The sequence below is a fragment of the Hydrogenobacter subterraneus genome, assembly GCF_055390195.1.
The window spans coordinates 1,104,644-1,159,661 of the sequence record NZ_AP042473.1 but is presented as its reverse complement, the minus strand read 5'-3'; the positions used below and the strand labels follow the sequence as shown (position 1 = coordinate 1,159,661).

59 protein-coding genes and 1 tRNA gene (2 of these 60 cut by a window edge) are annotated in these 55,018 nt (G+C 42.1%); 42 read left to right on the top strand and 18 right to left on the bottom strand.

What is annotated here, in order from left to right; genetic code table 11:
• Both ACZ5GB_RS06300 and ACZ5GB_RS06295 read left to right on the top strand, forming a co-directional pair.
• Positions 1-1,169, top strand: partial view of a glycosyltransferase family 39 protein gene (locus tag ACZ5GB_RS06300; protein ID WP_464326379.1) — the 3' portion only. Its footprint begins 250 nt before the window's first position; the window shows 1,169 of its 1,419 coding nt (coding positions 251-1,419); its start codon lies beyond the left edge, outside the window; its stop codon occupies positions 1,167-1,169.
• A gap of 22 nt (positions 1,170-1,191) precedes the next feature.
• A complete protein-coding gene (locus ACZ5GB_RS06295) occupies positions 1,192-1,965 on the top strand; it encodes a hypothetical protein (protein ID WP_345803883.1) in 774 nt (257 codons plus the stop codon).
• On the opposite strand, the gene recG is transcribed toward ACZ5GB_RS06295, so the two are convergent.
• From recG to ACZ5GB_RS06280, 3 genes are all read right to left on the bottom strand, one after another.
• A complete protein-coding gene (gene recG / locus ACZ5GB_RS06290; protein WP_464326378.1) occupies positions 1,953-4,313 on the bottom strand; it encodes an ATP-dependent DNA helicase RecG in 2,361 nt (786 codons plus the stop codon). The genes ACZ5GB_RS06295 and recG overlap by 13 nt on opposite strands.
• Positions 4,314-4,626: 313 nt before the next feature.
• On the bottom strand, positions 4,627-5,010 hold the full coding sequence (locus ACZ5GB_RS06285; RefSeq protein WP_464326377.1) for a hypothetical protein: 384 nt from the start codon (positions 5,008-5,010) through the stop codon (positions 4,627-4,629).
• Complete coding sequence (locus tag ACZ5GB_RS06280) at positions 4,998-6,119, bottom strand: IS200/IS605 family accessory protein TnpB-related protein (protein ID WP_464326376.1); 1,122 nt, start codon at positions 6,117-6,119, stop codon at positions 4,998-5,000. The genes ACZ5GB_RS06285 and ACZ5GB_RS06280 overlap by 13 nt, the downstream gene beginning before the upstream one ends.
• Positions 6,120-6,248: 129 nt before the next feature.
• Here ACZ5GB_RS06280 and ACZ5GB_RS06275 point away from each other — a divergent pair, with 129 nt between their 5' ends.
• From ACZ5GB_RS06275 to ACZ5GB_RS06245, 7 genes are all read left to right on the top strand, one after another.
• Positions 6,249-6,494, top strand: a complete 246-nt coding sequence (locus ACZ5GB_RS06275; RefSeq protein ID WP_345803890.1) for a hypothetical protein — start codon at positions 6,249-6,251, stop codon at positions 6,492-6,494.
• Positions 6,484-7,233 (top strand): LOG family protein, encoded by a 750-nt coding sequence (locus tag ACZ5GB_RS06270; protein WP_464326375.1) that lies wholly within the window; start codon positions 6,484-6,486, stop codon positions 7,231-7,233. The genes ACZ5GB_RS06275 and ACZ5GB_RS06270 overlap by 11 nt, the downstream gene beginning before the upstream one ends.
• The gene (locus ACZ5GB_RS06265; RefSeq protein ID WP_345803892.1) at positions 7,230-8,381 is read left to right on the top strand and encodes a metallophosphoesterase family protein; all 1,152 of its coding nucleotides are present in this window, start codon (positions 7,230-7,232) and stop codon (positions 8,379-8,381) included. The genes ACZ5GB_RS06270 and ACZ5GB_RS06265 overlap by 4 nt, the downstream gene beginning before the upstream one ends.
• A complete protein-coding gene (locus tag ACZ5GB_RS06260; RefSeq protein WP_464326374.1) occupies positions 8,362-11,763 on the top strand; it encodes an AAA family ATPase in 3,402 nt (1,133 codons plus the stop codon). Before ACZ5GB_RS06265 ends, ACZ5GB_RS06260 begins: the two co-directional genes overlap by 20 nt.
• Positions 11,764-11,923: 160 nt before the next feature.
• A complete protein-coding gene (locus ACZ5GB_RS06255) occupies positions 11,924-13,177 on the top strand; it encodes a M16 family metallopeptidase (protein WP_464326373.1) in 1,254 nt (417 codons plus the stop codon).
• Complete coding sequence (locus ACZ5GB_RS06250; RefSeq protein WP_464326372.1) at positions 13,174-14,427, top strand: M16 family metallopeptidase; 1,254 nt, start codon at positions 13,174-13,176, stop codon at positions 14,425-14,427. Before ACZ5GB_RS06255 ends, ACZ5GB_RS06250 begins: the two co-directional genes overlap by 4 nt.
• A complete protein-coding gene (locus ACZ5GB_RS06245) occupies positions 14,406-14,726 on the top strand; it encodes a hypothetical protein (RefSeq protein ID WP_464326371.1) in 321 nt (106 codons plus the stop codon). Before ACZ5GB_RS06250 ends, ACZ5GB_RS06245 begins: the two co-directional genes overlap by 22 nt.
• Here ACZ5GB_RS06245 and ACZ5GB_RS06240 read toward each other — a convergent pair.
• Complete coding sequence (locus ACZ5GB_RS06240) at positions 14,698-15,384, bottom strand: sigma-70 family RNA polymerase sigma factor (RefSeq protein ID WP_345803897.1); 687 nt, start codon at positions 15,382-15,384, stop codon at positions 14,698-14,700. The genes ACZ5GB_RS06245 and ACZ5GB_RS06240 overlap by 29 nt on opposite strands.
• Before the next feature lie 275 nt (positions 15,385-15,659).
• On the opposite strand from ACZ5GB_RS06240, the gene ACZ5GB_RS06235 reads away from it, so the two are divergent.
• The 4 genes from ACZ5GB_RS06235 to ACZ5GB_RS06220 are packed head-to-tail and all read left to right on the top strand — an operon-like array spanning position 15,660 to position 20,886.
• Positions 15,660-16,451: a lipoate--protein ligase family protein gene (locus ACZ5GB_RS06235; protein ID WP_464326370.1), complete on the top strand. Its 792-nt coding sequence runs from the start codon at positions 15,660-15,662 to the stop codon at positions 16,449-16,451.
• Positions 16,452-16,490: 39 nt separating this feature from the next.
• Entirely contained in the window at positions 16,491-18,059 is a 1,569-nt protein-coding gene (gene flgK / locus ACZ5GB_RS06230) for a flagellar hook-associated protein FlgK (protein WP_464326369.1), read from the top strand.
• Positions 18,060-18,070: 11 nt separating this feature from the next.
• Positions 18,071-19,249, top strand: coding sequence for a flagellar hook-associated protein FlgL (gene flgL / locus ACZ5GB_RS06225; RefSeq protein WP_464326368.1), 1,179 nt, complete (start codon positions 18,071-18,073; stop codon positions 19,247-19,249).
• Positions 19,250-19,308: 59 nt separating this feature from the next.
• On the top strand, positions 19,309-20,886 hold the full coding sequence (locus tag ACZ5GB_RS06220; protein WP_464326367.1) for a diguanylate cyclase: 1,578 nt from the start codon (positions 19,309-19,311) through the stop codon (positions 20,884-20,886).
• Here ACZ5GB_RS06220 and purE read toward each other — a convergent pair.
• Positions 20,881-21,375: a 5-(carboxyamino)imidazole ribonucleotide mutase gene (gene purE / locus ACZ5GB_RS06215; protein ID WP_464326366.1), complete on the bottom strand. Its 495-nt coding sequence runs from the start codon at positions 21,373-21,375 to the stop codon at positions 20,881-20,883. The genes ACZ5GB_RS06220 and purE overlap by 6 nt on opposite strands.
• A gap of 17 nt (positions 21,376-21,392) precedes the next feature.
• Here purE and ACZ5GB_RS06210 point away from each other — a divergent pair, with 17 nt between their 5' ends.
• Positions 21,393-21,932 (top strand): 4Fe-4S dicluster domain-containing protein, encoded by a 540-nt coding sequence (locus ACZ5GB_RS06210; protein ID WP_464326365.1) that lies wholly within the window; start codon positions 21,393-21,395, stop codon positions 21,930-21,932.
• Here ACZ5GB_RS06210 and ACZ5GB_RS06205 read toward each other — a convergent pair.
• Positions 21,906-22,664 carry a prepilin peptidase gene (locus tag ACZ5GB_RS06205; RefSeq protein WP_345803904.1) on the bottom strand — a complete coding sequence of 253 codons (759 nt, stop codon included), beginning with the start codon at positions 22,662-22,664 and terminating at the stop codon, positions 21,906-21,908. The two genes, ACZ5GB_RS06210 and ACZ5GB_RS06205, sit on opposite strands and share 27 nt — an antisense overlap.
• A 21-nt stretch (positions 22,665-22,685) precedes the next feature.
• Here ACZ5GB_RS06205 and ACZ5GB_RS06200 point away from each other — a divergent pair, with 21 nt between their 5' ends.
• The 6 genes from ACZ5GB_RS06200 (at position 22,686) to ACZ5GB_RS06175 (ending at position 27,338) form a co-directional block, all read left to right on the top strand.
• Positions 22,686-23,165 carry a thioredoxin family protein gene (locus ACZ5GB_RS06200; protein WP_464326364.1) on the top strand — a complete coding sequence of 160 codons (480 nt, stop codon included), beginning with the start codon at positions 22,686-22,688 and terminating at the stop codon, positions 23,163-23,165.
• Positions 23,156-23,800, top strand: a complete 645-nt coding sequence (locus ACZ5GB_RS06195) for an HAD family hydrolase (protein WP_464326363.1) — start codon at positions 23,156-23,158, stop codon at positions 23,798-23,800. The genes ACZ5GB_RS06200 and ACZ5GB_RS06195 overlap by 10 nt, the downstream gene beginning before the upstream one ends.
• Before the next feature lie 139 nt (positions 23,801-23,939).
• Positions 23,940-25,187: a molybdopterin-dependent oxidoreductase gene (locus ACZ5GB_RS06190; protein ID WP_345803907.1), complete on the top strand. Its 1,248-nt coding sequence runs from the start codon at positions 23,940-23,942 to the stop codon at positions 25,185-25,187.
• An 11-nt stretch (positions 25,188-25,198) separates the two neighbouring features.
• Positions 25,199-25,483, top strand: a complete 285-nt coding sequence (locus ACZ5GB_RS06185; protein WP_345803908.1) for a cytochrome c — start codon at positions 25,199-25,201, stop codon at positions 25,481-25,483.
• Positions 25,480-27,045, top strand: a complete 1,566-nt coding sequence (locus ACZ5GB_RS06180; RefSeq protein WP_464326362.1) for a sigma-54 interaction domain-containing protein — start codon at positions 25,480-25,482, stop codon at positions 27,043-27,045. The genes ACZ5GB_RS06185 and ACZ5GB_RS06180 overlap by 4 nt, the downstream gene beginning before the upstream one ends.
• Before the next feature lie 11 nt (positions 27,046-27,056).
• Positions 27,057-27,338, top strand: coding sequence for a hypothetical protein (locus ACZ5GB_RS06175; protein WP_345803910.1), 282 nt, complete (start codon positions 27,057-27,059; stop codon positions 27,336-27,338).
• On the opposite strand, the gene ACZ5GB_RS06170 is transcribed toward ACZ5GB_RS06175, so the two are convergent.
• From ACZ5GB_RS06170 to ACZ5GB_RS06155, 4 genes are read right to left on the bottom strand one after another with little or no spacing between them, the layout of a single operon-like run.
• Positions 27,312-28,277 carry a bifunctional riboflavin kinase/FAD synthetase gene (locus ACZ5GB_RS06170; RefSeq protein WP_464326361.1) on the bottom strand — a complete coding sequence of 322 codons (966 nt, stop codon included), beginning with the start codon at positions 28,275-28,277 and terminating at the stop codon, positions 27,312-27,314. The genes ACZ5GB_RS06175 and ACZ5GB_RS06170 overlap by 27 nt on opposite strands.
• A complete protein-coding gene (locus ACZ5GB_RS06165; protein ID WP_345803912.1) occupies positions 28,244-28,840 on the bottom strand; it encodes a LabA-like NYN domain-containing protein in 597 nt (198 codons plus the stop codon). The genes ACZ5GB_RS06170 and ACZ5GB_RS06165 overlap by 34 nt, the downstream gene beginning before the upstream one ends.
• Positions 28,837-30,054, bottom strand: a complete 1,218-nt coding sequence (locus ACZ5GB_RS06160; protein ID WP_345803913.1) for a baeRF12 domain-containing protein — start codon at positions 30,052-30,054, stop codon at positions 28,837-28,839. Before ACZ5GB_RS06160 ends, ACZ5GB_RS06165 begins: the two co-directional genes overlap by 4 nt.
• Before the next feature lie 23 nt (positions 30,055-30,077).
• Positions 30,078-31,283, bottom strand: coding sequence for a hypothetical protein (locus ACZ5GB_RS06155; RefSeq protein WP_464326360.1), 1,206 nt, complete (start codon positions 31,281-31,283; stop codon positions 30,078-30,080).
• Between the two features lie 18 nt (positions 31,284-31,301).
• On the opposite strand from ACZ5GB_RS06155, the gene mazG reads away from it, so the two are divergent.
• On the top strand, positions 31,302-32,060 hold the full coding sequence (mazG, locus tag ACZ5GB_RS06150; protein WP_464326359.1) for a nucleoside triphosphate pyrophosphohydrolase: 759 nt from the start codon (positions 31,302-31,304) through the stop codon (positions 32,058-32,060).
• On the opposite strand, the gene ACZ5GB_RS06145 is transcribed toward mazG, so the two are convergent.
• The 3 genes from ACZ5GB_RS06145 to ACZ5GB_RS06135 are packed head-to-tail and all read right to left on the bottom strand — an operon-like array spanning position 32,029 to position 35,528.
• Positions 32,029-33,273, bottom strand: a complete 1,245-nt coding sequence (locus ACZ5GB_RS06145) for an epoxyqueuosine reductase QueH (RefSeq protein WP_464326358.1) — start codon at positions 33,271-33,273, stop codon at positions 32,029-32,031. The two genes, mazG and ACZ5GB_RS06145, sit on opposite strands and share 32 nt — an antisense overlap.
• Positions 33,270-34,490, bottom strand: a complete 1,221-nt coding sequence (locus ACZ5GB_RS06140; protein ID WP_345803917.1) for a cysteine desulfurase family protein — start codon at positions 34,488-34,490, stop codon at positions 33,270-33,272. Before ACZ5GB_RS06140 ends, ACZ5GB_RS06145 begins: the two co-directional genes overlap by 4 nt.
• Positions 34,491-34,493: 3 nt before the next feature.
• Positions 34,494-35,528 carry an Mrp/NBP35 family ATP-binding protein gene (locus ACZ5GB_RS06135; protein ID WP_345803961.1) on the bottom strand — a complete coding sequence of 345 codons (1,035 nt, stop codon included), beginning with the start codon at positions 35,526-35,528 and terminating at the stop codon, positions 34,494-34,496.
• A 90-nt stretch (positions 35,529-35,618) separates the two neighbouring features.
• Between ACZ5GB_RS06135 and ACZ5GB_RS06130 the strand changes: the two genes are divergently transcribed.
• On the top strand, positions 35,619-36,455 hold the full coding sequence (locus tag ACZ5GB_RS06130) for a twitching motility protein (protein ID WP_464326357.1): 837 nt from the start codon (positions 35,619-35,621) through the stop codon (positions 36,453-36,455).
• Here the strand turns inward: ACZ5GB_RS06130 and ACZ5GB_RS06125 are convergent.
• Positions 36,418-37,590, bottom strand: a complete 1,173-nt coding sequence (locus ACZ5GB_RS06125; protein ID WP_345803919.1) for a type III PLP-dependent enzyme — start codon at positions 37,588-37,590, stop codon at positions 36,418-36,420. The genes ACZ5GB_RS06130 and ACZ5GB_RS06125 overlap by 38 nt on opposite strands.
• A gap of 23 nt (positions 37,591-37,613) precedes the next feature.
• Between ACZ5GB_RS06125 and ACZ5GB_RS06120 the strand changes: the two genes are divergently transcribed.
• The 3 genes from ACZ5GB_RS06120 to ACZ5GB_RS06110 all read left to right on the top strand — a co-directional run bounded on the left by ACZ5GB_RS06120 (position 37,614) and on the right by ACZ5GB_RS06110 (position 38,899).
• A tRNA-Arg gene (locus ACZ5GB_RS06120) sits at positions 37,614-37,687 on the top strand.
• A 66-nt stretch (positions 37,688-37,753) separates the two neighbouring features.
• Positions 37,754-38,185 carry a copper chaperone PCu(A)C gene (locus ACZ5GB_RS06115; RefSeq protein WP_345803920.1) on the top strand — a complete coding sequence of 144 codons (432 nt, stop codon included), beginning with the start codon at positions 37,754-37,756 and terminating at the stop codon, positions 38,183-38,185.
• A gap of 78 nt (positions 38,186-38,263) precedes the next feature.
• Positions 38,264-38,899, top strand: a complete 636-nt coding sequence (locus tag ACZ5GB_RS06110) for a superoxide dismutase (RefSeq protein ID WP_345803921.1) — start codon at positions 38,264-38,266, stop codon at positions 38,897-38,899.
• Here ACZ5GB_RS06110 and ACZ5GB_RS06105 read toward each other — a convergent pair.
• Positions 38,889-39,434, bottom strand: coding sequence for a hypothetical protein (locus tag ACZ5GB_RS06105; RefSeq protein ID WP_464326356.1), 546 nt, complete (start codon positions 39,432-39,434; stop codon positions 38,889-38,891). The two genes, ACZ5GB_RS06110 and ACZ5GB_RS06105, sit on opposite strands and share 11 nt — an antisense overlap.
• Before the next feature lie 127 nt (positions 39,435-39,561).
• On the opposite strand from ACZ5GB_RS06105, the gene ACZ5GB_RS06100 reads away from it, so the two are divergent.
• From ACZ5GB_RS06100 to lpdA, 5 genes are all read left to right on the top strand, one after another.
• Complete coding sequence (locus ACZ5GB_RS06100) at positions 39,562-40,410, top strand: hypothetical protein (RefSeq protein WP_464326355.1); 849 nt, start codon at positions 39,562-39,564, stop codon at positions 40,408-40,410.
• Positions 40,411-40,621: 211 nt separating this feature from the next.
• The gene (locus tag ACZ5GB_RS06095; RefSeq protein ID WP_464326354.1) at positions 40,622-40,951 is read left to right on the top strand and encodes a hypothetical protein; all 330 of its coding nucleotides are present in this window, start codon (positions 40,622-40,624) and stop codon (positions 40,949-40,951) included.
• 21 nt (positions 40,952-40,972) lie between these two features.
• Positions 40,973-41,470 (top strand): hypothetical protein, encoded by a 498-nt coding sequence (locus ACZ5GB_RS06090; protein ID WP_464326353.1) that lies wholly within the window; start codon positions 40,973-40,975, stop codon positions 41,468-41,470.
• A gap of 38 nt (positions 41,471-41,508) precedes the next feature.
• The gene (locus ACZ5GB_RS06085) at positions 41,509-41,712 is read left to right on the top strand and encodes a hypothetical protein (RefSeq protein ID WP_464326352.1); all 204 of its coding nucleotides are present in this window, start codon (positions 41,509-41,511) and stop codon (positions 41,710-41,712) included.
• A complete protein-coding gene (lpdA, locus tag ACZ5GB_RS06080; RefSeq protein ID WP_464326351.1) occupies positions 41,705-43,096 on the top strand; it encodes a dihydrolipoyl dehydrogenase in 1,392 nt (463 codons plus the stop codon). The genes ACZ5GB_RS06085 and lpdA overlap by 8 nt, the downstream gene beginning before the upstream one ends.
• Here lpdA and rimM read toward each other — a convergent pair.
• Positions 43,093-43,620: a ribosome maturation factor RimM gene (gene rimM, locus ACZ5GB_RS06075; protein WP_345803925.1), complete on the bottom strand. Its 528-nt coding sequence runs from the start codon at positions 43,618-43,620 to the stop codon at positions 43,093-43,095. The two genes, lpdA and rimM, sit on opposite strands and share 4 nt — an antisense overlap.
• A gap of 37 nt (positions 43,621-43,657) precedes the next feature.
• On the opposite strand from rimM, the gene ACZ5GB_RS06070 reads away from it, so the two are divergent.
• Genes ACZ5GB_RS06070 through sreC form a run of 3 tightly spaced genes read left to right on the top strand, consistent with a single transcriptional unit; the run spans position 43,658 to position 45,952 of the window.
• Positions 43,658-43,921, top strand: coding sequence for a NifU family protein (locus tag ACZ5GB_RS06070; protein ID WP_345803926.1), 264 nt, complete (start codon positions 43,658-43,660; stop codon positions 43,919-43,921).
• 29 nt (positions 43,922-43,950) lie between these two features.
• The gene (locus ACZ5GB_RS06065) at positions 43,951-44,919 is read left to right on the top strand and encodes a GDP-mannose 4,6-dehydratase (protein WP_464326350.1); all 969 of its coding nucleotides are present in this window, start codon (positions 43,951-43,953) and stop codon (positions 44,917-44,919) included.
• Positions 44,920-44,941: 22 nt separating this feature from the next.
• Positions 44,942-45,952 (top strand): sulfur reductase subunit SreC, encoded by a 1,011-nt coding sequence (gene sreC, locus ACZ5GB_RS06060; protein ID WP_345803928.1) that lies wholly within the window; start codon positions 44,942-44,944, stop codon positions 45,950-45,952.
• Here the strand turns inward: sreC and ACZ5GB_RS06055 are convergent, their stop codons facing one another.
• Together ACZ5GB_RS06055 and ACZ5GB_RS06050 are read right to left on the bottom strand one after the other, a co-directional pair.
• The gene (locus ACZ5GB_RS06055; RefSeq protein WP_464326349.1) at positions 45,953-47,158 is read right to left on the bottom strand and encodes a molybdopterin molybdotransferase MoeA; all 1,206 of its coding nucleotides are present in this window, start codon (positions 47,156-47,158) and stop codon (positions 45,953-45,955) included.
• An 18-nt stretch (positions 47,159-47,176) separates the two neighbouring features.
• On the bottom strand, positions 47,177-47,425 hold the full coding sequence (locus ACZ5GB_RS06050) for a c-type cytochrome (protein ID WP_345803930.1): 249 nt from the start codon (positions 47,423-47,425) through the stop codon (positions 47,177-47,179).
• 108 nt (positions 47,426-47,533) lie between these two features.
• Between ACZ5GB_RS06050 and ACZ5GB_RS06045 the strand changes: the two genes are divergently transcribed.
• The 9 genes in view from ACZ5GB_RS06045 to ACZ5GB_RS06005 are tightly spaced (at most 22 nt apart) and all read left to right on the top strand, a layout consistent with a single transcriptional unit that may run on beyond the window.
• The gene (locus ACZ5GB_RS06045) at positions 47,534-47,980 is read left to right on the top strand and encodes a Na+/H+ antiporter subunit E (protein WP_464326348.1); all 447 of its coding nucleotides are present in this window, start codon (positions 47,534-47,536) and stop codon (positions 47,978-47,980) included.
• Positions 47,977-48,249 carry an MrpF/PhaF family protein gene (locus ACZ5GB_RS06040; RefSeq protein ID WP_345803932.1) on the top strand — a complete coding sequence of 91 codons (273 nt, stop codon included), beginning with the start codon at positions 47,977-47,979 and terminating at the stop codon, positions 48,247-48,249. The genes ACZ5GB_RS06045 and ACZ5GB_RS06040 overlap by 4 nt, the downstream gene beginning before the upstream one ends.
• Positions 48,239-48,517, top strand: a complete 279-nt coding sequence (locus tag ACZ5GB_RS06035) for a cation:proton antiporter (protein WP_345803933.1) — start codon at positions 48,239-48,241, stop codon at positions 48,515-48,517. The genes ACZ5GB_RS06040 and ACZ5GB_RS06035 overlap by 11 nt, the downstream gene beginning before the upstream one ends.
• Positions 48,510-49,376 (top strand): hydrogenase subunit MbhD domain-containing protein, encoded by an 867-nt coding sequence (locus ACZ5GB_RS06030; RefSeq protein ID WP_464326347.1) that lies wholly within the window; start codon positions 48,510-48,512, stop codon positions 49,374-49,376. Before ACZ5GB_RS06035 ends, ACZ5GB_RS06030 begins: the two co-directional genes overlap by 8 nt.
• The gene (locus ACZ5GB_RS06025) at positions 49,373-49,645 is read left to right on the top strand and encodes a cation:proton antiporter subunit C (protein ID WP_345803935.1); all 273 of its coding nucleotides are present in this window, start codon (positions 49,373-49,375) and stop codon (positions 49,643-49,645) included. The genes ACZ5GB_RS06030 and ACZ5GB_RS06025 overlap by 4 nt, the downstream gene beginning before the upstream one ends.
• Positions 49,642-51,081: a complex I subunit 5 family protein gene (locus ACZ5GB_RS06020; protein WP_464326346.1), complete on the top strand. Its 1,440-nt coding sequence runs from the start codon at positions 49,642-49,644 to the stop codon at positions 51,079-51,081. Before ACZ5GB_RS06025 ends, ACZ5GB_RS06020 begins: the two co-directional genes overlap by 4 nt.
• A gap of 2 nt (positions 51,082-51,083) precedes the next feature.
• A complete protein-coding gene (locus ACZ5GB_RS06015; RefSeq protein WP_464326345.1) occupies positions 51,084-52,568 on the top strand; it encodes a proton-conducting transporter transmembrane domain-containing protein in 1,485 nt (494 codons plus the stop codon).
• Between the two features lie 22 nt (positions 52,569-52,590).
• The gene (coaE, locus tag ACZ5GB_RS06010; protein ID WP_464326344.1) at positions 52,591-53,190 is read left to right on the top strand and encodes a dephospho-CoA kinase; all 600 of its coding nucleotides are present in this window, start codon (positions 52,591-52,593) and stop codon (positions 53,188-53,190) included.
• Positions 53,187-55,018 carry the 5' portion of a helicase HerA domain-containing protein gene (locus ACZ5GB_RS06005; protein WP_464326343.1) on the top strand. It continues 16 nt past the right edge of the window, so the window shows 1,832 of its 1,848 coding nt (coding positions 1-1,832); it begins with the start codon at positions 53,187-53,189; its stop codon lies beyond the right edge, outside the window. Before coaE ends, ACZ5GB_RS06005 begins: the two co-directional genes overlap by 4 nt.

Here is a 55,018-nt window from a genome sequence, read left to right as displayed (position 1 = left end):
CATACCTTTTTGTAAAAAAAATCTTTGACAAGAGAACGGCACTTATCGCCTCCACCCTTCCCCAGCTTACCATAGGCTTTGCCATAAACTCCCTTCTTATGACAACGGACGCACCCTTTGTTTTCTTCTGGTCCCTCTCTGTTATGGTTCTATTCTTTGCCTTTGAAAAAAACTCCCTTTCCCTTTGGCTTTTGGTAGGCCTTTTGGCAGGCCTTGCCTTTTTAAGCAAATATCCAGCGGTGTTCTTACTTCTTTGCGCCCTGTTGTATGGCCTTATATACAAAAGGGATGTGCTTAAAAGTCCAAAGCCTTATGTTAGCCTAATACCTGCCATACTTTTGAGCCTTCCTGTCCTATACTGGAATTACAAACATAACTTTGTATCCTTCAAACATGTCTCCACCCTTGCCAGCAAGTCAGCAAGCCTTTTAAACATAGACAGTTTTCTTGAGTTTCTTGGCGGGCAAGCCCTTCTTCTCTCTCTTATCCCTTTCCTTTTACTTCCTTACCTTTGGCTAAAGGGGCTAAAGGATTCTAAAAGGGCCTTTTTTGTTTCCTTTTCCTTACCCATTTTCCTATTTTTTATGGTCCTTTCTATTTTTAAAAAGGTGGAGGCCAACTGGCCAGGCTTTGGCTACTTTGGAGCCTTTATACTTGTTAGCCTCTTTCTTTCAAGAAGTTTTTTACTTATCCCTACCTACCTTTTTAGCCTATTTCTTTTTATCCTTTTACACTTTACTCCACTTCTTGACCATATGGGCCTTGGAAGGCTTTTGCCACCGCAGAGGGACCCCACAAAGATAGGTATTGGGTGGTCGGAGCTTGGCAAGGTAGTAAGCCAGATAAGAAAAGGAGAGGAAAAGGTCATAAGCCCCCATTATCAGATAAGTGCAGAACTTGCCTTTTATGTGAAAGGAAATCCAAAAACGTATTGTATAAACCTTGGAAGGAGGATGAACCAATATGACCTGTGGGAGAAGGATTACCAAGGCGATGCCATCTTTGTAGACTATGAGCCCATAAACCCAAAGGTGCTGTCCGCCAGTGATGGTATAATGGAAAAGGTAGAACTTCCTATATATTGGAGAGGAGAGGAAGTAAGAAGGTTTTACATATATAGATTGAAAAATTTGAAGAAAGTGGAGGAAGAAATGCCTGGGAGTTATTAGGTTTTTTGTAAGCCTTTATCTTGTGGGTTTTTTACTCTATTACTCTCTGCCTTTTACCTTTGTAAGATACATAAACTACTCCATACCAAACCCTGCACCCACGCCTACCCAAAAGGAGTGTGCCTATGTGATAAACCCAAAAACTGTTTATAACAGCCCTTTGGGCAACCCCAGAAAACTTGAGAAAATACTAAAGGATAAGAGCCTTTATGTTTATGAAAGCAAGGAATATGTAAAAGGATATAAGGACCTTGGGCCTCTAAAGTGGCTTGCCTATATGTCCTTTGAATACATACCAAAGACTTTGGTCTTTGAAAAGCCAAAAGACCCGTACACGCTCATGGACCAAAGGGCTTGCACACCCATTGCCTCCGACATGCCCATTGTCCTTTCCCTTTGGAACATAGACTTTCCAAGCTACTCCTTTATACTGGGAGATAGGAAAAACCTTTTGTATGAAGACTCTTGTCAAGAGCCAAAAGGGTCCGCCTTTGTGCCTTATGTGGGCAACGGTAAGGTGAGGGCTTATGTCTATTCCAATAGAGGCTTTGCTTTTCCTGGTGAGAGCTTTAAAACTCCCGCCGTGCTTTCGGTGGATTTCTTTGAGAAAAGGGCCTTAGTCTTTTTACTAAAGGATGGGAAGGTCTATAAGGTTTACAACCAGAGGTCCATAAGGGAAAGTTTAACAGAAAAGGGCCTTTATCAAGTTTACGCCTACACTTATCATTACAACCTCTGGAGCTTTTACTTTGGTTTGAGGTTTCTCTTCTGCACTCCCGCCTTTCAGGCTATGTAAGAAAGGTCCATTTTGTCTCCATACCTGTATAACAATAGTTTCTTTAAATCTTTGTAGTTTTCAAGGCTTGGGTCCTCTTTTATTATCTCTGTAGCATCCTCCTTTGCCTGCTCAAGGATAATTCTATCCTGGGCCCTTGCCAAGTTGGCCACCCAAAAGCCAAAATAGCCCGATTGAGAAACACCCAAAAGCTCGCCGGGCCCCCTTATCCTTAGGTCCTCCTCAGCTATCTCAAAGCCATCGTTGGACCTTACCAGAACTCTTAGCCTCTTTATTGCTTCCGAGTCTGCCTTAATCTCCTCTGGCACCACAAGATAGCAATAGCTTTGCAGGTTTGACCTTCCTACCCTTCCTCTAAGCTGGTGGAGCTGTGATAGGCCAAAGCGGTGGGCAGATTCTATTACCATTAAGGTAGCATCTGGCACATCCACACCCACTTCCACCACGGTGGTAGATACCAAAAGGTGGCCCTCCCTTTTGAACTTCTCCATAACCTCCCTCTTTTCTTCCTCCTTTAGCCTTCCGTGCAAAAGAAGCACCTGCTTTCCCGGCAATAGCTCCTTCCACTTGTTATACTCTTGCATGGCGGACTTTAGCTGTAGCTTTTCCGACTCCTCTATAAGGGGGTATATGACATAAACCTTATGACCTTTTGAAATTTCGGACCTGACAGCCTCTAATACCTTTTCAAACTCCGATTCAAAGACAAGCATGGTTTTAACTGGCTTTCTTCCTTGCGGCATCTGGTCCAGTATGGACAGGTCAAGGTCTCCATAGAGAGAAAGGGCAAGTGTCCTTGGTATTGGCGTGGCGCTCATCACAAGGCAATGGGGATAAAGGCCACCACCCTTTTCTAAGAGCAATTTCCTTTGCATCACACCAAATCGGTGCTGTTCGTCTATTACCACAAAGGCAAGTCTTTTGAACTCTACACCTTCTTGCAGAAGGGCATGGGTGCCAACAAGCACATGAATATTTCCATGCTTTGTATGGTATAGCACACTCTTCCTTAGACTTCCCTTTACAGAACTGGTAAGAAGGCCGACCTTAATACCCAGAGGCTCAAGGAATTTTTTGAAGTTCTCATAGTGCTGTTGGGCCAAGATCTCCGTAGGCACCATGATGGCGCTTTGGTATCCCTCCTTGGCAAAGGCGTAGGCTATGGCCATGGCAACCACCGTTTTACCGCTTCCCACATCTCCCTGCAAAAGCCTGTTCATAGGCCTTTGACTTTTAATGTCTTCCACTATCTCCCCTATCACTTTTCTTTGGGCCTGTGTCAAACTAAAGGGTAGGCTTTTTACAAACTCTTCTATGTTTTTTTCCGGATTTTGCAAGGCTTGAGCTGGTAAGCCTTTTATCTGAGACTTAATAACCTGCAAGGCAAGCTGGAAGAGGAAGAGGTCCTCATACACAAGCCTTCTTTGAAAGGGTGTGGAAAAGTTGTTTAACTCTTCTTCTGAAAAGTTTATGGGCCTGTGCACAAAGTAGAGGCTCTCCGCAATTCTTGGCAATTTTCTTTTTTCAAGAAGCTTTGATGGCAAATACTCTGGCATGTACTTAGCATATTCGGAGAGCTTTGTAAGTGTTCTCCTTAAGATTTCATGCCTTCTTTTGGCAGATATGCTCTTTAGCTCTCCATCGGTCCTGATGTAATAAAAAGGTATGATCTTGCCAGCCTCTGCATCTTTTAAGAGTTCTGGGTGCACCATATACTTTTCTCCCTTATACTCCTTGAGCTTCCCGTAGACTATTATCTCTTGACCCTTTCTAAAGCCATAAAGGGCCCTTTTATCCTTGTACTTAAACCTCAAAAAGAGCTTACCTGTGCCGTCTTCACACTCCACCCATGCAGGGTACTTCTCCTGAGGGTCAAAGCCTGTGTCAATTACTCTTACCTTTAAAGCCACCTTTTGGCCAGACCTTGTGGTTTTTATGGAATTGGAAAGCCTCCTGTCTTCATACCTCAAAGGCACAAAGTATAGGGCGGAGTAAAGGTCCTTTATGCCAAAGGCTTTTAGTATCTTCTTTTCTTTCTCTTCCAACACTTTTAGTTCTTCCACAGGCTTAAAAAAGGCCGTAAGAGGCTTTTTTTCAACATTGGAAAAGTCTATTTCAAAGGAAGGCGTTGGTGCTTTTAGTCTTTCTTCAAGTATCTTTAATATGCCAATACGCTTTTCAATGGGAAGGCGGTCAAAGTCTTTTAGAAGGTCAAGGTAGGAGGTTTCCACGCTGTCCTTTAAAAGATTAAAAAGGTATATACCTACACCAAGGCTCCTTTTTAGCTTGGCATAGTTATTTTCAGAAAGGTCCCTTATAACCTTTTTCGCCTTTTCAAGCTTATCCATGTAATAATTAATTTTAGGGTAAGCCGAGTGAGAAATTAATCAAGCAACGGAGATACCATTATACCTTTTTGCTAAAAATAAATGAGACAAAAATAATATAGTGGCACGCTAACACGTGCCAATATCTGGCAGGCTTAAAACATGCCCTACAAAGGATGAATTTCTCATCTCTACCACTCCCCAACTTTAGCATTGGCACCTCGCCATAGCTTAAGCGGTAAAGTAAGCATACGCATTGCTTTTCCTTGTCTTGATAGCTTGAAAATAAAAGCTTGGTGCTTATGGTGGATTTTTGAAACAGCCTCCTACCTTCTCAGGGTGTTTCAAAAATAGCCTGTGCTTTAACACAGACTACGCCCCCGCCCCCTGCAGCGGGAACTCGTGCCCATATAGGGTCTCCCCACAAGCCCCGAAAGAGAATATCTTTCAGGACAGAGAGGTCCCTTAGGACCTTCTCAGGGGAGAGTGCAGTCAGCACCACTACCTTGAGAACTTGCCAGAGATTTAGGGTATTAAAACTTGTTCCTTCCAGAGGCTCAGATACCCTCCATGACTCACTCTCAAGGCTTAAAGACTTTATTAATGCTTCTATTTCTTTCATATGCTTGACCTTCAAATAGGCATTTTTTACTTTCTCTTTTACATATTCTTTTAGCTCCTTTAATTCCTCTACGCTTAGCCTTTTTATAAGCTCCATATAATTCTTTGGCACCTTTTTTTTAGCCCTAAGCCTTTTCTTGCTATCACATAGGCACCTGCTATATCCTTGCTTACCATATATTGTGGTGCATACTTTAACATGCCTATGATAGATGTGTAGGCTGGATTGACTTCTATCACCTCTATGCTGTTCCTTTTTGCCAATAGCTTTATCCTTTCTAAAAGCTTCCTATAAGCAAAGTTATGCCTTATCCTTCTTGATAGCCTCCCAGAATAATCTCCTTTTTTTCCTTTGTTTTTTATCCTTAGCTTCTCTATCACTATTGCCTTTCCTTTCTCTTTGGCTAAGCTTATAACCTTATGTGCGTATATCCATGTGTAGTAGTCTCTCTTGTTGCTATTACCACTTGATAGCTCTGGCATAGGCACCTCACCATAGCTTGTAAGGTTTCCACATTCATCCGTTTCTACCCAAGCTATATGGTTTGGATAGGCGTTTAGGTCTATGCCTATTACTCCATAATCCTTTGTAATCTCTATCTGTGGATATTCCTCTTCTGTGGTAAAGTAAGCATACACATTGCCATCCCTTAGCTTTAGTTCCACAGAATAGGCCTTTCCAGAAAAGGCTATCTCTTTAATCTTCTCTATCCTTTCTCCTGCGCTTATCAAGGCATAAACACACTGCCTTTCCCCTATGTTTATTCTTAAGTATGTTCCATCCTCTTTTACCTCTATCCTTGTGTTTTGGTTTCCTTTACAATTCGCCTGTCCCATGGAGTATAGATTGCCTTTTCTTCTCTCTTGGAATTGGATTTTTAATCTTTGATAGTCTTTTCCGTTTATGTGCCTTTTTTGCAACTTTCTAAAAATATCTCTTCCACCAAAGATGGCCTTTTTTAAGCTCTGTCCTTTCTCTTTTCTTACTTTTATCAAGGCTTGGGCTTTCACAATGGCTGAGTGTGAATATCTTGAGTTTAGTCCAAACGTGCTTTGAATTAGCTTTCTTAAAGTGTTTATTTCCATGCCTTCTAAGAGTCTTTTGTAAGCATATCTCATAGCCGAGGACCATCTTCTCATTAGGTTTAAGACCTTCTCTTTGTCTTGATAGCTTGAGAATAAAAGCTTAGTGCTTATTGTTATCATCTCTTGTTATTTTAACATAACTTGTAAGTAAAGTGGATTTTTGACACACCCTCCCTACCTTCTTGACAACTTCCAAGTTTTTAGGTTATAGTTTTCCTGCCTCCTTGGAGGAGGTAAAGGAGGACTGACATGAAGAAACTTGCTCTTTTGGGCTTGATGGTGGGATTGCTCGGACTTTCCTTACCATCCGAAATATCCTTTGCCAAAAGCCACAGCAAAAAGCACGTGGTTCATGTAAAAGACAAAAAGGCTAAGAAAAAAGTAAAGAAGAAGGTTGCATACAAAAGACCACGTTATGCTACAAACATAAATAAGCCCCAAGAGGGTGATATCTTAAAACTGGAGGGTATGGTAAAGGACTTAAATGAACAGTGAGGACCTTAGCCTAATAGAAGAGCTTAAGATAAAGCAGGGCGATACTTGGCGTGTGTTAAAGATTATGAGCGAGTTTGTCCGTGGCTTTGATGCCCTTTCTTCTGTAGGCCCAGCCATCACCTTCTTTGGAAGCTCAAGGCTAAAGGAAGATGACCACTACTATAAGATGGCTTACAGAACTGCCTTTATGTTGGGTAGCCTTGGTTTTCATATCATAACTGGCGGTGGCCCTGGCATAATGGAGGCGGCCAACAGGGGAGGAAAGGACGCAGGAACCCTTTCGGTAGGTCTAAACATACAAATACCCACAGAACAGATACCTAATCCTTACCAAAACCTTTCTTTAAACTTTGACTACTTTTTTGTTAGGAAGGTTATGCTCCTTAGGTATTCCACGGCCTATATCATATTTCCCGGTGGCTTTGGCACACTTGATGAGCTTTTTGAAGCCCTAACCCTTATACAAACGGGCAAAAGCCCACCCTTTCCTATCATACTCTTTGGCTATGAATATTGGAAAAAGCTCTTAGACTTTATGCAAGACACAATGGCAAACTATGGCACAATAAGCAAGGAAGACCTAAGTTTAATATCCTTGTGCAACAGCCCTGAGGAGGCTGTAAAGCTTGTTTTGGAAGAGATGAAAAGTCTTCATAAAAAGTTAAAGGAGGAGGAAGGCTATAGCCACTTTTTCAAAAGATTGGAGGATATACTTATAAGGGCTGGGGTTTTGCTATGAGGTTGCTTCATGTGGCAGATTTGCATGCTGGAAAGAGGCTATACGATAGAATAAGCAGGAATGAGGACTTGCTTTATGCCTTTGAGCAGATAAAAAGGATATGCAAAGAGGAAAAGGTAGAGGTGCTTTTGATAGCTGGTGATGTTTTTGATAAAAGAAATCCAGATTTTGAATCTCATGGAATTATTTTTGAATTTCTTACAGAGATAAACTCCCTTGGGCTTCATATACTTCTTATAGCTGGCAATCATGACAGCTATGACTTTATGAAAATACACAAACCACTTAAAAAGCTTGCCAACATACATGTTTTTGATAGACCATCAAAGGATATAAAGGAAATGGTCTTTGAGTATGGGGATTTAAAGGTAGCCTGTATACCTTATCCCGATGAAAGAGTAATTACACACCTGCATGAAGATAAGGAAAGAAGCTATGCGGAAAAGGTGGCCCTTTATATGAAGGCCTTGGCGAATGAGGTGAGGGATGCACGGTATAAGGTGCTTATGGCCCATCTTATGCTGGATAGGGCCAAGGTAGCGGGTAGTGAGATAGAATACACGGTAAGCCCTGCCTTTGCAGTCAGAACAGACTCCATACCAGAAGATTTTGATTATGTGGCCCTTGGCCATGTGCATAGGAACCAGAGAGTAGAAGGAGCAGTGCCAAAGGTCTATTATGCTGGAAGCCCATACCAGATAGACTTTTCGGAAAAGGGTATGGATAAGTTTGTAAACCTTTTGGTGCTTGAAGATGGCCTTGTAAAGGTCAATCCAATAAGGCTTGACCTAAAAAGACAGCTAATAGAGGTAAGCCTTAAAGAAGAGGACAATATTTCTCAAGCCTTGGAGCCATTTGCCCATATGGATGTTTTGGTAAAAGTGTTTCTAAGCGTAAGAATGGGCGATCCCTTTTATAACTACAAGAGGGACCTTGTGAAAAAAATATTGGGTGAAAAGCTTGCCAAGCTTGAAATAGAGCCAATAGGGACTTCAAAGCCAACGGAGCTAAAAGGAAATAATCTCAACCTTATAGACCTTTATGTTAATTTTTATAAACATAGATATGAAGCTGAGCCATCGGATAGTTTAAAAAAGCTTTTACAAGACCTAATAAACAGAGCAAGCCATGAGGCCCATACGCCTTGAACTTAAAAACTTTACCGTTTATAGGGGAAGGCATAGCATTGATTTTTCACCTTTGAACTTTTTTGTGATAAAAGGTAGGACTGGTGCTGGCAAGTCAAGCATTATAGACGCCATATGCTATGCCTTGTATGGTAGGGTGCCACGGTATAGGGGGGAAAGAGAAGCCCACCACAAATATCTCCTTTCAAAAGGCGAAAGCTCTATGTATGTATCCTTTGAGTTTTCTGTGGGAGGCAACTATTATAGGATTGATAGGGCATACACTCAAAGTAAAAGCGGTGGTCAGCCTGCCTATAGGTTTTATGAAAATGGAAAACCTATGTCCTTAAAGGCGGAGGAGTTAAACAGACGCATTAAGGAAATATTAAGGCTTGATTATGAAACCTTTATAAAGGTTATAGTTTTACCACAGAACCAGTTTGATAGGTTTTTGAAGCCACAGGTTCCTAAGGAAAGAAGAGAAATTTTAAACTCTCTTTTGGGATATTCTGGTTTGTTTGATACTATTAGAAAGTATATAAATGATGAATATAAAAGCTTGAAACACAGCATAAGTGCCAAAAATGAAAGGCTTGTGCAACTTTCACAAGCGGATGAGAATGCAATAACCAGACTGGAAGGCGAAATAATAAATCTTGAAAGGCAGTATGAAGAATTAAAGAATAAGAAGGCGGAGCTTCAAAAGCTTTTGGAAATTTGCAAAAGAAGGGATGACTTGGAAAAAGAAAGGCTTGAGATTGAGGAAAAGCTAAAAGCTTTTTCAGAAGCGCAGAAGGAGATAGAAGAAAAGAAGAAAAGGTTAAAGCTTGCCATTGAGCTATTGCCATATAAACCAAGGATTGAGGAGTATGAAAGGATAAAAAGGCAAGAGGAGGGTTATATAAGGGAAAGGCAAAGAAAGGAAAGAGATTTAAGCGTATATTTGGATGAATTAAAATCAGTTGAAGAAGAATTTAAAAAGATAGAAGAGGAGTTTAAAAGACTTGAAGAATACAATAAAAAGATTTTAAAACTAAACAATGTGCTTCAGATAATAGAAAGCTATAAGGAGGTGGAAAGAGAAAGGGAGGAGCTTAAAGGAAGATTGGAGAAGATTGAAGAAGAATTGGTGAAAGTAAAAAAGGAAGAAGAGGATTGTAAGGAAAGGCTTAGTAAGGGCGAAAGCCTTACAAAAGAAGTGCAGGAGAAAATAAAAGACTATGAAGAGAAGGGTGTGGAGGAGAAGATAAAAAGCATAGGTGAGTTAAAAGAAAAGCTAAAAAGGCTTGAAGACTTGGAGAGAGAGGAAAAAAGGGTTTTGGAAGAGATAAACAAAGAAAGGAAAGAGCTTGAGGTCAAGGAGAGGGCTTTGGAAGAAAAGGGTAAAGAAAGGCAAGGGCTTGAAGAAAGGATAAGGGAGCTTCAGGAAGATTTGGAAAACCTTAGGCTTTCCTTGCAGGAAGAAGTAAGCCTTGTAAGTCAAAGGACGGATATGGAAAGTATGCTAAGGAAGGCTGTTGAACTTGAGGTGCTAAGGGGGGAAATAAGGGAGTTGGAAGATAAGTTGAGGGATGTTGAAGAGGTATTAAAAGGGTTGGAAGAGGAACTGTTTGAGCTTGAAAATAGAAGGCTTGAGATATACGCAATGGAGCTAAGGGCTTCTTTAAAGGAGGGGGATGTGTGTCCTGTGTGTGGTGGTGTGGTGGGCCATGTGCATGAGGTAAGCCTTAAGGAAGATTTGCAAAGCCTTTTAAATAAATTGAAAGAACTCCAGGATAAGAAGTCTTACTATGAGAGGGAGAGGGCAAGCCTTGAGGCACAGCTTAATCTCTTAAAAGAAAAGGAAAGAACTCTCAAAGAGGAGCTAAAAGGTTATGACAGGCAAAGTATAGAGCTTGAGCTTTCAAGGTTAAAGGAAAAGCTTGAGGAGATTGAAAAGAAAAAGGCTTTGGTGCAAGAAAGGGAAAGAGAAATAAAGGAGCTAAAGGAAAGGGAAGAGAAGGTTTTAAAGGATGTGGAGGGCCTGAGGATAGAACTGGAGAGGATAAAAGAAGGCCTAAAGTATAAAGAATCTCGCTTAGAACAGGCAAGAGAAGAAAAAGAAGGCCTTATCTCCAGACTGCCAGATGAGCCAAGCAAGGTGGAGCAGTATATAAAAGAGGTAGAAAGGGATTACGAAGAGTTAAAGGACTTGAGGGATAAGGAAAGGAGGTATTTGAAAAGGTTAAATGATCTAAGGGAAGAGCTGTCTCAAAAAGAAAAGAGTAGGGTTGAGTTGGAAAAGGAAAGGGAAGGCCTTATAGAACAGATAAAGGAAAAGGGAGAGAGGTTGAAAAGGCTTGAAGGGGATATAAAGGCGCAGATTGGAGAAGCTTATTCTCACCTTTTGGAGCAAAGGGTAAAAAGGGCTGTGGAAGACCTAACAGGGAAGATAAAACAGATACAAGAGGACTATCAGAGGGTAAGCAAGTATAAACAGGATATAGAACTAAAGGTGGAAGGTCTAAGGTCTGATATAAGAAATATAGAAAATAACCTTTTAAACCTTAAAAGGCAAAAGGAAGAAGTGGCAAAAGAGCTTTATGAACTCTATGAAAGGTTTGGAAGTCTTGAAGAGGCAGAGAAGTATATGCTTGACCAAGAGGGTATAGAAGGGTTGGAGCAAGAGGTAAAACAGTATGAGAGAGAAAAGGACAAGTTAATTGAAAGAAAGAGGGAGATAGAAAAAAGCCTACGGGGGCTTGAGGGTCTGCCAAAGACGGAGAAGGTAGAAGAGGAATTAAGTAAGGTGGAAAAGAGCATTCATGATAATAGAGAGGCCTATGGCCATCTCCAGAGGTCCTTGGAAGAGCTAAAAAAGCTGGTAGAAGAAAGGAAGGGCATTGAAAAGGAGTTGCAAGAGCTAAAGCAAATGGAAAGCCTTTATGAGAGACTAAAGAAAGATTTTGAAGACAATCAATTTCCAGAATATGTTAGTCAAATAATGTTGAGCAATATAGCGGAAAGGGGAAGCTATTACCTTTTTAAGTTCACATCTGGGCAGTTTACCTTTGAGATAGTGGATGGAGACCTGTATGTGATGGACCATCATACAGGCCACCATAGACCAGTCTCCAGCCTTAGCGGTGGTGAGACCTTTCTTGCAAGCCTTTCCTTAGCCTTTGCAGTGGCGGATATACTCTCTCAAAATGCACCTCTTGAGAGCCTGTTTATAGATGAGGGCTTTGGTTCTTTGGATAGAGAAACGAGGGAATCTTTGGGAGAGTTCTTTGAAGTGATAAAACAATCCACAAACAGGATGGTGGGCATAATAACTCATGTGGAGGACATTGCGGATAAGTTTAGCCAGCGCATTGAGGTGGAGAAAAAGGGCGCATCTGCCACAATAAAGGTTATATATTAAAAGCCTTAGGAGGTTTTAAAGTGGCAAGGTTTTTTGTGCTTATGCTTATGCTTTTGACCTTTGCCTTTCCAAGGGAGGTGCCTACAGCCATATCTCTTGTGCAGAAAAAGGTTATTTTTAAGCCATGAGACTATCTTTAATAATCTTGGAGGTGCTTATTATGGTGGCAGTTGCCCTTTCTGGAGAGCTAAGGACTTACAAGCTTCCCAACGGAGCCAAGCTTGTGATAAATAAAAGGGAAGATACTCAGGCTGTGGCTCTTCATGTTTGGTTTAAGGTGGGGTCCATATACGAGGACTATCACCAAAAGGGTATGGCGCACTTTTTGGAGCATATGCTTTTCAACGGTTCGGAAAAGTATGCCTACGGCCAGATAGACTACATAGTGGAGAGCCTTGGGGGAAACATCAATGCGGGCACTTCTAAGGAATACACCTTTTATCACATTACCATAGCCAAGCCTTATTGGAAGCAAGCCTTTGAGGTTCTATACCAGCTAACGCAAAAGCCCTTACTCCTTGAAGATATGATAGAGAAGGAAAAGCCCATAGTTATAGAGGAGCTAAGGCGTGGAAAGGACAATCCTACCACCGTGCTTTGGGAGGAGTTTGAAAAGCTAATATACAAGGTCTCTCCATACCGCTATCCTATAATAGGCTACGAGGAGACAATCCAGAAGTTCAATAGAGCCATGCTCCTTGAATTCTACAAAAACTTCTACCAGCCAAAGAACATGTTTATAGTGGTGGTGGGTGATGTGGACCCTGAAGAGGTCTATCAAGAGGCCCTTGGCACCTTTGGAAAGGAAGAGGGAAGGCCAGTGCAAAGGCCAAGTATACTTCCAGAGCCAGAGCAGTTGGAAAACAGAAGCAAGCTCATAAAGGACCCAAGGGTAGAAAAGACCTATTGGCTTATAGGCTGGAGAGTGCCTGCCATAGGCACAAAGGAATACTACGCCCTTGTGGTCCTTGACCAGATACTGGGCAACGGAAAAACTTCCCTTTTCTATAGAGAACTAAAGGAAAAGGGGCTTGTGTATGGCATATACACAGGAGACTTTGGAAGGCCAATGGATAATGTCTTCTTCCTTTCTGCCACCCTTGATAAGGAGAGGCTTGAGGAGGTAAAGGAAAGGGCCTTTAAGCTTATGGAAGGCTTAAAAGAGAACCTTACAGAAGAGGAAGTGCAAAAGGCAAAGGAGAGGGTGATAAACTCGGAGGTCTTTGCCCTTGAAAAGGTGGAAAATGATGCCTTTTATATAGGCTATTCTCTCACCGTTGTGGGCCTTTTGGACTACTATAAATACTTTGAGAACAACATAAGGAGCGTAAGAAGGGAGGATGTTTTAAGGGTGCTTGAGAAGTATATTCTTGGCAGGCCATACAGCGAGGTTATTATGGTGCCAGAAAAATGAGCTATATAATACTTCTGTTTTTTCTCCTTAGTCTTTCCTTTGGAGGTGTGAAGGTGCAAGAATACAGCTTGCAAAACGGCGTAAAGCTTATATTGAAAGAGACGCAAGGCAAGGGTATAGTTTCTGGTGTGGTCTTTATAAAGTCTGGCACCTATGGAGAGGAGAAGAGGGGTCTTACAAACCTTATGGCCACTCTCCTCACAAAGGGGACAAAAACATACAACTCTTATGAGATAGCCAGCGCCTTTGAGGATTACGGAGGAAATATATACACTTCTACGGCCGATGACTATGTGGAGATAGGCTTCTCCACCAAGGTGGAGGGTCTAAAAAAGGGTCTGGAGGTTATAAAAAGCCTCTTGACAGAGCCTACCTTTTCTCAAGAGGATATAGAGAGGGAAAAGAAGAATGTGCTTCAGGCCATAAGGTCAAGGAGGGAAAGGGGCCATGAGCTTGCAAGCGATGCCTTAAGGAGGATAACCTACAAGGGTTCCAACTATGAAGTAGGCCCATTGGGCCAAGAAGAAGATGTAAAGGCCATAAATAGGGAGGACATTGTCAAAAGATGGGAGGAGGTTTTGAAGTCAAGGAATGTGGTGGTAAGTCTTGTGGGAGACTTCAAATCAGAAGAGGTTTTGCCTTTACTTAAGGAGGTTTTTTCAGCCTTGCCAGAGGGGGAGTACAAGGTAGAGCCAAAGAATGTGCCTATGGTGGAAAGCCTTGTGGAAAGGGTCAAAAGGCCCGGATCTCAAGCCACTGTGCTTTGTGCCTTTGATGCTCCAGACTTCAAAACAGAGGAATACTTTGCTTTTAAGGTGCTTGACAGCGTGCTTGGTGATGGCATGACCTCAAAGCTCTTTAAAGAATTAAGGGAAAGAAAAGGCTATGCCTATGCGGTCTACTCTACCTATCCTACTCGCCTCTCTTCTCCAAGGCTTATGGCCTACATTGGCACATCTCCGGAAAAGAAGGAAGATGCCCTAAGGGATATGGTGGAAGTGGTGCAAAAGGCCGAGATAACTCCAGAGGATGTGGAGCTTGCCAAGAATAAGATAATAGGTGATTTTCTGTTGGCTCATCAGACAAGGGCAAGGCAGGCTTGGTATTTGGGCTTTTTTGAGGTTATGGGCTTTGGATGGAGGATGGACCAAGAGTATCCGGATAAGATAAGGGCTGTGAGCTTTGAAGATGTGAAAAGACTAAGGGAGAATTATCTTAAAATACATCATTGCGTAGTGGTGGAGCCATAATGGGAGACTTTACAAAGGCAGGACTGGATAAGGGAGACATTGAGAAGGAGTTGGAGCATGTGCTTATATCCGCCAAGATGCTATACAGAAGCTATTTAGCCACCATAGAGGACCTAACGGCGGAAGAGCTAAGGTATGACCTTGAGGAATACAGGGACCAATTGAAGAAAAACATCATGCCCTTGGTAGGCAGGGCAGAGGCCACAAGGAACAAAAAGTTCATAAACATGGCCTACGAAATAAGATACCTTTATGAGAAGATCATAGAGTCTATAGAGCAGAGGCTAAATAGCTTTTGAGCTTTTCTATGGCAGAGCTTTTTATCTGAGAGATTCTTGCCATAGATACACCTAAAAGCTTTGCTACCTCTTTGAGGGGTAGCTCCTCATAGTATAGTAGCTGGAGAACAAGTTTTTCTTTCTCCTCAAGCCTTTCTATGGCCTTTAAAAGCTTCTCTCTTAGGTCCTTTTTTATTACAACCTCTTCTGGGCCCTCCTCTTTGCTTTCAAATAGCTCCTCATAGCTTCTTCCCTCAAAAAATATCTCCTCAAGGCTCATAAGGTATGAAAAGCTTATGGCTTGAAGGTCCTCTTTTAGCCTTTCTGGGTCCTCTCCGAGAAACTGAGCCAATTCTTCATCGCTTACCTCCTTTCCCTTTTCCATGCTTAGCTTTTCTAAGGCCTGCCTTATGGCCTTTTCCTTAGACCTTACATTCCTGCTTGCAAAGTCAATGCTTCTCAAATAGTCATACATGGCTCCCTTTATGCGTAGCTTTAAGTAGGCTGTGGGGTTCCTATTTTTGTCAAGCTTTGGAAGGGCTTCCACAACTGCAAGCACACCGTAGCCTATTAGGTCCCTAACATCTACGGACCTTGGCAAGTGCCTGTAAAGCCTATAGGCTATCTGCTCAACCAAAGGAAGGTAAGATAGAACAAGCTCCTTTTCTTCTGCTGTCATTAGAAATATTTTAAAATCTTTGCCCTGTGCAGGAAATCAATCTGTAAAAATTATTTTAAACAAAAAACCACTGGATGAGCAATTATGCAGGTTTGAAATCCATCCTTAGGCATTTGCAATCACACATAAGTAAAAGCATTTATTCTGTGTAGGGCACCTTTTACGGGTGCCAGATTGGGCAAGGGTAAGCCATGCCACTGCCCTTAGAAAATCAACAAGCTGGTGATCTCAACCTTTAACCTCTCATACGGAGTGTATATTTTAAAATCTTTGCAATGAATATATACAAGCTTGGCAAACTTCCCAATATGCTCTCCACCACACTCTTTCATGCTATGGCAGAGCTTGGCTATGAAGGGTTAATCCTGTGTGAGCCAGAGGACACTTATATAAGCCTTGGATATTTTGACAAGACCGAAGAGCTTATAGACCTAAGGAAATGTAAAGAACTTGGCATAGGTGTTATAAGAAGGCAAACGGGCGGTGGTGCGGTGCTTTTGGCACCGGGTCAGGTTTTCTATCAGCTTTTATTGTCTAAAAGTAAAGTGCCTTTCAAAGTGGAAGATGCCTACAGGAAACTATCTCAGCCAGTCATAAGGGCTTACAGAAGGCTTGGTGTAGAGGTAGAGTACAAGCCCATAAACGACCTTGTTGTAAAGGAAAGTCAAAGGAAGATAAGTGGTCAAGGTTCTGCAGATATAGGAAAGCTTTTTGTCTTTGTTGGAAACATTTTAATACGCTTTGACCCAGACCTTATGGCGGAGCTTTTTGCTCTAAAAGATAAAAATCAAAGAGAGTTGGTAAGAAAAAGCCTTTGGGACAATATAAGCTGGCTGGAGAGAGAACTAAGAAGGGAAGTAAAATCTGAAGAGGTGGTGGAAGTGCTTGTTGAGGAGTTTTCAAAGGATTTTGAATTTGAAGGCTATGGTAGTGTGCCACAGGAGGCATTTGAGCTTGCGGAAAGGCTAAGGGAAGAGATGACCTCGGAGGAGACCATTCTTGAAGATACGGGAAGAAGGCACAAAGCCATAAAGATTAGGGAAGGTGTTTATGTGGAAATTAAATAAAACAGGTTTTTGGCGATATTATTATTAAGGGAGGAAATTATGTTTGGTGCTACCTTTGGCATAGTGGCTCAGGGCCTTGAAATATTTAGAAAGTCTGCGGATATAAGAAATAGAAATATTCTAAACGCCAACAACCCAGACTATGCCCAAGAAGACCCACTTGTAAAAAGCTTTGCACCCGTTGGTATAAGGCTTGAGGATATACTTAGAACACAAAATTTCTATTACACTAGTGTTAGAAACCAAAAGCTTTCTGTTGTATCTTCCTTGGACACCACCATAAAGGGTGGTTCTCAGGTAGAGGACCTATTTCAGGAGTTTACCCAAGGGCTTGGAGGAAGCGAGTATATAAACCAATTTTTTACAGCCTATCAGAACCTTATGAAAGAGCCCACAAACGAAGGAGCAAGGAGCGAGCTAATCAACTCTGCTCAAAGCCTTGTCTCTTATCTAAAGGACAGAAAAAAGGATATGGACAGAATAATGGCTGGGACTGATTACGATATGAGGCAGTATATAAACAAGATAAACACGCTTACCAGAAAGATAGCACAGATAAATCAGGAAATACTGGTGGGCTACGCCCAAACTTATGCAAGGGGAAAGGATTACAAAAACCTACTGGACGAAAGGGATAGATATCTTAGAGAGCTTTCCGAGCTTATAAATATAAGGGTTCAAGAGGATGAGATAGGAAGGGTTAGAGTGGAAACAGATAAGGGCTTTGTTTTGGTGGAAGACAGATACAACTGGGAGCTAAGGTATGACAGTGCCAACAAAAGGGTTTTGTGGAAGTCAAAGGATGGTTCAGAAGTGGATATAAGCTCTATCATAAGCGGTGGAAGGGTGAGGGGACTTCTTGACTTTCAGGCGGACCTAAGCAGTTATATCAACCAGCTTGAAACTTTGGCCAAAAGGCTCATAAGCGATATAAAGCTTCCTTTGAACTCACAGGCCACTTCAAATTGGTATTGGTTTAAAAATGTAAGCGACCCAAACGCACCCTTGGGATTCTCCGGAAGCATAACCTTTTCCGGCTTTCCCGGAGGACCAATAACCCTTAGCTACTCCAGCACAGACAGCCTAAACTCAATCATAAACGCCATAAACACAGACCCAACCCTTAGCGTCAACTTTACCGCAAGCCTCATAACAAACCCCGATGGAACTTACACCATGAAGATAACCGCTTTAAACTCCTCTTACACCATAGAGGACTCCAACGGCTTAGTGCATCGGTCCGAGCCTCTCTTTGTGGGCAACGGCATTTCCAATATGGCCATAAACCCAGGTATAAACATCCAAAATCTTGACTATGAAAAGGCGGATGAGTTTATGGACTTCTCAAGAGGTTGGTGGGAAGGCTCAAAGGGTGTTTATAACAGTCTTGTGGATAGTATAGCCTCAAGGCAGAAGGACCTTAAGACAAAGTATGATATAGAGAACGCACTTCTTAGTTCAATAAACGCCAAGCTTCAAGAGATGCAAGGAGTTTCCGTAGACAACGAGTTTATGGAGCTTATGAAGCTTCAAAGAAGCTATGAAGCCTTAGCAAGAGTTGTTAATACAATGGATGAGATGTTGCAGTCTACTTTAAATATGGTGTGAGGTGAAAAGCTATGAAGGTACCAGATAATCTTCTCTTTTCAATATTTCAGGAGCAAGATGCAAGAATAAGAAAAAACCTTTCCGATAAGACATTGGAAATATCCACGGGAAGGAAGTACCAAAGCATATCTGAAGACCCGCCGGCAACCTACAACGTGCTTGAGTTAAAAAAAGAAATATCCCAGCTATCCCAATATTCAAAAAACAGGCTATTTGCAGACACAAGCCTTAGCTATATAGACCTAAACCTTGGGAAGGTTGTAGACAGCTTGAATTTGCTTTATGCAAAAACCATACAGGCAAAGAACCAAACCTTGCAGCCAAACCAGCTTGTATCCATTGGAGAACTCTTTTCTTCCACTTTAAGGTCTTTGCTTGACAGGGTTAACGACCAGCTTGGTGGAAACTACATCTTTGGCGGTGCAAGCCTTACACAAAAGCCCTTTGATGAGAACACCCTTAACTATATGGCCTCTAAGGAATCTTTTAAGGTGTGGCTCTCTGACAATTACAAGGTGGATGCTCTTTTGAGAGGGGATGAGACCTTTAGCATTAACGTTGCCATATCCAATGCCAAGTTTTCAAACCCAGATACGAATTTCACTGTGGGTGGCACGCTCAACATAAACGTGGGCTCAACCAACATAAGCGTTAGCTACGGAACACCGAGCACAAGCACGCTCAAGGACCTTGTGGATGTTATAAACTCCAACTACTCCAACCTGCTTTCTGCAAAGGTAAGCCAAAACCTCGATGGAACCTACTCCCTCATGCTTATGCCTGTGGATGTAAGCAAGGATATATCAGTTTCAGATACAAGCGGGGGAGACTTTGATACAGGAGCAACAGACTTTTATTCTCCCAATGTTCTCCAAGCGGTAAAGAGGATAGGAGATAAGCTCTCTGGAGCCATGTACCCAGATGACTCAGACCTTATGCTTCTGCAGAGGGCCTTTGAGAGGGTAAGCTTTAGAAGGTCTCAGGTGGGAAGCCTTTTGTCGCATGTAAAAAACATACAACCTGTGCAAGAAAGCTTAGAAGACACACTAAACAAGCAAAAGTCGGACATTGAAGATGCAGACCTATCCCAAAGCATCATGGACTATACAAGGTATAAGCTTGCCTACGAGGCTCTTATGCGCATAATAGCGGACCAAAAGGACATGAGCATACTTAGGTATTTAAAGTAGAGCTAAAATGGCTTGAATTTTTGTATGATCTGTGATATAATTACACCTTACCCTGCGGAATGGACTACTCAGCCTTTGACCTTATTCCAGAGCCGGTTTTTGTGGTAGATAAAGAACACAAAGTAATTTTTGCCAATAAGAAAGCTAAGGAGGTTTATGGAAGGTGGGAAGGGACATGCTACGAAATCTCCCATGGCTTTTTAAAGCCCCGCTATGAATATGAAGGGCACCCATGTCCTGTAAAGAATATGCAGGATCTTGGCCTTGAAAAAAGCGGCGTTGTTCATATTCACAAAACTCCAGAGGGAGAAAGGTATTTTTATGTTATAGCAAGCTACGACCCAGATAGGGAAGTTTATATAGAGTTTCACATTGACCTTTTTGAGCTGTATGAAAACCTTAGATCTTTTGCACAAAAACCTCTTAGCCTCTTCTTTGAAGGGCCTTTGGTGCTATTCCACTGGAGGAGGGAAGAGGGCTGGCCTGTGGAGTTTGTATCTCCAAACGTAAAAGACCTACTTGGTTATACTGCGGAGGATTTTACCTCCGGTAGGATAAAATATGCGGAGCTAATACATCCAGAGGACATAGAGAGGGTTGCTGAGGAGGTGGAGTATCACACAAGGAATAAGTCCCCCTCCTGGACCCATCAGGACTATAGGTTAAAAAGGAAAGATGGTAGTTATATTTGGGTGCTTGACCATACCATACCTTTGCTAGATTCAAAAGGTGAAATAGTTGGGTACTATGGATATCTAATGGATATAACAGAAAGGCACGAAAAGGAAGAGCTTTTCCATCTTTTGGCAGAGACAAACCCAAATGCTGTATTAATTTACGACTTTCACAACAACAAGATTCTTTATGCCAATGCAAACACCGCCAAGCTAACGGGCTACAGCTTAGAGGAGCTTTTAAATTTAGAAAATCCTATAGAGCTTATACATCCAGATGACAGAGATAAGGCTATAGAGAGTGTTAACAAGAGAAAACAAGGCTATAAAAGGCCTATAAGCTATTATATGCGTATACTTAGGAAAGATGGTAGATTGAGGTATGTAAAACTAACATCCATAGTTACAAGGTATAAAGGTGAAGACGTTTCTTTTATTACTTTAAATGATATTACTAAGGAGATAAGAAGAGAAAGAAAATACAGAAAACTCGCTACTATTGATCCTCTAACGAAAGTATACAACAGGTATGTGCTTTTTAGTACCCTTGAACATCTTATAGAATATGCGGAAAGATATGGGGAAATATTTTCCGTGATAATTTTTGATATTGATAACTTTAAGCTTTTGAACGATACTTACGGGCATTTGGTTGGAGACAGTGTGCTTAAAAGTATAGCTAAAGAAATAAAAAGAGTAATAAGAAGGAGCGATATTTTGGGAAGGTATGGTGGAGAAGAATTTTTAATAATATTGCCAAAAACAAAAGATCCTTATTCTGTGGCTGAGAAGATAAGGAAGGTTATTGAGTCTATGGATTTAGAGAAGGGTATAAGAGTAACCATATCGGTGGGTGGTACCGTTTATAAGAAGGGGGACACGGTGGATAGCATAATAAACAGGGCCGACGAGGCTCTATACCTTGCAAAGCAATCCGGTAAGAATCAAACGGTAATACTATAGTTCTTCCTCCAGTTTTTTGTTCATCTCCTTTACTTTTTCCCTTAATTTTTCTTGGTATTCATCCAGCCTTTTGGCAAGCTCTGGGTACTTTATGGATAGTATTCTTACAGCCAAAAGGCCTGCGTTGGTACCGTTGCCTATGCCTACGGTTGCCACAGGCACTCCTGCTGGCATCTGCACTATGGAATAGAGAGAATCCACACCGGAAAGATGCTTGGAAGGCACTGGCACGCCTATAACAGGCAATGTGGTCATGCTAGCAGTCATGCCAGGAAGGTGGGCGGAACCACCCGCACCGGCTATTATAACCTCTATGCCCCTCTCCCTTGCACTCTTGGCGTACTCATACATAAGCTCTGGAGTCCTATGGGCCGATACCACTCTTACCTCACAGGGAACGCCAAACTCTTTTAAAACCTCGTAGGCTGGCTTTAGCCACTCCCAATCGGAGAGGCTCCCCATTATTATCCCCACCAAAGGCCTTTCCATGCATATAATTTTAAGTCATGAAAAGACCTGTTATGCTTATAGACCTTGATAGATGTATAGGCTGTCTTTCCTGCGAGGTTGCCTGCAAGCAAGAGAAAGGCATTGAAAACTTTGACATAAGACCGATGAAAGTCTTCAGAGTTGGTGGCATAGGAGAGAAGCCTGACGCCTTCTTTTTGCCTATGAACTGCTTTCACTGTGATCCTGCTCCTTGTGTTTATGCCTGTCCTACCTCCGCCATGAGAAAGAGAGAGGATGGCATAGTCTATGTGGAAGAGTTAAGGTGTATTGGATGTAAGGCTTGTATAATTGCCTGTCCCTATGGAGCTATAAGCTTCAATCCAAGCACCATGAAGGTGGAAAAGTGCGATTATTGTTATAAAAGGGTAGAAAAGGGTCTTTTGCCCTCCTGCGTATCAAAATGCGTGACCAACTGCCTCTATTTTGTAGAGCTGGAAAACGTTCCAAAGGAAAGGCATATAGCAAAGAGGATAGACTCGGAACTATATAGAGAGCTTTTTAGTTGGAAGTCAAAAGAAGAAGTCTTTAAGGTTTAGCATAGTTCCCACAAAGACACCAAGGGACAAAAAGGGCCCGTAGGGCAGTGCAAACTGCATGCTTTTGTTTTTGACAATTATGGGAAGGGCATACAAAAGGCCCAAAAGAGATCCCAGAAAGACGGCGTATATTACACCCCATACACCAAAGGCAGAGCCTATAAAGGCCATAAGCTTTACATCGCCAAAGCCAAGCCCTTCTATTTTTCTTAGCTTTTTGTAGTAGAGGTATATAAGGAAAAAGGAAATAAAGCCCAAAAAGGCCCCCAAAAGGCTCTCCTTTATGCCAAGGTCCTGTCTAAAGAGAGACGTCAAAAGGCCCAAGGCCAAACCGCCAAGGGTAAGACTGTCGGGAAGGGTAAAGGTGTCCCAGTCTATAAGGCTTGCCACCAAAAGTATGGAGAAGAAAAGGAAAAAAAGAGAGGACATAAAAAGGTCTTCAAACTTTATTTTGCAAAGGAGGGCAAGAAGGCCAGTAAAGAGTTCCACCAAAGGGTACCTTATGGATATCTTTTCTTTGCAGTGTCTACACCTTCCTTTTAGAAGAAGATAGGATAGAACTGGTATGTTGTCATACCATCTTATCCTTTTTTGACAGTGAGGGCAATGAGATGGTGGTGAAAGGATGGATATGTTCCTGGGTAGCCTGTAGATGATTACGTTATAAAAACTACCAAGGGCCAGGCCAATGGCAAAGATAAACACATACTCTAATACTTGAACTGGCTCCACCTTGGGCTAAAATTATAAAACATGAAAAGGCTTCTAATATTTTTGCTTGCAATAGCATTTATAGCTTCCTGTGATAAAGGAACAAAGGCTACAACTTCTGAGATAAAGGACATAATTCCCAAAAGCCCTTATGCCATGCTCATAGTGGAGAGTGAGAGCTGTATATACTGTAAACAATTAAGAAAGGACCTTCAAAAGCCAGAGCTCTCCGCAGAGCTACAAGGCATAGATGTCTACAGCATCCTCTACGAGAGCAACGCAAAGGTGAAATACATACTAAACGGACAGGAAAAGGTAAGCACGGAGGAAGAGCTTGCCAAGGCCTTGGGTGTCAATTCCTTTCCTCAAATCTTTTTCTACGATAAAAAGGGCAACATAATACTGCACATACCGGGCTACCAGCCCCCAAGGACCTTGGCTTGCACCATAAGGTTTGTAAAGGAGGAAAAGTATAAACAAGCCAACTTTATGGAGTATATAAAATCCAAGCAATGCATATAAGGGCCATACTCTTTGACCTTGATGGCACTCTCATAGACTCCTACAGGGATATAGGCCTTCATCTTAACAGAACGCTTAGGGATTTTGGCATGCCAGAGGTGGATATAGAAAGGGTGAGGTTTATGGTGGGGGGCGGTGCAAGGGAGCTTCTAAAGAGGTTTTTTTCCGATGGCCTTTTGGAGCATGCCCTGCAAGTCTTTAGAAGCTATTACTACAAGGAGCCGGTCATTCATACAAAGCCCTTTGAGGGCATTGTGGACCTTTTGGAATATGCAAAAAGTAAAGGCCTGAGGCTTGCTGTGATAACCAACAAGATGGAGGAGCTATCAAAGCTTATCTTAAAAGACCTTGGGCTTTGGGAATACTTTTCTCTTGTGGTTGGTGGTGATACCTATCCGGAAAAGAAGCCTTCACCTTTGCCTGTTTTGGAAACTCTTAAGGCCCTTGGCCTCTCTAAGGAAGAGGTCATTATAGTTGGGGACACGGAGGCAGACATGAAGGCTGGAAGGCTTGCAGGAATAAAAAGGGGGCTTGCCAATTGGGGCTATGTAAGGCTTGAAGAGGAAAGGCCAGACTATATTTTTGAAAGGCCTGAGAATATAAAAGAGTTGATAGAAATATTTAAAATAGCTTGAACTTGGGCTAACCATATTAAAGAGTTCCCCTTTGGATACTATAAGTCAACATTATCAAAAGAATAAGTATTTATTATTGCAAGGCGCTTAAATTGGAGTTTAAATAAAGCCTGAGGATAAAAATTAAAGGAGGCGAAGGATGCTTAGCAGAAGAGACCTTATCAAAGGCGGTTTTGGTGGTTTTGTGGCCGTAGGCAGTGGCATACTATTGCCAAAGCTTGCCTTAGCAACGGTGGATCCTGAACTTTTAAGCACTGCAGTAAAAGAGTTGCCAGAAGGTATTTTGGAATCACAGGTTCTTGAGGCCCTTCCCGGAAAAAAGCCTCTTATAAAGAAGACTTATAGGCCACCAAACTACGAAACACCGGTCAAATACTTTAACGAAGTATTTACTCCAAACGATGTTTTCTTTGTTAGGTACCACCTTTCCAACATACCAGAAATTGATCCCAAGGAGTGGAGACTAAAGGTTGGTGGTGATTCCGTAGAGAGGCCCCTTGAACTCACCCTTGATGACCTAAAGACCAAGTTTGAGCAAGTAGAAATAGTAGCACTATGTCAATGTTCTGGAAATAGAAGGGGACTTATGAAGCCCCATGTGCCTGGTATACAGTGGGGTTATGGAGCTATGGGTAATGCAAGATGGAAAGGTGTAAGGCTAAAGGATATTCTCAATAAGGCGGGATTGAAGGCTGGCGCCTTGGAGGTAGTCGTAGATGGGGCAGATACGGGCGTAGCTGCTGGCACTCCAGACTTTATAAAGAGCATACCACTATGGAAGGCTCTTGATGAAAACGTGATAATAGCTTATGAGATGAACGGAGAGCCACTACCTCATTGGAACGGCTTTCCAGCAAGGCTTGTGGTACCAGGATGGACTGCCACCTATTGGATCAAACATATAACATCCATAAATGTGGTTTCAAAGCCTTTTGATGGCTTTTGGATGAAGACAGCTTATAGAGTACCACTTGGCAAGTTTCCAATGGTTGAAAGGTTTACATCCCAAGAAACTGCTGTAAACACACCAATAACGGAGATGGTGGTTAATTCTCTTATTACTAACCTGAAGGATGGACAGGCCTTTAGACTTGGCCAAGTGGTGGAAGTAAAGGGCATGGCTTGGGATGGAGGATATGGAATTAAGATGGTTGAGGTTTCAACGGATGGAGGCAAGACCTGGCAAGAAGCTGAGCTTGGTAAAGATTATGGTAGGTTTTCATGGAGGCCATGGACCTACAGGTTTAAACCCACAAAGAAAGGGACCTATACGATAATGGCAAAGGCTACAAACCGTATAGGTCAAACTCAAACCTTTGAACTCATATGGAACCCAGCGGGCTATCACCACAATGTGGTGCAAAAGATAAGCATAAAAGTCCTTTAAGGAGGTTTAAGATGAAAAAGTTTGTTGTGCTTGCAGTGGTGGGAGTGTTTGCCCTTGCCTTTGCGGGAGAAGAAAATATAAAGCTAAAAGATGGCAAAGGTAAAGAACTGGTAGAAGCCAACTGTTCTGTATGCCACAGCCTTGATTACATCCAGATGAACTCTCCTTTCCTTGACAAGAAGGGATGGGAAGCGAGCGTAAATAAGATGATAAAGGTTTTTGGAGCCCCCATAAAACAGGAAGATGTAGGGCCCATTGTGGAGTACCTTTACAAGTATTACGGTAAGAAGGAGTGAAGTTAGGCTTCTCCCTTTTGGAAGGCCTTTTTGACGGTGTTTTGGTTATAGACAAGGACCTTAGAGTAGTCTATGCCAATAGGTCAGCAAAAGAGTTTTTTGGAGAGAGCCTTGAAGGGAAAAGCTGTAGAGGCCTATTTTCCATATGCGAGCATTGTCCCTTTGAGTATGTAAAAGAGGAAGGGGAGGGAGTTCAAGTTTATGATACCACATCAAAAAGCTCAAAGCACCTATGCTGGAGCATGTCCCCCCTTTATGAAGGTGATGAGTTTATAGGTGTAATAGAAATTTTTAAAGATGTTAGCAATGTGGTCCATTGTATTGTGGAGGCCGAGCGCCAAAGGACCTACAAGGAGACCATACTAAACTCCATTGTGGAAGCCATACTGGTGCTTGACCCAGAAGGGAAAGTGGTGGAACATAACAAGGTGGCAAGCAGGATGCTTTGCAGGGAAGAGGATGAAAGCTTGGTAGGTAGGCATATAAAGGACCTTATAAACCTCTCCTTGGAAGAACTCCCTCCGGAGGGAGAAAGGTCAGACATCTTTGTGGAAACTCCCTGCGGAAAACAAAAGGCATCCCTCTTAATGTCTCCCATGTCCTCTGGCTTTGGATATGTGGTCTCTTTGTATGTGCTAAAGGAGATGGTTCTGTGTGAGTTGGAAGAGGAAAGTATTATCACCAGAAGCCCAGCCTTTCAAAAGGTGCTTGACACGGCAAAGACTGTATCTGAATACGATGTGAACATACTTATAGAGGGGGAAACGGGCACAGGGAAAAGCCTCCTTGCCAAGTATATACATTACCTTTCTCCGAGGAGGGATGGGCCTTTTATAAAAGTGAACTGCGCAGCCATACCAGAAAGCTTGCTTGAGGCAGAGCTTTTTGGCTATGTTAAAGGAGCCTTTACGGGCGCCATGAGGGACAAACCGGGAAAGGTGGAACTGGCCGAAGGAGGAACGCTTTTTTTGGACGAGATAGGGGATATGCCTTTGCACTTGCAGGCCAAAATATTGCATTTAGTACAAGAAAAGGAGTTTGAAAGGCTTGGAGATACAAAAACAAGAAGGGCCAATGTGCGCATTATAGCCTCCACCAACAAAAACCTAAGGGAGCTTATCAAACAAGGACAGTTTAGAGAGGACCTGTATTACAGGCTTAGCGTTGTTAAACTTTTACTTCCTCCTCTAAGAGAAAGGAGGGAAGACATTCCTGCATTGGTAAATTACTTTATAGAAAAGTATTCAAGGAAATACTCAAGGAAGATAAGAGGCATATCGCCGGAGGCTATGAGGACCCTTTTATCCTACAACTTCCCCGGCAATGTGCGAGAGCTTGAAAACATCATAGAACACGCAGTTATCACTTGTAGGGGCACACTCATCAAGCAAGAGGACCTTCAAATTGAGGTGGAAAACAATTCTGTGGAGATGGTGGAAGAGAGGGAGAGGATAAGGAAGGTGCTTGAGGAGACAGGAGGCAACAAAAGCCTTGCGGCAAAAATACTTGGCATGCATAGAACAACCTTGTGGAGAAAGCTAAAAGAGTACGGGATAGGTTAAAATATACTTCCATGAAGATAATAGCAAGAAGCGTTAGCATAGAGGTAATAGGCGAAATAGATAGATGCCATGATGGTGAAAATTCCAAGTTTTATTGCCTGCCTGTAAAAATTCATTTTGACAACGGAGAGGTAAAAGAATATATGCTAAGGGCCCACGGCGAGCCAAAAACCCTAAGGGACTTTTTGGAAAACAAGAAGGGACTAAAGGATAAGATGGAAAAGTCCTTTGGTCTAACGGAGGATGGTAAAATACTTTACTTGTATTCAACGGAAGAGGCTTCTAACTCTTGATATATCCTCTTCTATCTGTTTTATAAGGTCCTGTATGGAGCCGAACTTTTTTTCTTCTCTTAAAAACTTTAAAAACTCCACTTTTATATACTTTTCTCTTAAATCTCCTTCAAAGTCAAGTATATGCACCTCAAGGACCTTTTTGCTTCCATCAAAGGTAGGCCTTCTGCCGTAATTGGCCACCCCAATAAAACTGTCCTCTACCCTTACGGCATAAACACCCTCCTTTAAGCAAAGGTTTTCTGTGTTTTCAAGGTTTGCAGTAGGGAAGCCAAGGGAAGACCCCCTTCCATCGCCTTTTATCACACGCCTTTTTATTGAATAATTTCTTCCAAGGTAAAGAGAGGCCTCTTCAAGCCTCCCCATGTGCAAAAGCCTTCTTATTAGAGTGCTGCTTACCACATGGCCGTTTATCCTAAAAGGCTGTATTTCCTCTACCTCAAAACCAAGCTCCTTACCCATCTCCCTTGCAAGCTCTATCTCCCCCTCACGCCTATAACCAAACCGCCAATCATAGCCCACTACCAAGTGTTTGCACCTAAGCCTTTGCACTATTACCTCCCTTATAAACTCTTCTGCGCCAAGAGTGGCAAAGTTTTTATCAAACTTTATAAAGACCACATCTTCTATGCCCTCTTGTATTATTAGCTCCGCCCTCTCGTATAGGTCCGTAAGCTCGCAAGGAGCTTGGGAAGGGCTTAGGACTCTAATAGGATGGGGATAGAAGGAAAGCACAAGGCTTTTTAGTCCCTTCTCCTTAGCCCTTTCTTTAACCCTTTGGAGGAGGGACCTATGTCCAAGATGCACCCCGTCAAAGTTGCCCACCGTAATAACAGTTTCTTTGTCTTCCTCCTCTATGCAATTTAAACCCTTTATACATGCGCTCTTACTTGTTTTTAAAGATTTTATCTTTTCCATAGCCTCTTTATCTTTTCCCAAAAACTTACCTCCTGTGTGATTTCCAGCTTTTCTTCCACCATAAACCTATCCAAGTAATCATCCAAAAGCACAAACCTATCGCACACCTTACGAAGATGGTAGGAGCTTGTCTTTTTAAAGGAGGCGTTTTCAACCCTTTTGCCTATTCTTTGCACCTCCTCCACCGTGTAGGAAAAGTCGCTATCTCCGCTTACAAGCACCGCCGTGTCAAAAACATTCATGTAAGCCATGCTTAACATGTCTGTGGCAAGCATTATATCCACTTCCTTCTCCACATACTCTCCAGAGGGGAGCCTTCTTAGCTTTGCTAACTTTACCTTTATACCCTGAAGGGAAAGTTCTTCAAGGAACCTTCTCTGTCTTAAGTAGCTTTCCCATTCTGGTGAGTTCTTCCGTAGGTCCTTTTCTTGAGGGACAGCGCCATAAAAGTAGGCCCTTATAAGCCTTCTGTCCTCGGCCAAAAAGGCAATAAGCCTTTGGTAGTCTATCCTTACATTCAAATACCTTATGGCATGAAAAAGGTTGGAGCCGTCAATAAATATTACTACTCTATCATAGTTCATAGAGCAAACCGCATGAGGCAGGCAAGCCCGTCTATCTTCTTTTTATTCTCAGGTAGGTAAATATTTTTTATCCTTGCCCTTTCCTCAAGCGCAAATTCAATGACCTCATCCACAATATCTGGAACCTCATACACCTTTTCCTCTGTTGGACAGTTGGGAGTTAAGATAGGAATATGCGACCCTTCACATACGTATCCGGGCTTGCTAAAGTCCTCTGGCACAAGTAGAACTCTAACATTGCCCATATAGAGTTGCTCCATAACCTTTGAAGTTCCATTTACAGCAAGACCTTTACCTTGAAGTTCTTCAAGCTCTTTTATAAGCTCTGCTTCTTCTTCCCTATTCTTTTGAATTAGTAAGTCAAAGATCTTCTCTTTTAGCTCGCCTTCTTCCACATGAGATGGATTGACGTTTATATATCCAACAAGCCTTTCCTTTAAGTATGTATGAAGATGATGTTCTATTTCTCTTATATCTTCTCTTTCAGAGCCTATTATAAGCTTATCAAACTTGCTTTCTTTAAAGGCCTCCATAAGGGCATCACTGGCAAGCTTAAATAGCCTGTGTTTTTCTTCTTTTATCCTCATATGGAATCTATACTCACCGTAGGAATGTTGGACCATATTGGGACCGCCTACCCTTTGGGGCATAGAATACCTCATCATTCCTTCGGCCCCTTTTAAAAGGCTACCACCAGAATGGAACTTATGCGCCCTTGTGGCTATTGGTTCCATGAAATCAAGCACTTCTGCAATGCTTTCAAGGTCCATTAAGAAAAATCTTACGTGTTTTCTGTCTACTAAAAGCACTCCTATCCTTCCAAGCTCCTCATCTATGGCAGCTATTTCCCTAACAAGAGCATCCTTGTCTATCATTAATCTGTCTTTGTAAACATATGGGAGTTTAATAACTTCAAAAACTTTTTCCGCCGAAGAAGAAAATATAGCTATACCACGACATCCTTTTAGATTTTCTGGCTCTGATAAAAACTCTCCTATCTTTTTAAAATCCTCCTCTACAGCTTCTATTACTTCTCTTTCTATACCTCTTTTATGCAAGTACTCCATCTGGCTTTTTTCAAGATTTTTGAAATTCCTTAGATATTTTCTATCAAGTCTTTCTTCTATACTAAGCCTAAGGTATAAGTTTGTCATAAGATACTTGTCCGATTTGAAAGAAATTAAGCTCTCTATCGCATCCTTTAAACCTCTCATTAAAAACCTCCTTTCCGAAATTTCTACCTTTTATATTTTACCAAAAGTTCCCTCACATATCTATTTTTCGTTTTGTCATCTTCGCCCCATAGCATACCCAACACCTTCCATCTTTTCTTCTCTCCAAAGGTAAAGTATATCCTACCTCCTGCAGGTTTTAGTTTTAAAATATTTTTATAACCTTTCATACTTTCAAACTTATCATCATAGTTCTTCATGTTTAAAAGAAAAAGCTCTTTTATAAATTCCTTTTTAGCTTCTACATTTAACTGTATAAATTCTCTAATTGCCTTTTCCTCAAATTCTATATTGTCAAAAAATATATTAAAAATCTCCTCATATATATCCTTAGAACTTACCAAAGACCCTTTTAAATTTTCAATCTCCAGTTTTAGAAGCTCCTTTTCTCTTAGTTCTTTTTCAAAAGCTTGCTTTATATTTTCATATCTTTGACTTAGTTCAATATTTTCCTGAGATAGTTCCTCCAAAAGTTCTTGAAGCTGTATAAGCTCTCTTGACAATCTCTTTCTTTCTTGCCTTAGCCTAATAAGTTCTTCTTTTCCTCCTTTTGGCTCTTTTTCTTGCATTATTTCAATCATTTCAAAAAGCTCTTTATTTACTCTTGTTAGCTTCTCAAGTCTTTGCATATAATCTTTAAGCTTCTTTTGGTTTTCCTCTAAGCGCCTATTTAACTCTTCTTTTTCTCTTTCTAAGGCTTGTCTTTCTATACTTTCCTCTTGTTTGAGTCTTTCCAACTGTTTTTCTATATTTTCCTTTTCCTTAGAAAGGCCTTCTATAAGCTCCTTTAAAATGTTTATCTGTTTTGTGAGCCTGCTAAGTTCTTCTTCGTTCCTCAAAAGTTCTTCTTCAAGCTTTTTTCTGTTTTCTTCAAGCTCCTTTACCCTTTTTTCTACTGGTGATTCAAAAAGCCATATAAGCAATACTGTAATTAGTAAAGGCGGAACAAACTGAGGTATAACTGTATAATCTTGTCTTACTAAAGAAAGCCCAACCACTTGGAAAAAGGACACATAGGCGAGCCATATAACGGTTTTTTCCCTATATCCAAAAAGCCAAGCGAGGTATAAGGCGGATACAATGGATAGGACTATTAATATGTCTTCTAAGTTTTGGGGAAACAGGTCAAAGGGTAAAAAGCCAGATAGGTAATGCAATATAAAGTTATAGGCTGTTATGAGAAAGAGCAGTTTTAGGGCTTCTCTGACCATAGACTATAATATACTTCCATGCAACCTTTTGAAGAGCTCCTCAAAATAATGGAAGAACTGAGGGCAAAATGTCCTTGGGACAAAAGCCAGACCCATGAGAGTTTAAAAAAATACCTCATAGAAGAGGTCTACGAGCTTTTGGATGCTATAGACTCTAAGGATGATAAAAAGCTAAAAGAAGAGCTTGGAGACCTTCTTTTGCAGGTGGTTTTCCACTCTCAGATTGCCAAAGAAAGGGGAGCCTTTGATATATGGGATGTGATAAGGGAGTTAAACAAAAAGCTAATAGAGAGACATCCCCATGTTTTTGGATGTGAAAGCCCGGAGGAGGTTCTCAAAAATTGGGAAGAGAGGAAGCTAAAAGAGAGGGAGAGTGTTTTGGATGGTGTTCCAAAGAGCCTTCCTGCCCTTATGAGGTCCCAAAAGCTTCAAGATAGGGCAAGCCTTGTGGGCTTTGACTTTGAAAGGCCAGAGCAAGCCTTGGAAAAGCTCTTGGAAGAGATAGAGGAGTTAAAAGGTGCTATGGCTTTAAAAGACAGGAGAGAACTGGAGCATGAGCTTGGAGACATTCTAACAGCGGTGGTAGAGCTTGGTAGGCTTTTGGGCCTTGATGCAGAGCTTTGCCTTCAAAAGGCCAACGACAGGTTTGAAAAGAGGTTTAGGTATATGGAGAAAAGGGCCAAGGAGCTTGGCAGAAATCTAAAAGATATGAGCCTTGAGGAGATGGATAGGCTTTGGATGGAGGCTAAGGAGTTTGACTACAAAGAAGAGGGCTAACCCTTCTTCCCGTTCTTTCTTCAAAAAACTTTGTGCCGGGGTCTCCAAGGCTGCTTGCACCCACAAAAAGATAAGCCCTTTTGCCTATGGCTATATCCTTTGTCTCTTTTAAAAGGAGTTCCTTAACCCATTCAAAGCTTATTCCTCTTCCGTCCTGCAAAGTATCCGCCGGAACCTTGAAAATTTCCTCCGCCTCTTGGCTTCCTACCAATAGCACCAAAGATTTATCCGGTGTTATCTCCGTTTGCAGTGTGGCGCTAACTCTGTTTTTCAAAAGAATCTCCTCATACTCCTTGGAGACAATAAAGGTGGGATTGCAAAGGCCATCTATCCTTTCTATGTGTTCGTCTTCCAGCCTTTCTTTTAGGATTATCCTCAAACCTCCCTTGTTGTAGTAAATCACATTTCCCACCTTTTCCAACGGGTCCGCCTTCAAGAGGCCTCTAATGGAAGAAGAGAAAGGTCTCACCAAAGATGGTATGGTCTGGCCCTGCACCTCTATCTTGCCCATTACCACCTTCCAGTTTAAGAAGCCAAACTCCCACTCTTTACATGAAAGAGAAAGCTCCTCTTCCGCAAAGAGTCTTATCTCCTTTATAAATATCATCTCCTCCTTGCTTCCGGGCCTTCTTCCTCCAAAGGTCAAAAGGTCCCATTGGGCCTTTTCCTTCTTCCGTTTAAAAAGTCCGTATATACAGCCACAGTAGTCTTGATGGTAAAGCTCCAACTTCTTTGAAAGGCTAAACATCTCTTGAGTGCCACCGCCCTTTCTGTAATCCAATGCAAGGAACTCAATACCCGAGCCTTCGCATACCTTTTCACCACTCTCTTTTAGCATCAAAAACTCCTTCTTTGGGCTCATAAGCAGTGTGGTGGTAAGGTGGGTGGCCCCCACCTCCTTGGCAAACTCAAAACTCCTCAAAAGCCTGTAGTCAAAGCAAAGGGCGCACCTTTTGCCCCTTTCTGGTTCATCTTCATAGCCCTTCACATAAGAAAGCCACCTTTCCACATCGTATTCGCCCTCATGCAGTTCTATATTCAATTCCTTGCATATCCTTTGGGTCTCTATGAGCCTAAGCTTGTACTCCTCGTAAGGGTGAATGTTTGGGTCATAGAAAAAGCCCACTATATCAGCCTTAGGATAATCTTCCCTAAGCCTCTTTAAGAAGTAGACCGCATCGGGCGCGCAGCATATATGTACCAATATCTTCATTTTTTGCCCTTTACATACTGCTCCCAGTTTTCTGGGTTAAAGGGTGATAGTTCTCTGAGGAGTTTTACCGTCTTTGGAAACTCTTCCAATACATAATCCACATCTTCATCTGTGTTGTCCCTTCCAAAGCTAAAGACTATGGACCCGTTTGCCACTTCCTTTGGCACTCCAATGGCAAAGAGAACGTGGGATTGCTTTAATGCCAAGGATACGCAGGCAGAGCCGGAGGCCGTTTCAATACCCATAAGGTCAAGCCTCAAAAGCATAGCCTCACCTTCTATGAGGTGAACTATCAAGGAAAGGTGATGTGGCAACCTTTGAGTGGGATGTCCTGTGAATTCAATCATGTCAAGCCTTTCCTCAAGGCCTTTTCTTAGCCTGTCTCTGTAGCGGGAGAGCCTTTCCATTCTGTCTTGAAGTTCCTTCATAGCAAGCTCGCAGGCAGCCCCAAAGCCCACTATGCCGGGCACGTTTTCTGTGCCAGCCCTCACACCCCTCTCTTGAGTTCCACCTTCTATAAGAGGCCTTATCTTTACTCCCTTCCTTGTCCAAAGGGCGCCCACGCCTTTTGGTCCATACATAAGATGGGCTGTGAAGGAAGCGGCATCCACACCCCAATCTTTTACATCCACGGGGTAATGTCCAAGGCTTGGACAGGCATCGGTGTGGAATATAACCTTTGGATTCTTCTCCTTTGCCACCTTTACAAGTTCTTTGATGTTTTGTATGGTCCCCACCTCTCTGTTAGAGTGTCCTATGCTTATTAGTACTGTGTCTGGCCTTATGGCCTCTGCAAGCTGGTCTGGATGTATAAGGCCATATTTGTCTGGCTTTAGGTATGTTACTTCCCAGCCCTTTCTTTCCAAGCCTTTGAGAGGATGGAGTATGGAGTGATGTTCTATCTCTGTGGTGATTACATGCCTTCCCCTTTTCTCATAAGCTTCCAATATACCCTTAATGGCAAGGTTGTTGGCTTCTATACCGCCAGATGTAAAGATTATCTCCTCTGGAGAGCTGGCGTTTATAAGGCTTGCCAGCTTTTCTCTTGCGTTGTTTATGGCCTTTTTGGCAACCTGCCCAAAGCTATGAAGGGATGTAGGATTGCCAAAATATTCCCTAAAATAGGGAAGCATAGCATCAATAACTTCCTGCGCCACAGGCGTTGTGGCTATATGGTCCAAATAGACCACCCTTTTACCTGCTTTCTGTATAAACATCTTTTACCTCCTTTCTGTAAGGTCGCTTACTAACTTGGCTATGCTTATAAAGGCCCTTGCAGTATCTGAGTCTGGATGGCTCTCTACCACCGGAATACCTTTGTCTGAAGTCTCTGACAGCTCCGGGTCTATGGGTATGGACCCAAGGATCTTTAGGCCGTAGGCCGCAGCAAACTCTGCCACTCTACCCTTTCCAAAGATGTAATATTTTTTACCACTATCGGGACAAACAAAGTAGGCCATATTTTCTATAACACCCAAAATGGGTATCTGAACCTCTCTAAACATGGCAACGGCCTTTTTTACGTCTGCCAAGGCCACATCTTGTGGAGTGGTAACCACTATGGCCCCACCCATATGCACATTTTGCGCAAGTGTAAGCTGAACGTCTCCTGTGCCGGGTGGTAGGTCAAGGATAAGGTAGTCCAATTCTCCCCAGTTAACATCAAAAAGGAACTGGGTGAGGGCCTTCATAAGCATGGGACCACGCCATATAACGGGCGTGTCTTCCGAAGGAAGCAAAAAGCCTATGGAAAGAAGCTTTAAGCCATACTTTTCTATGGGAATTATGCGGTTGTTCTCATCCACATGCACCCTTTCGCCCTTTACACCCATTATGGTTGGAATGCTTGGACCGTATATGTCCGCATCAAGCAATCCCACCCTGTAGCCCAGTTTTGAAAGGGCGAGGGCTAAGTTGGCGGATACGGTAGATTTACCCACACCACCTTTACCACTTCCCACCGCAATTAGGTGTTTTATGCCCGGTACCCTTCTTCTTGTAAAGGCTGGAGAACCCATAACTTGCTGGGCTGGTATATCCTCCACAAACCTTATCTTTACATCTTCCACATCTGGTACCTTTTCAAGGGCAAGCCTGGTTTTTTCTACCATTTCCTCTTCAAGGCCCTTTTTGGGAAGCCTATAGACTATCTCAAGGGTATTGCCTATAAGCTTTATATCCTTTACAAGCTCCGATAGCCTTGCGTTTTCTATAACTTCATCTCTGAGAGCGTCCATTATGTCCTTTACAGCCATTTTTTCCTCCTTGATTTTGAAAATAATATAATTATTAAAACAAGGGGGTGTTATGAGAATTATCAAAGATAGGGTAATAAGATGAACTATATGCCTTATATAATTAACTATCTTAGCACTAAGGAAGACATAACAGAGTTGTACCTGGTGCCAAAGGCCTTTATTACAGAAAGAAGAGGTAATAAGCTGGTTAGAGCATCAGACTTTTTGCTTAACCCGGAAGATATAAGGGATACATTGATCGCTCTAAGGAGCCACACACCTTCCACTCTTGGCCCCCTTGGCAAAGAAGGCGTTTTCTCCTTTGGCATCCAGACCATAGGAAGATTTAGGGTAAGCTACATAACCCAAAGAGGAAGCTATGTAGTTCACATAGTCAAAACACCATATAACATACCACCTATTAACAATCTATGTCAGGACAAAAACGGCCTTAAGAATTTAGAGGATATAGTAAGGCTTCACACCTCTGGTGTTATCATATTTCAGTCTAAAAACCAAGCTCTTACAAGTACTTTTGTATACTCTTTCCTTCAAAGTATTTGTGAAAGGTATAACAAGGTGATATATATACTTGAATCACCTTTAAGCTTTTTGCTAAAACATGGCCAATCCCTTGTTATACAAAGGGAGGTTGGTGTAGATGTGGAAAACTTTGAAGAAGGTGTGAGAGATGCTTTTTATATAAACCCCGATATACTCTATCTTGGGCAGAGGGAATTAATACCCCAGAAAGAGGTAGAGTACTTAAAAAGGTTGGTGGAGGAGGAAACTTTAATATTTCTAAACCTTCCTGTGGTTGAAAAGGAGCTTTTAAACAGTTTTGAAGGATATTTAAGAATATGGATAAACCTGGAAATAGGAGAGAAGGGCTTTTGCACGCTTAACTTTAAACACACAGAACCTCAGGCTTTGGAAAACCATTAAACTCCGCCGCATAAACGGTGGTGTAGGCACCGGTGGAGAGGATGTATATATAGTCTCCTACTTCTGGTTCTGGCAAAGGCACCATGCGTGCTATCACATCCATACTATCACAGGAAATACCACCTATGGTCCATTCTTTCAACATGCCTTCCTTTTCTAAATAGAAGGGGTACCTTATACCGCCTAAGGCTTCCGCAAGCCCATTAAAAACGCCCGTATCTATGTAAAGCCAATTTTCTTCTCCCCTTTTTGCCTTCCCTATAACCCTGCAAACCATTATACCTTGGTCTCCCACCATACCCCTTCCCGGCTCTATCTGAAGCTCATGGGGCAAGGAGGGCATAAACTTTTGTATAAGGCCCTTTACATAGTAGGCTATATCCTCCACCCTGAGGGCTTCGTAGGTGTATTTGACCGGAATACCACCACCCAAGTTAAGCATCTGCAATCTTAAGCCTTTAAGCTTGGCCTTTTGCCACAGTTCGCTGGCCCTTTTTATACCTATGAGCCAGTTTCTAAAGTTGTTGCACTGCGACCCCACATGAAAGGTAATGCCATAGGGTATAAGGCCTTTCTCTTGAGAATATTCAAGCAGGTCAAGAGCCATATCCACATCCACACCAAACTTCTTTGAAAGGGGCCAGTCGCTTCCTTCGTTTGGTACCACAAGCCTTACATAAACCCTTGACCTTGGAGCTATCTTAGATATTTTGTCCACTTCTGTGAAAGAATCTATTACAAACCTATTTACTCCAGACCTGTAGCAGTGGTCTATAAAATCGGGTGGCTTTATGGGATTGCTAGATATAATCCTATCTCCTTTTACTCCCAGGTCCAATACCTTTTGAAGTTCTTGAGAAGAGGCTATCTCAAACCCACAGCCAAGCTCTGCAAGTGTTTTGAGAATTTCTATATGGTCGTTTGCTTTTACCGCATAGTAGACCTTAAACTGTGGAAAATGGTACTTTATTTCTAAGTATCTGCTCTTTATACCTTGTAGGTCCATTATCAAGATGGGTGTCTTGTTTGGGGAGAGATATGGAAGTAGATGGTCCCTTTCCGAGATAAATTCCTTAAAATACCTTTTGGCAAAATCATACTGAATCGCAAGGGGGTCTATGGTCTCTTTTACCATTATGGCATATAATATATTCCAAACGGCCCGTAGCTCAACTGGATAGAGCGTGGGACTACGGATCCCAAGGTTGCGGGTTCGACTCCCGCCGGGCTGGCTTTCATTGAATTTTCACAAAACATATCATAAAATTATCTTCAAATTAACCACGGAGGTGATAGTCATGAAAAAGCTTATGCTTGGTGGTCTTTTGTTAGCGTCCCTTTCCTTTGCACAGCCAAAGATTGAAGTAAAAGATGCTTGGGTAAGGGAGGTGCCACCAACTTCTAAGATGTCTGCTGCATACATGGTAATAGAGAACAAGGGCAAAGAGGCGGACAAGCTTTTGGATGCTGTTAGCAACGCTTCTAAGATAACAGAAATACACGAAACCATAGAAGGGAAGATGAGAAGGGTGAAGGCCCTTGAAGTGCCGGCAGGGGGAAAGGTAGAGCTAAAGCCCGGTGGCTACCATATTATGCTTATAAACCTTAACAAGCCTTTGAAAGAAGGGGATACGGTGGAGATAACACTTAAGTTTGAAAAATCTGGGGAGATAAAGGTGCAAGCTCCTGTGAAGAAAGGTATGGGTGGGCATATGCACCATAACCATTAAGCTATATTGAGATTTCTCATATTTTGTGAGCTTTGAGAAGGTTTATAATGTGCTATAAAACTGCAAGGAGGTGAAACCATGCCAGTTCATAAACTACAGCCAAGGGACCATCTAAAGCCTTCCAACCTTAATGGCATATCCAACGAGCAAATAGAGCCGCACTTTGAAGCCCACTACAAAGGCTATGTGGCTAAGTATAACGAAATTCAAGAGAAGCTTGCAGACCTTAGCTTCTCCGACAGGAGCAAGGCAAACCAAAACTACTCAGAATACAGAGAATTGAAGGTGGAAGAGACTTTTAACTACATGGGCGTGGTGTTGCATGAGCTATACTTTGGACATCTTGGACCAAAGGGACAGCCTTCCGATGCCCTTAAGAAAAAGGTGGAAGAGGACTTTGGCTCTTGGGATGCCTGTATTCAAGAGATAAAGGCAGCAGGTATAGCCTTTAGAGGTTGGGCCATATTGGGCCTTGATATATTCTCCGGAAGGCTTGTGGTAAACGGCTTGGACGCTCACAATGTATATAACTACACCGGCCTTATACCTCTGATAGTGCTTGATACCTACGAGCATGCCTATTATGTGGACCAAAAGAACAAAAGGCCGCCTTACATAGAGGCCTTTTTACAAAGCTTAAACTGGGATGTGATAAACGAGAGGTTTGAGAAGGCCATGAAGGCCTATGAGGCTCTAAAAGACTTTATAAAGTAATCCTCTGGGGGTTTTGCCCCCATTCTATCCAACCTTCTTCTTTGTTAAGGCAGATTTTTTTCACGCCGTCGTAGTTCATCTCCTTTGATATTTTGTAGGCTTGTGGGTCCTTTAAAAAGGCTTCCAAATGTTCTTTGCTATCAAAGTAAAGGTGTGTTTTGCTGTCCATAAGCACGCAGTAATCCGATTGAGGTTTTATGTAGGCTCCGCATACCGGACAACGGGTATATGGTTTTGGTGGTGGAGGAAACTTATCTCTAAGCTTTTTTATTCGGTAAGCCCTTAAAAAGATGATGAGGCTAAGGCCTATTATAAGGGCATCCATCAAGAGAACTTCTGGAAGAGAAAATAACCTTGTGAGTATTCCAGTAAGTATTACAAAAAAGCCCACCAGATTTATGGCAAAGACCAAAAAGGTATGAGCTATGGGAAACTCCTTTATAAGCATAAGTATGGCAAAGAAAAAGCCCAGCACTTGAATAAACCTTGCCACCACCACAAGGGTGTTTATAAAATCCCACTGCTCTTGAGACATCTTTCCTCACTTTATTCTAACCTTTACGTCGGGTGAGAAATTCCCTTTAAGCCAAACTTTCCATATCAATAAAAAGACAGCAGGGCTACTATAATAGTAGCCCTAAAAATCATCGGAGGTTTTTATCATGAAAATTATACCACCTTACCTACGCATCTACCAACAAATCCTCAAAGACCTTGAAAATGCCTTTCCATTCCTTAATGTGCCAAAACCAAAAGCAGGCAGAAAGCCTAAACTCACAGACACACACATAGCAGCCATCTTTATACTCTCCTACATAACCAACACAAAGGTCCTCACCTTAGCTAAACTACTTATTGACCCATCCATACAATCATGGCATATCTTCAGAAAATACAGACTCAAGAGAGTATACAGGATATTGAGAGAATACAAGCTTCACAAGCTGAGGCTTATGATTTTAGCAAGGCTTTTGTATGGTAAGAAGATAGAACTTGTAATAGATGGAACCATAGTGGACATAGCCAATGTAAACAGGGCGAGGACACAGAAGATAAGGAGGGTAAGAGGGAAGGTATGGTGGGCAAAGAGGAGAAGGAAGATAGTTCGGAGAGACAATGGAAAGGTGGTGGAGTTTGAGGAGGTCAGGTATGGCATGTTGATGATGGTGTTATGTGATAGGTGGGGAAGAGTTTATGATGTGTGGATAAGCTTTGGAAGTGTGCATGAGGTTAGGGCATTTAGGGAAAGGAAGAGAAGGAGTTTATGGTTTAGGAAGCTTGTGGAGAGTTGTGTGGTGTATGGAGATAGGGGTTATAGGGGTTGTGAAGGTGTGATTGTGTGTGGTAGTAGGGAGATGAGGGCAAAAAGGCAGGTAGTGGAAGGTGTTATAAGTCAGATAAAGCTTTTCAATGCTGGTAGTGGGTGGAGGACTTTAACTTGTGTGCTTGTGTATGTATATGCTTATGCCATTGGATATAGCTATTATAGGAGGGGTGAACTTGAGGTCTAATTTCTCACCCAGCGTATCTTTCCTCACTTTATTCTAACCTTTTTGGGCTTCAATGATAAATGTCAGAATATAGCTCAATGTAAAGTCCATTAAAATAATTCAATCCCATACGCCGAGTGAGAAATTCCCTTTAAGCTAAACCTTCCATATCAATAAAAAGACAGCAGGGCTACTATAATAGTAGCCCTAAAAACCATCGGAGGTTTTTACCATGGAAATTATACCACCTTACCTACGCATCTACCAACAAATTCTAAAAGACCTTGAAAATGCCTTGCCATTCCTTAATGTGCCAAAAGCTAAAGCAGGCAGAAAGCCTAAACTCACAGACATCCATATAGCAGCCATCTTTATACTCTCCTACATAACCAATACAAAAGTCCTCACCTTAGCTAAACTACTTATTGACCCATCCATACAATCATGGCATATCTTCAGAAGATACAGACTCAAGAGAGTATACAGGATATTGAGAGAATACAAGCTTCACAAGCTGAGGCTTATGATTTTAGCAAGGCTTTTGTATGGTAAGAAGATATAACTTGTAATAGATGGAACCATAGTGGACATAGCCAATGTAAACAGGGCGAGGACACAGAAGATAAGGAGGGTAAGAGGGAAGGTATGGTGGGCAAAGAGGAGAAGGAAGATAGTTCGGAGAGACAATGGGAAGGTAGTGGAGTTTGAGGAGGTCAGGTATGGCATGTTGATGATGGTGTTATGTGATAGGTGGGGAAGAGTTTATGATGTGTGGATAAGCTTTGGAAGTGTGCATGAGGTTAGGGCATTTAGGGAAAGGAAGAGAAGGAGTTTATGGTTTAGGAAGCTTGTGGAGAGTTGTGTGGTGTATGGAGATAGGGGTTATAGGGGTTGTGAAGGTGTGATTGTGTGTGGTAGTAGGGAGATGAGGGCAAAAAGGCAGGTAGTGGAAGGTGTTATAAGTCAGATAAAGCTTTTTAATGCTGGTAGTGGGTGGAGGACTTTAACTTGTGTGCTTGTGTATGTATATGCTTATGCTATTGGATATAGCTATTATAGGAGGGGTGAACTTGAGGTCTAATTTCTCACCCGGCGTGTCCATTAAAATAATTCAATCCCATGAAAGAAACGCGCATAATCAAGTATATAAAGGGCATAATCAGAAACCATAAATACACTACCACAGAAGATATTATGCTTATGCTTGAGAAATACTACAAACTTCCCATAAAAACTCCTTCCGTGTATTATAAGTACCGCACCATAATAAAAAGGTGCAGGCAGGAAGTATACAAAGAAAGGAGGAAGAAAAAGGATGTATGACCTTATCATAGTGGGTGCAGGAAGCGGAGGCTACGAGGGTGCCTTATATGCTCACAGAAGGGGTATGAAAGTGGCTCTTGTGGAGCTCAGCCCAGAAACTGTTGGTGGGAATTGCTTAAATAGGGGTTGCATACCATCCAAGTATATGAGACATGGTGCATATATGCTGGAGAAATTTCAAAAGCTTCAAGATTATGGTGTATCTCTCAAGGGTTATGACTTAAACATGGCAAGCCTAAGGGCTGGAAGGGATAGGGTGGTTGTTACCATAAGGGAGAACTTTAAAAAGTTTGCCCAGCATCTAAGGATTCCCATATTTTACGGCAAAGGTGTGCTAAAAGACAAAAACACTGTGATTGTAGAACCTTCGGGAGAGGAACTTAAAGGAAGATACATACTCTTGGCAACTGGCTCTTCCACCACATCCCTTGGCGATATTGCACCCGATGGAAAGCACGTTTACGATACAGACCAGATATGGAATCTTGAAAAATTTCCAAAAAGGATGCTTATAGTGGGTGGTGGTGCCGTTGGTGTAGAGTTTGCCTACATCTTTAGGATGTATGGGTCTGAGGTGGTTCTTGTAGAGATAAGGGACAGGCTTCTTCCCTCTGCAGATATTCCAGAAGAGTCTTCCAGGTATTTGGCGAGGAAGTTAAAAAAGCTTGGGGTAGATATAAGGCTAAAAACAACGGTGCAAAGCTGGGAGCCTTGTGAAGGTGGTCTAAAGGTAAATTTATCCGATGGAACGCAAACAAAGGTAGACCTCATACTCCTTGGTGTAGGCAGAAGACCAAACACAGAGGGCATAGGCCTTGAAGAGGTGGGGGTAGAAAGGGATGCTAAAGGCTTTGTAAAGGTAAATGAGTTTTGTCAAACGAGCATTCCAAACATCTACGCCTGTGGCGATATAACTTCTCCCTTGATGCTTGCACACAAGTCCATGTATGAGGCAAAGGTGGCCATAAGCCACATGCTGGGTGAGGAAGATATGAGAAGGGATGAGAGGATAGTGCCAAAGATAATCTACTCTGCCTATGAGATTGCAAGCGTAGGGCTTACAGAGGATCAAGCAGAGGAGGAGGGTTATGAGGTAAAGGTAGGGGTAGTTTCCTTTGTATCCAATCCAAAGGCTATGGATGATGGGGAGAATGAGGGCTTTGTAAGGATAGTGGCGGACGAGGAGGGCAATCTTTTAGGCTGTCATATACTTGGGCCTCATGCCGGCGAGCTATTGCACCAATTTTTGCATGTTATGAAGGCAGGCCTAAAAGTAGATTTCCTTTCCAAAGCCATGTATTCCCATCCTTCCCTCTCGGAAACCATAGGCCAAGCAAGCATGGAAATACACTTTGGTCCCATAACTTGGGCTAAAAGGCATTAAAGCTCCGAAAGGCTTTCATCAACTATTACCTTTCCCTCCTCCAGTTTTACCTCTTTTACCAGAGCCTTTACAAAGGGTATATAAAGCTTTCCGTTGTCTATTTCCAAAAGGTCGTAGGGTTTTTGTTCCACAATGCCGGTTATTTTTCCCAAAAACTTTCCACTTTGGCTAAACACCTCAAGACCTTCAAGCTCAAAGTAGTAATATTCATCTTTTTTCCTTTTTGGGATCTCCTCCTTTGGCAAAAAGACCTTGGCACCTCTAAAACCTTCCACCTGAGGTAGGCTATCATAGCCTTCAAAATGCATAATTAACATGCGATTTCCATGGGGTCTTAGCATGGCTATGTTAAAAGGCACATAGCCTTTCTGTTTATGCTTTAAAAATACCCTTTTTATCTTCTGCCAATGCTTTGGGTCAAGGTAGGGTTCAACTTTTAGGTCCCCTCTTAGGCCATAGGTGTCAAGCACCTTTCCTATCACCACATACTGATTTTCCTCATTGCCTACGCTTTCCCTTTCCATATACTTATAGTTTAAAACTTTTGTAAGGAGGAGAAAGATGGCTATGCCTACTTGGGAAGAAGTGGAAGCTGTGCTTGATGAGATTAGACCAGCCCTTAGGTTTGATGGTGGTGATGTGGAGCTTGTGGACATAAAGGAGGATGGCACCGTTTTGGTAAGGATGATAGGTGCCTGTTCTGGCTGTGGTATGTCTGTGCTAACACTAAAGGCAGGCATAGAAAGGGCATTAAAAAATAAGTTCCCAGAGATAAAGGAAGTGAAAGACGTTAATATGGATATTCCAATGACCTTTGGTTTTTAAAGCTTTAAATTTGTGATAAAATTCAATCTATGCAAACCTTTCTTGTTACAGGTTGTGCCGGCTTTATAGGCTGGAAGGTATCTGAAAAGCTATTAGAAAGAGGCTACAAAGTAATTGGTGTGGATAACTTAAACGACTACTACGATGTAAAAGTAAAAGATTATAGGCTAAAAAGCCTAAAAAAACATTCAAACTTTAGCTTTTACCAAGTGGATATAGAAAACCTTGAAGGTCTTAGGGAGGTTTTTAAAGAAAATTCCTTTGATTGTGTTATTAACGAGGCTGCTAGGGCGGGTGTGAGATATTCTATGGAAAATCCTTATGTTTACTTTACCACCAATGTGCTTGGTACTCTTAACCTTCTTGAGTTATGTAAAGAATACGGAGTGAAAAAGTTTGTGCTTGCCTCCACCTCCTCACTCTACGCAGGCCAAAGCATGCCCTTTAGAGAGGACCTTCCTGTAAACACGCCCATATCACCCTACGCCTCTTCTAAAAAATCTGCAGAAGTGCTTTGCTATACATACCACTACCTTTATGGTATTGATGTATCTGTGGTCCGATACTTTACCGTATATGGTCCCGCAGGAAGGCCAGATATGAGCGTCTTTAGGTTTATAAAGTGGATATTGGAGGATAGGCCCTTGGAGGTTTTTGGCGATGGGTCCCAAAGCAGGGACTTTACATACATAGATGATATTGCGGAAGGCACCATACTGGCCACAAAGCCTTTGGGCTATGAGATAATAAACCTTGGCAACAACAGACCCCATAGCTTGTTAGAGATGATAGGCCTTATAGAAAAATACACGGGCAAAAAGGCAAGGCTTGAAATGAGGGACTTTCACAAGGCTGATATGAAGGCCACTTGGGCTGATATAAGCAAGGCGAAAAGTCTTCTTGGTTGGGAGCCAAAGGTGAGCCTTGAGGAAGGCATAAAAAGGACTGTGGAGTGGACCATAGAAAACTGGGATTGGATAAAAGATGTAAGGCTATAATATTCTACGAGGAGGTAGAAGGATGCATCCACCTTTGTCCCTTATATGGTTCTTTTTAACGGCGGGCATATCCATAGGCCTTTTCAACTTTGTCTACTTTATGGAATTTTTGACCCTTTTTGGTAAAAATACGGCCATGCCAAGAGAGGCTGTGCTAACGGCCCTTATAATTTCTTTGGTGCTAATAGGACTTGGCGCCGTAGGCGCAAGCTTTCACCTTGGACACAAGCTTAGGGCTTGGAAGGCCATAAGGCGTTTTCATACCTCTTGGCTTTCCCGTGAGGCTGTCTTTAGTGGTGCCTACGGGTTTGCCCTTTTCCTGTATGCCCTTAGCTACTACTTTAACGCCTCTCCCTTTGTGCAACACACCTTTGGAATAATAGCCTACATACTTGGTTGGCTTTCCGCCTTTTCCACAGCCATGATATATGCAAGCAACAGGTTCGTCCTTGAGTGGCACACACCCCTCACCGTCCTATACTACCTTAACATGTACCTTATGCTTGGCTCTTCCGCCTTTTTGGCCCTAACATACCATTACAAGCCAGAGTTCATACCCAACTATCTTTTCCTTACCTTCCTCTTTGTCTCCCTTGGGCTTGCCTTTAGAATAGCTTTTAACATAAGACAGTTTATCATTTCAAGGCCCACCATAAATGAAGCCCTAAACCTTCCCCACAACAGACCCATAAGGGTTCTGGATACGGGCACTACCACCAACAACTACTGCACCACAGAGTTTTATTACAAAAAGGGTAAGGATATTCTTGGGTCTGTGCTTCCAGTGGCTTATATTTTGACCTTTGTGGTCCCCCTATTCCTTGTGCTATACTCTTGGATCACGGGCAATCACAACTATGTCTTTTATACCATAACCTTTGCAAGCCTTGTAATAGGTAGCCTTTTGGAAAGGTGGTGCTTCTTTGTTGAAGGAAACCACGTGCAAAACCTCTTCTATGGCCTATATCCAGAGGAAGGCTACAAGCTAAGGAAGGGCTATATGGAAAGGAAAAGGACTGTTATAAGGTTCTGATTACCAATCAAAGGGCAGGATTTCCACCGCCTGCCCAGCCTTTATTTCCTTTACCTCTTCATAAACTACCATATAACAGTTGGCATCCACATAGGAAGTAAGCATATGGGATTGTGTTTTTGGTGAATAATCACAGTAGAGCCTTCCATCCTTCTGTATAAACCTTGCTCTCACAAACTCCCTGCGCTCCGCATCCTTTCTTGAGAAATCTCTTAAAAGCTCTGCCTTATAGACCGTTGGTCTGTAGTTTTCTACCCCTTGCATCTTTAACAAAGCAGGTTTAACAAGAAGGTCAAAGGCTATGGCACAAGATACAGGATTTCCCGGAAGTCCAAAAAAGAGGGTTTTGTCCTTTTTTGCAAAAAGCACAGGCTTGGCAGGCTTTATCCTTAGCTTATGAAAAACCACCTCAAAGCCCATCTCCTTTACAAGCTTATGCACAAAGTCCTTATCACCCGCAGATACACCACCGGTGGTTATAAAAACATGATAATCTTCCACCCTTTCAAGGGCTTTGGCTATAAGCTCTGGATTGTCTGGAACAATGCCAAGCTGGTGGACCTCACAGCCAAGCTCCAAGGCCTTGGCATACAAAAGGTGGTTGTTTGTGCTTCTTATCTGTGAAGGCTTTTCTATCGTCTCCCCTGGCTCTTTTATCTCATCTCCCGTGGAGAGTATGGCCACCCTTGGCCTCTGATAAACTTCCACAAAAACCTTGTTGGCAAAGGCCAAAAGACCTATTTCATACCCCCTTATCCTTGTTCCAGCTTTTAGTAATATGTCTCCAGCCTTTATCTCCTCGCCCTTGTATCTTACGTTGGCACCCTTTTTAAAGGGCTTTTCAACGATTATATACTCCCCTTCCTCCCTTACAAACTCCACTGGCACCACCGCATCCGCACCATTTGGTATGGGTGCGCCGGTAAATATCTTTATGGCACAGCCCCTTTCTACCACGCCCTTCCACTCGCCACCAGCTGGCACCTCGCCCACAACCTTAAGCCTTGCAGGCAAGTTTTCTAAGTCCTCCGACCTTATGGCATAGCCGTCCATTGCAGAGTTGTCAAAGGCCGGATTGTCCCTGTCCGCATATACATCTTCCGCAAGGACCCTTCCCAAGGCATTCCAAAGTAGGACCTTTTCCGTAGAAAGCCTTTCCACCCTCTGGATAAGTAGTTCAAAGGCCTCCTCATAAGGTGTAAGCATGAGAGTAATTATAACTTTTTATTCCTTACCTGCCAACCACTTGCTTACGATCTCTATCTCCATGTTTGAAAGGCCTCTACCCCATGGACATCTTTTAGCAAGCTCCATAACGGCCTCCGGCTTGCCTCTATACTTTTCCTTTAGGTAGCTAAGTGGTTTTTTGTCTTTTTCTGTGTGGCACCTCATACAAAAGTTTTTGAATATGACCTCTCCGTCGCTTGCAAGGGCCAGATTTATTAAAAGTGTGGAAAGGATTAGCTTTATCATAGTACCCTCCTTACAAAAGAAAGATAGAATAACCGTCAATAATTGCAAGATAGCTAAGCGAACATAATAGCTTGAATGTTTAATTCCTTATTTCGGTAAAATATAGCTATGTTCTCATTTATCCTATTCTATACACTTATGTGGCTTATTATAGCAGGCTTTGAAAAAAAGGCTCTTTTCTTTGGCGTTATCGCTATTATTTTCACCCTATTAGTCCATAGACTTTTAAATCTGTACCTTCCTTCTATAAACCTTCTTGCCATTGCAAAGTTTTTCTTTTATTTCTTAGGTCAATCTTTCTTAAGTGGTTTGGATGTGGCAAGAAGGGTGCTAAGCCCCAAGCTTCTGGTAGACCCAGGCTTTGTTATTTATAAGTTAAACACAAACAAGCAAGTAGTAAAATTCCTACTTTCTATGGTAATAAACCTAACACCCGGCACTCTTTCTGTTGAAATAGGAGAGGATACTATTTTGATACACACCCTTGACAAAAACAGCTACGATGAGGAAAAGCTCAAGTATATGGAAAGCCTTATAGATAAAATATTTACATGATGGATTTTGTATACGGTCTTCTATTGTTTTTGCTTATGTTAAACCTCCTGCTTGGACTTGTAAGGGTTTTTAGAGGTCCAGAGTTGGTGGATAGTATGATGGCTTCTTTACTGCTTGGTACGGGTGGCACTGCTTTACTCCTTGCCTTTTTTAAGATTACAAAAGAGGCTTACTACATAAATTTAGCCCTTGGTTTTGCCCTTCTTGCAGGCGTGGTTGGCGTTGCCTTTGCTATAATAATTTTAGGGAAGTCTAAGGATGGCATTTGAAATCCTTTCCATAGCCTTTATGTTTATAGGTGCTATCTTTTTACTTGCTGGCAGTATAGGTCTTATAAGGTTAAAAGATACCTACAGCAGGCTTCATGCTCTTACAAAAGCCGATGTACTTGGCTTTGGTTTTATCGTCCTATCCTGTATATTATCCACAGACCTTTTATCCCATTGGATAAAGCTACTCCTTGTGTGGCTTTTAGTCATCTCCTACAGCGCCCTTGTTGGTTATGCTTTGGCAAACAGGAAAAAAAGATATGCTTGACTTGGCTTTGGGCCTTATGCTTTTTATCTCAGCTCTTCTCTCTTTACACAGCAAAGATACGATGAAAAGTGGGGTGTTTTTCATAATCTTTGGCTTTTTGAGTGGTCTAATATGGGTGCGCCTTGAGGCTCCAGATGTAGCCTTGGTGGAGATCATACTTGGTTCTGCCATAACGGGCCTTTTAATCTTCAAGCTTGTGAAAGGTTCAAAGCAAAAAGATCTTAAAGCTTTTACCTTTACCAGACTTTGGGCTGGCTTTATCTCCTTTTTAATTCTCATCTTTATGCTTTTTCACCTTACCACTATAGAAAGACAAGATAGGATTGCCAGTCTTGTCTTTGAAAACCTACATAAGAGTGGTGTGGATAGCGCGGTAAATGCCGTCCTTCTTAACTTTAGAGGCTATGATACCTTGCTTGAAGTGGGTGTTATTACTTTGGCTATATTCGGCCTTTTATCTCTTGGTCTAAAAAGGGAGGCTTATTACTGGGATAATCCACTTTTGAAAGGTTTTTCAAGGCTTTTATTGCCCTTTATAGTTTTCTTCTCCTTATACATTACCTACCTTGGAACCTTCTCTGTAGGTGGTGCCTTTCAAGGTGGTGCTTTACTCGCTGGTGGTCTTGTGCTTTTTGCCTTGGCTGGCCAAGCCTTACCTTTAAAAGCTTCAATAATATACATCTTTATGATGGCTGGCTTGGGTGTTTTCTCCTTGATTGGACTATTGTATGCCCTTTTGGGCTATGGCTTTTTTACCTATCCCCTTGAACTTTCTACCATTTCTATAATGATTATTGAACTCTCCATATGGATATCTACAGCCTTTCTTCTATACACTGCCTACAGTGGTAAACTATGATATGGTTTTACTACATTTTGGCTATTCTTCTTGTGATTATAAGCCTCTATCACTTTATAGTGGCAAGGAATTATGTAAAGCGCCTTATAGCCTTAAACATACTTGGTTCTGGAGTGTTCCTTTTCTTTATAACTACTGCAAAAAATACCAATACAGAAAGCCCAGACCCTGTGCCTCATGCCCTTGTATTGACCGGTATAGTGGTAGCCGTGAGTGCAACTGCCATAGCCGTCTCACTAATACTACACCTTAACAAGGAGGAGGAATGATCTCCTTTGATTTGGGCTATTTGATAGTCCTTCCCTCTTTGGCATCCATTTTTTCCCTTATAAGCCCTATTAGGGTTTACATAGCCTTAGCCTTTAGCCTCCTTTCCTTCCTGTTGTCTGTATATTCTTTCCTTTACACTTTAAGGGATAACACACCTCTTTATCAATGGATAGGTGGATGGACCCCACCCTTAGGCATAGGTCTCCGTTTAGATGGCCTTAGCGGTTTTTTCCTGCTTATGATTGGAATCGTTAGCCTTTTTGTAGCCCTCTACTCTATTAGCTTCTTTAACGTAGAGTATAAAAGACAAGGTAGGTTCTTTTGGTTTTTCTTCTTCTTTCTGTGGGCTGGTTTGAACGCCTTTTTCCTATCTGAAGACCTTTTTAACCTGTACGTTGCCCTTGAGGTGCTTTCTCTTACCGCTGTTATCCTGGTTGCCCTTCCTGGCTACAAAAAAGCCATAAAAGCATCTTTAAACTACCTTTTCCTTTCCATACTTGCCTCTATGTTTTACCTGCTTGGCATTGCCATGCTCTATGCCAACTATGGTGTGCTTAGTATGAGCTTACTATCGCAAAAGCTTTCTGACACTCAAGAGTTTATCTATGCCCTTTTTCCCATAACCATAGCCCTTGCTATAAAATCTGCCCTCTTACCCTTCCACTTTTGGCTACCCCCAGCTCATTCAAGCACGGTGGCACCCGCAAGCGCCCTTTTATCTTCCTTAGTGATAAAGCCACCTGCATACCTTATGCTAAGACTTTGGATGGAGGTTTTGCCTAAGGATAAAAGCCTTGAGTATCTTAGTATAGTTTTAAGCATAATGGGTGCGCTGGCTATCTTTATAGGATCCTACTATGCTATAAGACAAAAGACTATAAAAAGGCTCTTGGCTTATTCTACCGTTGCCCAGATGGGTTATCTTTTCATTATGGTCCCCCTATATTACCACGGAGAAATACTTAAGGAAGCTGTGCTGCAGGCTTTTGCTCTTCAAGTCTTTTCCCATGCTCTTGCAAAGGCAAGCATGTTCCTATCTTCTGGGAATGCTATATACGTGGCAAAAAGGGATGAGCTTTCATACATGCCTGGCTTTGCTCATAGCCATCCATTCACCTTCTTTGCCCTCTTCTTTTCTGGTGCTACTTTGATAGGCCTTCCTTTAAGTGCAGGCTTTGTGGCTAAGTTTCTCTTTCTGGAGCTTTCTATCAAGCTTGGCTTTTTCCTTCATGGTGGAATAATGCTTTTGGGGAGTTTGCTTGCAAGCTTGTACGTGTATCCCATTTGGAAAGAGTGCTTTTCCTCTCATCCTACCAAATTTTACGATAAGCCAATACCACAGCTTATGGAGATATCTGCCTTCTTGCTTGGCTTTTTAGCCTTTTCTTCTGGAATGATAACAGGCTTTTTACTTGAAGGAATTGCAAGGGGATAAACATGGAAAAGTTGGCGGTTTTAAGCTTATTACTGAGCTCCTTTTTTGCAAGCATCATTATAAGCTTACTTAAGGAGGAGAGAGTATTTCTAAGAAGTTTGGTAAATGTTGTAGCCGCTGTTTATAAACTATTTGTTATTTCTTACCTTATATGGAGTGTATACAAGGGAATTACCTTTGAAATACGCTATCCTATTGTACCCTTTGCAGATTTTTATCTAAGAATAGACCCCCTCGCTCTTCTTTTTGTTAGTTTATCCTCTTTTCTTTGGCTCCTTACTACTATATATGCCATAGGATATCTTGAAGGATCTCCCAGTAGAAGAAGGTTTTTTACCTTCTTTAATCTTGCAGTTACCTCTACTATGGGTATAGCTCTTGCAGGCAATATATTTACTTTTTTTCTATTCTATGAGCTTCTTACACTTAGCACTTATCCATTGGTAGTGCATAGAAGCACATCAAAAGCTTTAAAAGCTGGCGGGATTTATCTCCTTTATACCATTCTCGGTGGCTCCCTCTTTATGCTATGTCTTGTTCTCCTTTATGTGTTTGTGGGAGATGGCAACTTTTATACAGGAGGAAATCCAAAGGTAAAAAATTGGGCCATGGAAAACTCTCTTATGGCTAAGCTCCTCTTCTATGGCTTTTTCTTTGCAATGGCTGTAAAGTCTGCAGTTTTTCCATTACATCAATGGTTAACTAAGGCTATGGTAGCCCCTGCTCCCGTAAGTGCTCTACTGCATGCTGTTGCTGTAGTAAAGGCGGGAGCTTTTGGTATTGTTAGGCTTGTGTATGAACTCTATGGTGTTGATTTGGTACAAAGTATGAATCTGTGGCAACCATTGGCTTACCTTACGGCCTTTACCATACTTTTTGGTTCATCCATGGCCATATTTCAGGAGGAGTTAAAGAAAAGGTTAGCTTATTCTACCATAAGCCACATATCCTATATAATTCTGGGTGTTTTATTGCCTGGGCAGCTTTCTACCATGGGTGCCCTTTTGCATCTTGTTAATCACGGCATAATGAAGATAACCCTTTTTATGTGCCTGGGTAATTACGCAGAAAAATATGATGTGCATAAATTTAAGGAGTTGGACGGAGTTGGTAGAAGAATGCCCCTTACCACTCTTGCTTTTACCATAGCATCCCTTGGCCTCATAGGCGTGCCAATGACTGCTGGATATTTAACAAAGAAATATTTGGAAGCTGGAGCTAAAAGTGCGGGGGAAGAGTGGGCTGTTTACGTTTTCTATATTAGCTCTATCCTAAGCACCCTTTATCTTATTCCCATAGTCTTTAAAGCTTGGTTTGGTAAAAGTAAAGAGGAAGTAAAAGGAAGAAAATTAGAGGTAAATCCTCTTATGCTCATACCTCCCTTAATAACGGCTTTTCTTACCCTTTTCTTTGGCATATTTCCAGAAGGTCCCATAAGCCCATTAAAATGGATAAGGTATATAGCCAGTAGAGAATACGGGGGATAGAGACTGTTTTAAAATATTTTCCATGATAAAAATAGCTCTTACAGGGAACTTGGCTTCTGGCAAATCAACGGTAGGGAAGATTTTCCAAGAGGCAGGTTTTTATGTCTTTGACGCAGATAGCATAATAAGACAGTTTTACGAAGAAAAGGGAGAAGTTTATAAGAAGGTGGTAGAAGCCTTTGGTAAAGAGATATTGGATGAGGCAGGAAACATTGATAGGAAAAAATTGGCTGGCGTGGTCTTTGAGAACAAGGAAAAGCTAAGAATATTGGAGGATATAACCCACGAAGCACTCTACGGAAAGCTGGAAGAAGAGTTTGAAAAGTTGCCATCAAATAGCGTGGTGGTGGTAGAGGCCAGTTTGCTTATTGAAAAGGGCACGTATAAGAATTATCATGCAACTGTTTTGGTCTATGCACCATATGAAACATGCAAATTAAGGGCAATAAAGGCTGGATACAGCCCTGAGGACTTTGAAAGAAGATGGAGATACCAGATGGCACCAGAGGAAAAGTTAAGGTATGCCAACTTTATAGTGGATAACAGAGGAAGCATGGAAGACCTAAGGAGAAGGGCATCTGAGTTGATAAATATTTTCAAACTATGGTCGGATTTTGAATGAAAGAGCTTTTTGAGACGTTAAAAGAGAGGGTAGCTGGGGCAAGGAAGAGCTTAAAGATAGCCTCTCCATGGATTGAAGAATGTCTTCTGGAAAAGCTTTTAGAAGTTTTACCAAAGGGTATAAAGATTGAAGTAATACTTAGGTCTCAAGAGCTAAAAGATTTAGCCATCACTGGAGAAGGGACCTTTAGAACCTTGAATAAGTTTGGAGCGGATGTTTATATTAGCGATAGACTTCATGCAAAGCTTGTAATAGTGGATGACCTTTTGGCTCTTGTAGGCTCTGCCAACTTAACCGGTGCGGGTATGCGGGAGGAGGGAAACCTTGAGGCCATGGTCCTCATTGAAGGTGAGGATGTAAAAAGGTTCTCCGAGCTTTTTGAAGACTTCAAAAGGCAATCTGTAAAGCTACTTAAGGATGCTTTGGCTGTGGTTATTTCTGTTGAATCTTCTACGGAAGCAACAGCCCTTCTTTTTGAGAATATACCAGAACAGTCCTTCTTATGGGTTGAAAAGGAAGACTACAAGCTTCTTTGTAAGATTACTAAGGTTTATACACAAAGCCAGTCCTTTGGTATACAGGAGAGTTTTTACAAAGATAAGCTATGGCTTTTGGCCCACCTTAGGACCTCCTTATTAAGATCTGGTGGCTACATGGGAAAGGTTAAGGTTCTTCTTGAGCTAAGAGGTGAAAAGGAAGGATACTTTGGCACTCCTCTAAGGAGCCTTTCACTGGGCGACCAGCTCCTTCCTGTGAGGGAAAAAGAGCCGGACCTTCAAAAGATAATGAAGACAAACCTTTCGGGCTATTCTATGGACATACCCCTCAGGGTTGGAAGTCTGCTTGGAAAGGATGTGGACGTTTATATAGACCTTGCAAAGCTCACTTCCATGCATATGGCAGTCCTTGGAACCACGGGGTCTGGGAAAACTACCTTTGTGTCAAGGCTCGTATCCGCCATTCCACCAAATAGCTGTAAGGTTATCATCTTTGACCTCTTTGGTGAATACATTAATAAGCTTGACCTAAAAAGGGTTCATCATGCAAAGCTACCATACACTCTTCTTCCCCTTTGGACGGAGGATATAAAGGAACTTTTTAGAGATTATGGCTTTGTGCTTCAAGAAAGGAGCGAGGAAGAGAGAAGTTTTTTGGCTCACATAAGAAGCCAGCTAAAGCCAAGCATGAGCCTATCTGCCTACAGAGAAAAAACTTTGAAAGATATACTCCTTGAGGCTTCAAAGGGTGGGTTAAGGAGGGATGTGCTTGATGTGATTGAGATGGTAATCAGAGAGCTTGGAGAAGAAGTCCTTGAAAACCAGCCAAAGGTTTTCAAACTTCTGGAGGAGGCCCTAAGTTCGGATAAAGAGATCATCATAGTGGACCTAAAGGATATGGTAAATATGTCCGCAAGGCTAAACCTTGTGGGCCTCCTGCTAAGAGAAATACTTTCTATGGCAAGGTTAAAGCCAGAAAGAAGACTAATAGTCTTAGAAGAGGCCCACAACTTTGCACCAGAAAGGGGTGCCACAGAGGTACCTACAGGCAGGGAGAACCTTGCCATAAACATGACAAAGAAGATAGCTTTGGAAGGAAGGAAGTTTTCCCTTGGACTTGTGGCAGTCTCCCAAAGGCCAGCAAACCTAAGCAAGTATGTGTTATCTCAGTTAAACACCCAAGCCCTCTTTAGGCTTATCACCCAAAACGATATAGAGGCAGTCTCTCAATTCTTTGAATACCCCCAAGAGGACCAGCTTAGGCTTTTGCCAACCCTCAAGCCTGGCCATCTTTTCTTAAGTGGCATAGGCGTTCCCTTTAGCATGCTTGT

Coding starts and splice junctions, on each gene's coding strand:
- recG (WP_464326378.1), bottom strand. CDS start 4,313: ATGGATAAGCTTGAAAAGGCGAAAAAGGTTATAAGGGACCTTTCTGAA.
- ACZ5GB_RS06285 (WP_464326377.1), bottom strand. CDS start 5,010: ATGGAGCTTATAAAAAGGCTAAGCGTAGAGGAATTAAAGGAGCTAAAA.
- ACZ5GB_RS06280 (WP_464326376.1), bottom strand. CDS start 6,119: ATGATAACAATAAGCACTAAGCTTTTATTCTCAAGCTATCAAGACAAA.
- ACZ5GB_RS06275 (WP_345803890.1), top strand. CDS start 6,249: ATGAAGAAACTTGCTCTTTTGGGCTTGATGGTGGGATTGCTCGGACTT.
- ACZ5GB_RS06270 (WP_464326375.1), top strand. CDS start 6,484: ATGAACAGTGAGGACCTTAGCCTAATAGAAGAGCTTAAGATAAAGCAG.
- ACZ5GB_RS06265 (WP_345803892.1), top strand. CDS start 7,230: ATGAGGTTGCTTCATGTGGCAGATTTGCATGCTGGAAAGAGGCTATAC.
- ACZ5GB_RS06260 (WP_464326374.1), top strand. CDS start 8,362: ATGAGGCCCATACGCCTTGAACTTAAAAACTTTACCGTTTATAGGGGA.
- ACZ5GB_RS06255 (WP_464326373.1), top strand. CDS start 11,924: ATGGTGGCAGTTGCCCTTTCTGGAGAGCTAAGGACTTACAAGCTTCCC.
- ACZ5GB_RS06250 (WP_464326372.1), top strand. CDS start 13,174: ATGAGCTATATAATACTTCTGTTTTTTCTCCTTAGTCTTTCCTTTGGA.
- ACZ5GB_RS06240 (WP_345803897.1), bottom strand. CDS start 15,384: ATGACAGCAGAAGAAAAGGAGCTTGTTCTATCTTACCTTCCTTTGGTT.
- ACZ5GB_RS06235 (WP_464326370.1), top strand. CDS start 15,660: ATGAATATATACAAGCTTGGCAAACTTCCCAATATGCTCTCCACCACA.
- flgK (WP_464326369.1), top strand. CDS start 16,491: ATGTTTGGTGCTACCTTTGGCATAGTGGCTCAGGGCCTTGAAATATTT.
- flgL (WP_464326368.1), top strand. CDS start 18,071: ATGAAGGTACCAGATAATCTTCTCTTTTCAATATTTCAGGAGCAAGAT.
- ACZ5GB_RS06220 (WP_464326367.1), top strand. CDS start 19,309: ATGGACTACTCAGCCTTTGACCTTATTCCAGAGCCGGTTTTTGTGGTA.
- purE (WP_464326366.1), bottom strand. CDS start 21,375: ATGGAAAGGCCTTTGGTGGGGATAATAATGGGGAGCCTCTCCGATTGG.
- ACZ5GB_RS06210 (WP_464326365.1), top strand. CDS start 21,393: ATGAAAAGACCTGTTATGCTTATAGACCTTGATAGATGTATAGGCTGT.
- ACZ5GB_RS06200 (WP_464326364.1), top strand. CDS start 22,686: ATGAAAAGGCTTCTAATATTTTTGCTTGCAATAGCATTTATAGCTTCC.
- ACZ5GB_RS06195 (WP_464326363.1), top strand. CDS start 23,156: ATGCATATAAGGGCCATACTCTTTGACCTTGATGGCACTCTCATAGAC.
- ACZ5GB_RS06190 (WP_345803907.1), top strand. CDS start 23,940: ATGCTTAGCAGAAGAGACCTTATCAAAGGCGGTTTTGGTGGTTTTGTG.
- ACZ5GB_RS06185 (WP_345803908.1), top strand. CDS start 25,199: ATGAAAAAGTTTGTTGTGCTTGCAGTGGTGGGAGTGTTTGCCCTTGCC.
- ACZ5GB_RS06175 (WP_345803910.1), top strand. CDS start 27,057: ATGAAGATAATAGCAAGAAGCGTTAGCATAGAGGTAATAGGCGAAATA.
- ACZ5GB_RS06165 (WP_345803912.1), bottom strand. CDS start 28,840: ATGAACTATGATAGAGTAGTAATATTTATTGACGGCTCCAACCTTTTT.
- ACZ5GB_RS06160 (WP_345803913.1), bottom strand. CDS start 30,054: ATGAGAGGTTTAAAGGATGCGATAGAGAGCTTAATTTCTTTCAAATCG.
- ACZ5GB_RS06155 (WP_464326360.1), bottom strand. CDS start 31,283: ATGGTCAGAGAAGCCCTAAAACTGCTCTTTCTCATAACAGCCTATAAC.
- mazG (WP_464326359.1), top strand. CDS start 31,302: ATGCAACCTTTTGAAGAGCTCCTCAAAATAATGGAAGAACTGAGGGCA.
- ACZ5GB_RS06145 (WP_464326358.1), bottom strand. CDS start 33,273: ATGAAGATATTGGTACATATATGCTGCGCGCCCGATGCGGTCTACTTC.
- ACZ5GB_RS06140 (WP_345803917.1), bottom strand. CDS start 34,490: ATGTTTATACAGAAAGCAGGTAAAAGGGTGGTCTATTTGGACCATATA.
- ACZ5GB_RS06135 (WP_345803961.1), bottom strand. CDS start 35,528: ATGGCTGTAAAGGACATAATGGACGCTCTCAGAGATGAAGTTATAGAA.
- ACZ5GB_RS06130 (WP_464326357.1), top strand. CDS start 35,619: ATGCCTTATATAATTAACTATCTTAGCACTAAGGAAGACATAACAGAG.
- ACZ5GB_RS06125 (WP_345803919.1), bottom strand. CDS start 37,590: ATGGTAAAAGAGACCATAGACCCCCTTGCGATTCAGTATGATTTTGCC.
- ACZ5GB_RS06115 (WP_345803920.1), top strand. CDS start 37,754: ATGAAAAAGCTTATGCTTGGTGGTCTTTTGTTAGCGTCCCTTTCCTTT.
- ACZ5GB_RS06110 (WP_345803921.1), top strand. CDS start 38,264: ATGCCAGTTCATAAACTACAGCCAAGGGACCATCTAAAGCCTTCCAAC.
- ACZ5GB_RS06105 (WP_464326356.1), bottom strand. CDS start 39,434: ATGTCTCAAGAGCAGTGGGATTTTATAAACACCCTTGTGGTGGTGGCA.
- ACZ5GB_RS06100 (WP_464326355.1), top strand. CDS start 39,562: ATGAAAATTATACCACCTTACCTACGCATCTACCAACAAATCCTCAAA.
- ACZ5GB_RS06095 (WP_464326354.1), top strand. CDS start 40,622: ATGGAAATTATACCACCTTACCTACGCATCTACCAACAAATTCTAAAA.
- ACZ5GB_RS06085 (WP_464326352.1), top strand. CDS start 41,509: ATGAAAGAAACGCGCATAATCAAGTATATAAAGGGCATAATCAGAAAC.
- lpdA (WP_464326351.1), top strand. CDS start 41,705: ATGTATGACCTTATCATAGTGGGTGCAGGAAGCGGAGGCTACGAGGGT.
- rimM (WP_345803925.1), bottom strand. CDS start 43,620: ATGGAAAGGGAAAGCGTAGGCAATGAGGAAAATCAGTATGTGGTGATA.
- ACZ5GB_RS06070 (WP_345803926.1), top strand. CDS start 43,658: ATGGCTATGCCTACTTGGGAAGAAGTGGAAGCTGTGCTTGATGAGATT.
- ACZ5GB_RS06065 (WP_464326350.1), top strand. CDS start 43,951: ATGCAAACCTTTCTTGTTACAGGTTGTGCCGGCTTTATAGGCTGGAAG.
- sreC (WP_345803928.1), top strand. CDS start 44,942: ATGCATCCACCTTTGTCCCTTATATGGTTCTTTTTAACGGCGGGCATA.
- ACZ5GB_RS06055 (WP_464326349.1), bottom strand. CDS start 47,158: ATGCTTACACCTTATGAGGAGGCCTTTGAACTACTTATCCAGAGGGTG.
- ACZ5GB_RS06050 (WP_345803930.1), bottom strand. CDS start 47,425: ATGATAAAGCTAATCCTTTCCACACTTTTAATAAATCTGGCCCTTGCA.
- ACZ5GB_RS06045 (WP_464326348.1), top strand. CDS start 47,534: ATGTTCTCATTTATCCTATTCTATACACTTATGTGGCTTATTATAGCA.
- ACZ5GB_RS06040 (WP_345803932.1), top strand. CDS start 47,977: ATGATGGATTTTGTATACGGTCTTCTATTGTTTTTGCTTATGTTAAAC.
- ACZ5GB_RS06035 (WP_345803933.1), top strand. CDS start 48,239: ATGGCATTTGAAATCCTTTCCATAGCCTTTATGTTTATAGGTGCTATC.
- ACZ5GB_RS06030 (WP_464326347.1), top strand. CDS start 48,510: ATGCTTGACTTGGCTTTGGGCCTTATGCTTTTTATCTCAGCTCTTCTC.
- ACZ5GB_RS06025 (WP_345803935.1), top strand. CDS start 49,373: ATGATATGGTTTTACTACATTTTGGCTATTCTTCTTGTGATTATAAGC.
- ACZ5GB_RS06020 (WP_464326346.1), top strand. CDS start 49,642: ATGATCTCCTTTGATTTGGGCTATTTGATAGTCCTTCCCTCTTTGGCA.
- ACZ5GB_RS06015 (WP_464326345.1), top strand. CDS start 51,084: ATGGAAAAGTTGGCGGTTTTAAGCTTATTACTGAGCTCCTTTTTTGCA.
- coaE (WP_464326344.1), top strand. CDS start 52,591: ATGATAAAAATAGCTCTTACAGGGAACTTGGCTTCTGGCAAATCAACG.